Origin of the sequence: Klebsiella sp. K5-45, assembly GCF_030128605.1 — a bacterium.
Lineage (GTDB): Bacteria > Pseudomonadota > Gammaproteobacteria > Enterobacterales > Enterobacteriaceae > Klebsiella > Klebsiella quasipneumoniae.
This window is the reverse complement of record NZ_JAKUZW010000019.1, coordinates 1-50,453: the sequence shown is the minus strand read 5'-3', so window position 1 is coordinate 50,453 and position 50,453 is coordinate 1. Positions and strand designations below refer to the sequence as shown.

Below are 50,453 nucleotides of genomic sequence, written 5' to 3'. Positions count from 1 at the left end.
CCCGGAAGGGTTCGCCCACGGGTTTATGGCGCTGAGCGACACGGTGCAGTTTGTCTACAAGGCGACGAACTACTACGCGCCGCAGTCAGAACGGAGCATCATCTGGAACGATCCGGAGATAGGGATTAACTGGCCGGCGCTGAGCGACTGCGTGCTGTCGCTGTCGGAGAAAGACCTGCGGGCACATACTCTGGCCACTGCGGAAGTCTACGCTTAAGTATAAATATTCTTGTTCGATAATGGATATCACAAGTTACTATCAAAAATAATAATAAAAAATAATTTTTATCCTAAAGGTAATCGATTAATGAATTATAAAGCAATGAAGCCTAAAGTTATCGCTTCTATTGTATTATTTAATCATTCCTATGATGATATTAAAGATACGTTTCTCTCATTATGCCATGAAGAGAGCGTTGAAAAAATAATCTTCGTTGATAATGGTGGTTGTCAGTGGGCGGCATCATTGAATGAACCTAAGGTGAGCTATATCAAGTCTCCTTACAACTGTGGTTTTGGTGCTGGACATAATCTTGCAATAAAAGCAAGTGCAGACTTTGACGGTTATTTCTTGATATGTAATCCGGATATTAGCTTTGATAAGCAGTCACTTGATAAATTAGTTTCGTTTGCGTGGGAAAATGAGTATAGTTTTGTTTCCCCGCAAATAATATATAGAAATGGTGAGAGACAATATAGTTGCCGTCTACTACCTACTCCCGGTAATCTTTTTTTAAGACGTTTCTTTCCAGTTACTGCAATAAAGTATGATGTTAAATATGAACTGAAAGATGCAGCCTATGATGAGATATTTTCCCCACCAACGGTATCTGGCTGTTTCATGTTATTAAGTAATGTATTATTACAAAAACTTAACGGTTTTGATGAACGATACTTTATGTATCTGGAAGATGTAGATTTATGTCGCCGAGCATTACAGCTAACCAAAATATACTATTATCCTGGAACAACTATTGTCCATGCCTTTAATAAAGGTTCGTATAAAAGCAAATTATTACTTTGGTACCATATTCGCTCCGCAGTCTCCTATTTTAATAAATGGGGATGGTTTCTTGATCGTAAAAGACATGCGTATAATAAGCAAGCCATATATGAAATTCCCAAAAAAATAATTTAATATTATTTGCCATAAAATACGAGTTTAAAATGAAAAACCCTCATCAAAAACTTTCATCATCACCATTAGCAGTGGTGCGCAGTATTGCCACTCACTGGAGTATTATTCTGCAGATGGCTAAACGTGATGTTGTTGGAAGATATAAAGGTTCTGTGATGGGCCTGCTTTGGTCTTTTCTGAACCCTTTATTTATGTTAACAGTATATACTTTTGTCTTCTCCGTGGTATTCAAAGCCAGATGGTCAACTGGTGGGGACGAAAGTAGGACACAGTTTGCTATAATTTTATTTGTCGGAATGATAGTTCATGGTTTTTTAAGTGAAGTGGTAAATAAAGCACCGTTGATTATTTTGGGAAATACAAACTATGTGAAGAAAGTTATATTTCCATTGGAAACGCTGCCTGTTATCTCTTTATTTGCGGCATTATTTCATACTTGTATCAGCCTTTGTGTGTTACTGATGGCGTTTTTCATTTTTAATGGATATTTACATTGGACCATAGTATTTTTACCTGTGGTCTTTTTCCCTTTAATTATTTTTTGCCTTGGCATTTCGTGGATCTTAGCATCACTTGGCGTATTCCTAAGAGATGTAAGTCAAACTACGGTAATCATTACTACAGTATTAATGTTTTTATCACCGGTATTCTTCCCTATAAGCGCCTTGCCTGAAAAGTATCATATCTGGATCATGCTCAATCCATTAACCTTTATTATTGAACAAGCCCGAACGGTCCTTATTTGGGGTGGTATGCCTAATTTTATCGGTCTGTTTTTATATTCTTTGGGTGCCTTAGTCATAGCCTGGATGGGTTTTGCCTTCTTCCAGAAAACCAGGAAGGGATTTGCTGATGTCCTCTAATGAAATTGCCATTCAAGTTACAAACCTGAGTAAATGTTATCAGATATATGCGCGTCCAACTGATCGTCTAAAACAGTTTTTTGTGCCGAAACTTCAACAGGTGGTCCGCAGAGAGCGAAACTGCTATTTTCGTGAGTTTTGGGCCCTCGATGACGTTTCCTTCAGTATCAAAAAAGGGGAAACGGTAGGTATTATTGGACGAAATGGTGCCGGGAAGTCGACTTTGCTGCAGATTATCTGCGGCACACTAACCCCCTCCGCTGGAGATGTACGTGTTAATGGGCGTATTGCTGCATTACTTGAATTAGGTGCTGGGTTCAACCCGGAGTTTACCGGTCGTGAGAACGTTTATTTAAATGGTTCGGTATTAGGTTTAACCAAAGAGCAGATTGCGGCTAAGTTTGCTGAAATTGAAGAGTTTGCAGATATCGGCCAGTTCATTGATCAACCCGTAAAAACATACTCTAGCGGTATGTATGTCCGTTTAGCCTTTGCCGTTCAAGCATGTGTTGAACCGGAAATTTTGATTGTTGATGAAGCGTTAGCTGTTGGCGATATTGGCTTCCAGTATAAATGCTATAAACGGATGGAAGCATTACGTGCGAAAGGTGTAACCATCATTATGGTAACTCATTCAACAGGCAGCATCCTTGAGTATGCTGATCGCTGCCTGGTGATGGAACACGGAAAACTAATCGGTGATACCAATGATGTTCTCGCTGCAGTTCTGGCCTATGAGAAAGGGATGATCCTGGCCAACGATAAACCAGAGCCTACAAAACTTGCAGAGAACCGCTCTTCTGAAACTTGCAGTTTGGAAGACCTCAAAAGCATTCAGTTACATACTGCTAATGAAGAAATTGGGGAAAAACGTTTTGGTACTGCGCGTGCTATTATTAAAAACCTTACCATCTACAAATCAGATGGTACGACTTTGACAGAGAAACCACTCATCAAATCAGGTGAAGAAGTTACATTTGATTTCAACATATTAGCTACCGAAGAGATTAAGGATGTTGCTCTTGGCCTTTCCATATCCAAAGCTCAGGGAGGGGATATTTGGGGAGATAGTAATATTGGCGCAGGTTCGCCAATTACACTTCGTCCAGGTAGTCAGCGTATCGTTTATAAAGCAACGCTGCCTATAAATTCGGGCGATTACCTAATACACTGCGGCCTCGCTATGGTTGGCAACGGTGCTCGAGAGGAGCTTGATCAACGTCGCCCGATGATGAAAATAAAGTTTTGGTCGGCCAGAGAACTAGGCGGGGTCATTCATGCTCCGTTAAAAATCATTACAAATGGAGAGTAAAACATGTTTGCTGTTTTTCTTCCTCCTTATCCGTTCAGAGGGGTGAAGGCCCCTTATTTATGGCTTTTTTTAAAGTATTTGCATTGTTCTAACGAAAAGATACTTTTTATCACAAGTCCTGATTATGTTGAAGTAATAAACGATGAAACACAACATTCCCGTTGGGAGTTTGATGCTGCCTCGATGGCATCTTTAGGATATTCTATTCCTGATGAACAAAGCCTTGCCAGACATGAATATCTGTATCTTGATCATGCTTTGTATGAAACCATGTTGGCTCAACATCATCATGACCCCATAAAATCATTTACCACATTTTTAACCGAATCTATTTCCGAGCTTGAAAATGAGTTATTTTCTTTACTTACAAAGGAAATAATTCAACGTGTTGATGCTTTTGTCTCTATCTGCAACTGTCCATCGCTTGAAAAAGTCGCAAGAGCTTTAAATAAAGAGGTTATACACCTTGAGATCGGGCCATTGCGAGCACCGATGTATCGCAATACAGCATATCTGGATTTCACCGGCGTTAATGGTAATACCGAGGCTCGGGCACGCTATGAATCTTGCCAGACGGAAATTGATATTACGTGCTCAATGAATGATTTGCATCGTTATTTTCTTGAAGCAATCTCATTACCTTCGTCAAGTGAAAACCAAGTTGCTGGGATTGTGTTACAGGTAGAAGACGATTCCAATATCATTGCTTACAGCCATGATTTTACGAATATATCTCTAATTTCTTATGTTCGTCAACAGCATGCTCTCGAGAATATATTAGTTCGGGCGCATCCCGGGAGTTTGTTTCGTTTACGAGATGACATATTTAGCATTGATGCATCGGCAAACAGCCTCGAATTTATTCAAAAATGTCATTCTATTTATACTATTAACTCAAGCGTTGGCTTAGAGGCGCTTTTATGCGAGAAAAAGACTAATATTCTCGGTGATTGTTCCTATGCTTTTGTCGCTGAGGAGGCCTCAGGTCCCAACAGAGTAAATGCCATGGCATTTTATCTGTTTGCTTATCTGGTGCCCTTTGAACTTATATTTAATCTGAAATATTTGCGATTCAGGTTGGACCATCCAGCAGAACTGGATATCGTACGTAAACACCTGCAATTTTATTCTAAAATGCCGGATGAGCGTGAAGAAAACAGCCATACGCTGTCAACATTAATAAACGAAGCGATTTCCAAAGATATCACCATGAGAACCATTTTAGAAAACTCATTAGCCGAGAATAACAAACAACTTGAAGATTTGAAAACGCAGCTTGCTGCCGAGGTTACTGAGCGCGAAAAATTAGCTGCAGCGATTACCAAACTCCAGCAAACGGCAGACTTGGCAGCAAAAGACAGGGAGATATTAGTTTCCGCCCTGGCAGTCAAACAAGATGAAGTAGATCGTATGCGCAGAAGTCTGTCATGGAAGTTAACCATGCCAGTTCGTATGTCTGGTAGGATTTCCCGAGGTGAATTTAGCACTATAAAAGCAATGATGAAGGAATACACGACTTCCGGTAATAATGTTTTTTCTCGCTATATTTTATCGGGTGGACTTCTTTCAAAATCGAAATATAAAACGGCTATTCGTCTTCTATTGTCAGGAAACTGGTCAGGGATGGTTGATGGTTTTAAACGTGTTTTAAGCCGAGCTGCTATCGACTCTTCACCAGCTACGCCATTTGTCGATACTGGGACGGTAAGAATTCTTGCTACTCAGCATACCCTATTCGTTGCACATTTGATTGAAAAGAATCTGCTTGATTGCGGAATTAAGGGCCATGTCAGTACTGCTTATTCCGTTGAGCAGGATATGGGGCAGATGCACATTGTAGTTTGTCCGCAAATGTTCAAACAACTGCCCCGTAACTACATTGCTTTCCAGATGGAGCAGTCGGTCAACTCAAGATGGTTTACCGATGAGTATTTTTCTCGTCTCAATAATGCTGTTGCTATTTTTGATTATTCCTTGAAAAATATTGAATATTTACTGGATAAAGGCATTCCGTATCAGAAATTGTTTTATATGCCGATTTCCAGCTTTCCAGATTACCCAGCCCATTTAGCAGATAACGGTTATGTACTGGATGATCAGAAAGGTGATATACACGCAGATGTTCTATTCTATGGCGATCCAAACTGTGAGCGCCGCAAGGCCTATCTTCAGGAATTGAAGAAGCATTTTAATGTCACTGTCGCTTCGGAAGTTTTCGGTGATAAACTCACCAGAATGGTTAAGAATGCGAAAGTCGTCGTCAACATTCATTACTATGAAAATGCGTTGCTTGAAACCACACGTCTATATGAAACGATTTCGCTTGGGACGCCTGTAGTGAGTGAAAGCAGTTCAGATATTGTAGAGCATGAAGACCTACAGGATGTGATCGATTTTTGCCCCATCGGTGATATTCCGGCAATGGTCGAGAAAATTCAGAATTTGTTATCTGATAAAGAATATTACAACGAAAGAAAAGAAAAAATTAAGCACTTTACTAATGTAGATAATAAAAATAATTATTATCTGCGACGTTATCTGCTGTCGATTGATAAACTCAATTTTTCACAATACAAAAGTATTTTCTCATTTGAGCAATTTCAAACTGGAGATGTCCCACGCCTTTGTTTATCATTGTCTGAAACACCCGTCCGCCGGAAAGCTTTTTTCGCTAGTCCATCCCATGGATTCCAATTTTTCGAGGGGATCCGTTATCGCATTGGTTGGATTGGTTGTGGCATGAGCTATAAATATATGCTTTCAGGCATGCTGGCCAGTAAGGCGGAAATGGGGATTATCTGTGAAGATGATGTTATTTTCCCGGTTGATTATGATAATAAATTAAATAAAATTATTAACCATCTACAGAGTACTGAGGCTAAATGGCATATTTTTGCTGGCATAATTGCACATCTGCATGAGGACACGAAGGTACTGGATGTTAAGGTAATGGATGGTATTGAGTATATCTACATTGACAAAATGACTAGTATGGTTATGAATATTTATTCTCGCCGTGGTATGGATCTTATTAGCCAGTGGGATGAGAAAAATATTGATGCCGAAACCAATACTATTGACCGCTATGTTGAATCAGCTCAAGATCTGGTCGTCGTGACTACATTACCTTTCCTTGTAGGATACGCAGAAGAGCAACAGTCAACATTATGGGGCTTTGAGAACTCTCAATATACATCGTTAATAAAAGCCAGTGAAAAACTGTTAGCTGAAAAGGTTGCAGAATTTAAAAAGAATCGCTAAAAAATTCGACCTGAAAATATAAAGGCCGGTTGCTGAACTTTTCAGCTTCCAGCCTTTTTTCTTTCATCCTGCAGATTATTTATGCCGACTCTTAAGGTTGGCAATAATATCTTGTAATGAAAGCCCCTGGTCCTGCAGCAGCACCAGCAGGTGATACATCAGGTCCGACGCCTCATTCTTCAGCTCGAAGCGGTCGTTCACCGTGGCGGCCAGCGCGGTCTCTACGCCTTCTTCTCCCACTTTCTGCGCGATGCGCTTGGTGCCGCTGGCATACAGCTTCGCCGTGTAGGAGCTCTCCGGGTCGGCGTGCTTACGCTCGGCCAGCAGCTGCTCCAGCTGATAGAGGAACAGCCACTGGTGGCCGGCGTCGCCGAAGCAGCTGGTGGTGCCTTTGTGGCAGGTCGGCCCGATCGGGTTCACCAGCACCAGCAGCGTATCGTTGTCGCAGTCCGGTGTGATGCTCACCACGTTGAGGACATTGCCCGAGGTTTCACCCTTGGTCCACAGCCGTTGTTTGGTGCGTGAGTAAAAGGTGACCTTGCCGGTGGCTTCGGTTTTCTCCAGCGCGTCCTTGTTCATGTAGCCCAGCATCAGCACTTCGCCGGATACGGCGTGCTGCACGATGGCCGGCATCATGCCGTCCGTTTTTTCCCAGTCCAGCTGTTCAGTCAACATACCCTTATCTCCACGCCCTGTGCCGCCAGGTACGCTTTCAGTTCGCCAATATTAATAATCTGTTTGTGGAATACCGAGGCCGCCAGCGCGCCGTCAACGTCGGCGTCGCGGAAGGCTTCGAGGAAGTGTTCCATGGTGCCTGCGCCGCCGGAGGCGATCAGCGGCACATGGCACACCGCGCGGACCTTCGCCAGCTGCTGCAGGTCGTAGCCGTTGCGCACCCCGTCCTGGTTCATCATATTGAGGACGATCTCGCCCGCGCCGCGCTTCTGCACTTCCTCCACCCAGTCGAGGGTTTCCCACTGCGTCACCCGGGTGCGGCTCTCGTCGCCGGTGTACTGATTAACGTGATACTTGCCGGTCTGTGCATCAAACCAGGTATCGATCCCCACCACGATGCACTGCACGCCAAAGCGGTCTGCAAGGCGGGTGATCAGCGTCGGGTCGGCAAGAGCAGGGGAGTTAATCGAGATCTTATCGGCGCCGAAGGAGAGGATCTGCGCCGCGTCTTCCAGCGACTTGATCCCGCCCGCCACGCAGAAAGGAATATCAATCACTTCCGCCACCCGCGACACCCAGCTCTTGTCGACCACCCGGCCGTCGCTGGAGGCGGTGATATCATAGAACACCAGCTCGTCGGCGCCTTCGTCGGCATAGCGCTTAGCAAGCGGGACGATATCGCCGATGATCTCGTGATTACGGAACTGCACGCCTTTCACTACCTGGCCGTCGCGGACGTCGAGGCAGGGGATTATCCGTTTTGCCAGCATTGAATGGCCTCCGTTACGTTGAATTTGCCTTCCAGCAGCGCGCGACCGACAATCACGCCGCGCACCCCGGTGCCGCGCAGGGCGGCAATATCATTGAGATCGCCGATGCCGCCGGACGACTGAAACGCCACCTGCGGGTAGCGGGCGCAGACTTCCTCGTACAGCGAGACGTTGGAGCCCGCCAGCGTGCCGTCGCGGGAGATATCGGTGCACAGCACATGCTGCAGGCCGACCGGCAGATAGCTCTCCACCAGCTCCTCCAGGGTCACGCCGGAGTTTTCCTGCCAGCCGCTGACCGCCACCTGCTTATTGCCGCCGGCGTCGATACGCACGTCGAGGGCCAGCACCAGCCGCTCAGGGCCAAAGCGTTTAAACCAGCCTTTCACTTCCTCCGGGGATTTCACCGCGGTGGAGCCGACCACCACGCGGGCGACGCCGGCTTCAAGCAGGGCCGCGACATCCGCCTCGGTCCGCACGCCGCCGCCAACCTGCACCGGGACGTCAACGCCGGCGACCAGTGATTTCAGCAGCGGGATCTGGCGCTTCGCCGGATCCTTCGCCCCGGTCAGGTCGACCAGGTGCAGGACTTCCGCTCCCTGAGCGGCATAGGACTGCAGGCGCGGCAGCGGATCGCTGCCATAGTCGCGCTGCTGGCCATAATCGCCCTGGTGGAGACGAACGACGGTGCCGTCGATTAAATCTAAAGCAGGAATAATCATCACATCTCCAGGAAGTTTTTCAGCAGCTGCGCCCCGGCGCTCCCGGAGCGCTCCGGGTGGAACTGCACGCCAAAGAAGTTATCTTTCTGCACCGCGGCGGTGAACGCCTCGCCGTAATTGCACTGGGCGATGGTGTACGGGTTGACCGGCATGGCGTAGCTGTGCACGAAGTAGAAGTAAGCCCCTTCTTCGATGCCGCGGAACAGACGATCGCCTGCTTTGGCATACACCCGGTTCCAGCCCATGTGCGGCAGCGGCAGGCCGTAGTCGGTCATCTTCGGCACCTCTTCCTCGATAATGCCCAGCAGATCGACGCCGTTGTTCTCTTCACTGCGCTTGCCGAGCAGCTGCATGCCCAGGCAAATCCCCAGCACCGGCTGGGTACAGGCTTTGATCAGGTCGATCAGTTCGCGGTCGCGCAGCTGGTCCATCGCCGCCTGGGCGGTGCCGACGCCGGGAAGAAACAGTTTATCGGCACGCAATACCACCTCCGGGTCGCGGCTGACCACCGGCTCATAGCCGTGGCGGCCAATCGCCGATTTCACCGAATTGAGGTTGGCGCACCCGGTATCAAGGATCACCACATTCATTACAGCACCCCTTTGGAAGACGGCAGGGCATCGCCCTGGACGCGGATCGCCTGGCGCAGCGTACGGCCAAAGGCTTTGAACAGGCTCTCCACGCGGTGGTGATCGTTCTTGCCCTTGGTTTTCAGGTGCAGCGTCACCGCCATGGTGTAAGAGAGCGAGCGGAAGAAGTGTTCCACCATCTCGGTGCTCAGATCGCCGACGCGCTGATAGGTGAAGTCCGCCTTATACTCCAGGTGCGGACGGCCGGAGATATCCAGCGCGCAGCGGGCGAGACACTCGTCCATCGGCAGCACGAAGCCGAAACGGTTGATGCCGCGCTTGTCGCCAAGCGCCAGCTTCAGGGCTTCGCCGAGGGCCAGGCCGGTATCTTCCACCGTGTGGTGATCGTCGATATACAGATCGCCGCCGACGTTGACCTCCATGCGGAAGCCGCCATGGGTGGCGATTTGGTCGAGCATATGGTCAAAAAAGCCGACGCCGGTGTGGATCTTGCTGCCGCCTTCGCGGTCCAGCCACACTTTCACATCCACCTGGGTCTCTTTGGTGATGCGCTCGACGTGGGCATAGCGGTCGCGGCGGGTCAGTTGCTCGCAGATGGTCGGCCAGTTCAGCGTCTCGCGGTCATAGCGCAGACCGATAATCCCCATGTTATCCGCCAGCTCAAGGTCGGTGGCCCTGTCGCCAATCACATAGCTGTGGGCTTTATCCAGTACGCCCTCTTCCAGCCACGGCAGCACCAGCTGGGTTTTCGGCTTGCGGCAGGCGCAGTTGTCGCCCGGGAAGTGCGGACAAATCAGCACTTTTTCAAAGTTAACGCCCTGCGAGGCGAAGATCTGCATCATCAGGTTGTGCGGGCCATCAAACGCCTCCTGCGGCAGGCTGTCGGTGCCCAGACCATCCTGGTTGGTGATCATCACCAGCTTATAGCCTCCCTGCTGCAGCTTCAGCAGCGCCGGGATCACCTGCGGCTCAAACGCCAGCTTGTCGAAACGGTCCACCTGGAAATCCACCGGCGGTTCGGAAATCAGGGTGCCGTCACGGTCAATAAAGAGATACTTCTGGGTCATACATTCTCCGCAGTCAAGGCGTCAATCACGCGCTGGCTCTCGGCACGGGTACCGATAGTGATACGCAAACAGCCGCTCAATGAAGGTTGTTTATTCTGGTCACGTAAGATAATGCCCTGATCCCACAAAGATTTAAACACTGCGCTGGAGGCGGTTATCCGCGCCAGGACGTAGTTGGTTTCGGAATCGAAGACCTGCTCCACGCAGGCGATGCCGCGCAGCTGTTCCACCAGGTAGCGGCGCTCGTCGAGGATCTGCGCCACGCGCTGACGCATCGCGGCGATCCCCTCCGGGCTCAGGACTTGGGCGGCGATATCGGCCACCGGCGTGGAGAGCGGGTACGGGGCGATCACTTTCAGCAGCACGTTAATCACCTCGGCATTGGCGAGGGTGAAGCCGCAGCGAAGGCCGGCGAGGGCAAAGGCTTTGGACAGCGTGCGCAGCACCACCAGGTGCGGGTAGTCGCTGAGCCAGCCGGCGAGCGTCGCCTGCGGGCAGAATTCAATATAGGCTTCGTCGGCCACCACGATAGCTTTGCCGCGGGTCATCTCCAGCAGGTCGCGCATCGACTGCGGGTCGATAATTTGCCCGGTCGGGTTGTTCGGGCTGCAGACGAAGACCACCTTCACCCCGTCCAGCTGCGCCTCGATGCCCGGCAGGTCGAGCTGCCAGTCGGCCAGCGTTGGCACGGTGCGGCACTCGACGCCGATGGTCTCGGCGCTGACGCTGTACATGCCGTAGGTCGGCGGGCAGTAGAGCACGGCGTCTTCGCCCGGCTCGCAGAAGGCGCGGATCAGCAGCTCAATGCCTTCGTCGGCGCCGCGGCTGACCAGCACCTGCTCCGGTTTAACCTCGGCGTAGCGGGCGTAGCTCTCAATCACCGCCTTCGGCTGCGGCTCCGGATAGCGGTTCAGCGTCTGCTCGGTCAGCTGGAAGGCCACGGCGGTGGGGAATTCGTTAGCGTTCAGCCAGACGTCGCCTTTCCCGCCCAGGCGGCGAGCGGATTGATACGGGGTCAGCGCGCGAACGTTGGCGCGGGCTAAATCTTCAATGCTCATGCTTGCTCCTTCAGGGCGGCAACGCGCAGCGTTACGGCGTTTTTGTGGGCGTCAAGGCGCTCGGCGGCGGCCAGAATCTCAATCGTCGAGGCGAGGGCGGCAAAGCCGTCGCGCGACAGCTCCTGCACGGTCATCCGTTTCTGGAAGTCGGCCAGGCCGAGGCTCGAGCAGGTGGCGGTATAGCCATAGGTCGGCAGGACGTGGTTGGTGCCCGAGGCATAGTCGCCCGCGGATTCCGGCGACCAGTCGCCAAGGAAAACCGAGCCGGCGCTGGTGATGCTATCCACCAGCTCACGGGCCTGGCGGGTCTGAATGATCAGGTGCTCCGGGCCGTACTGGTTGGAGATGGCCACGCACTGCGCCAGGTCGCGGGCCACGATGATCCGGCTGGCGGAGAGCGCCACGCGGGCGGTTTCCGCGCGCGGCAGGGCGGCCAGCTGGCGCTCCACGGCCTCGGCGACGCGGTTGCCCATCCCGGCGTCGGGGGTCAGGAGGATCACCTGCGAGTCCGGGCCGTGTTCCGCCTGCGACAGCAGGTCGGAGGCGACAAAGTCCGGGTTGGCGCCGCTGTCGGCGATCACCAGCACTTCCGACGGGCCGGCCGGCATGTCGATGGCCGCGCCGTCCAGACGCTGGCTGACCTGGCGTTTGGCCTCCGTGACGTAAGCGTTACCCGGGCCAAAGATTTTATCCACCTTCGGCACCGACTCGGTACCGAGGGCGAGGGCGGCGATGGCCTGCGCGCCGCCGACGTTAAAGATGGTTTTCACGCCGCACAGCTGCGCGGCGTAGAGGATCTCATCGGCGATAGGCGGCGGCGAGCAGAGCACCACCTGCTGACAGCCGGCGATGCGCGCCGGCGTCGCCAGCATCAGCACCGTGGAGAACAGCGGCGCCGAGCCGCCCGGAATATACAGCCCGACGGAGGCGATAGGGCGGGTCACTTGCTGGCAGCGCACCCCCGGCAGCGTTTCGACATCCACCGCCTGCAGCTTTTGCGCGTTGTGGAAGGTCTCGATGTTTTGCACCGCCACCGCCATCGCCTGCTTCAGCTCGTCGCTGAGGCGCTCGCCGGCGGCGGCGATCTCCGCCTCGCTCACCTGCAGCGCGGCGACGGTGGTTTTATCAAACTTCGCGCTGTATTCGCGCAGCGCCGCATCGCCGTTGGCTTTGACGTTATCGAGGATCTCCGCCACCGTTTTACTGATGCTGTCGGAGGCGGAAATCGCCGGGCGCGTTAAGAGTTGTCGCTGTTGGTCAGCGCTACAGCCGTTCCAGTCGATGATTGTGTTGAAGCTCATGATTGTTTTCCCCTGTGTGTCCCGTGACCGGCTGGCCGATTACTCCATCATCTTCTCAATCGGCAGCACCAGAATGGAGCTGGCGCCCAGCGCCTTCAGTTTTTCCATGGTCTCCCAGAACAGGGTTTCGCTGCTGACCATGTGCATCGCCACGCGCTGCTTGTCGCCTGCCAGCGGCAGAATGGTCGGACGCTCGGCGCCCGGCAGCAGGGCAACCACTTCCTCAAGGCGTTCGGTCGGGGCGTGCATCATGATGTATTTCGACTCGCGGGCCTGGATCACCCCCTGAATACGGGTCAGCAGGCGGTCAATCAGCTGCTGTTTGGCGTCGGCCATTTCGCCGTCGCGCTGGATCAGGCAGGCTTTGGAGCGGTAGATCACTTCCACTTCGCGCAGGCCGTTGGCTTCCAGGGTGGCGCCGGTGGAGACGAGGTCGCAAATGGCGTCGGCGAGGCCGGCGCGCGGCGCCACTTCCACGGAGCCGTTCAGCAGACAGGATTTAAAGGAGATACCTTTTTGATCGAGGTAGCGCTTCAGCAGGTGCGGGTAAGAGGTGGCGATACGTTTGCCGTCCAGCGCCGCCGGGCCGTTCCAGGCTTCATCCACCGGGGTCGCCAGCGACAGGCGGCAGCCGCCGAAGTCCAGACGACGCAGGGTGAAGTAGCGCGGGTCTTCGCCCTGGGCGCGGCGGCTGAGCAGCTCTTCTTCCAGCACGTTTTCGCCGATAATCCCGAGGTCAACAACACCGTCCATCACCAGGCCCGGGATATCGTCATCACGCACGCGCAGAATGTCGATTGGCATATTTTCCGCCAGCGCAATCAGACGCTGGGTGTGCAAATTGACTTTAATGCCGCAGCGGCTGAGTAATTCGCGTGAATCTTCGCTTAAACGGCCTGATTTCTGAATAGCTATGCGTAAACGGGTGTTGTCTAACATTGTTCTTTTCCTCTGAATACCTGTCTGAATCTGTCCGAATTTGGTCCAAAAAAAAGCCCCCGGAAGTGAATCTTCCGGGGGCTCTCTGCGCGTTCATGCACCACTGGAAGATCCAAATGTCTTCCAGCACACATCGCCTGAAAGACTAGTCAGGATGATGGTGATGATGGTGGTGTTTAAATTGAACGCGGTTCATAAAATTCTCTGTGAATGACTATGCATTTGATGTCCTTTAACCTAAACCACTTCCGCCGCAGAAAGCAAGGGCTTTTTTCTATCATTAATTCATTTCACATTGAGCGAAGAAATTGTCAGTTGCCGCTGGCTGGCGTAGCCTGTAATCAGCACAGCGAAAGAGTCAGGAGCCTGGGATGAAAAAGGTCGCGATAGTCGGTTTGGGATGGCTGGGGATGCCGCTGGCGCTGTCGTTGACGGCGCGAGGCTGGCAGGTCACCGGCAGTAAAACCACGCAGGATGGCGTGGAGGCGGCGCGGATGTGCGGGATCGACAGCTATCCGCTGCGCCTGGAGCCGCAGCTGGTCTGTGATACCGAGGACCTCGACGCGCTGATGAACGTCGATGCGCTGGTGATCACGCTGCCGGCCCGGCGGACCGGCGCGGGGGAAGGGTTTTATCTGCAGGCGGTGCAGGAGATCGTCGATACCGCGCTGGCGTACCATATTCCGCGGATCGTCTTCACCAGCTCCACCTCGGTGTATGGCAACGTCAACGGCACGGTGAAAGAGAACTCCCCGCGACTGCCGGAGACCGCCAGCGGGCAGGTGCTCAAGGAGCTGGAAGACTGGCTGCACAACCTGCCGGGGACGTCGGTGGATATTCTGCGCCTGGCCGGGCTGGTGGGGCCGTCCCGTCATCCGGGACGTTTTTTCGCCGGCAAGTCGGCGCCGGATGGCCAGCATGTGGTCAATCTGGTGCATTTGCAGGATGTGGTGGCCGCCATCGAACTGCTGCTGCAGGCTCCGAAGGGCGGGCACATCTATAATCTATGTGCGCCCCGCCATCCGGCGCGCGGCCTCTTTTATCCGCAGATGGCCCGCGAGCTGGGGCTGCCGCCGCCGGTGTTCAGTGACAGCCCGGACGGCGGCCAGGGCAAGATTGTGGATGGCAATCGAATCTGCAATGAGCTGGGATTTGAGTACCAGTACCCCGATCCGCTGGTGATGCCGATGGAGTGATGCGCCAGCGGTGATTCGCATACCGTAAGGGGGTAGCGATGAAACCACTGCTGGATGTCCTCGTGATCCTCGACGCACTGGAAAAAGAGGGGAGCTTTGCCGCGGCGTCGGCAAGGCTCTTTAAAACGCCCTCGGCGCTGAGCTACACCATTCACCGGCTGGAAAGCGATCTCAATATTCAGCTGCTCGACCGCAGCGGTCACCGCGCGCGCTTTACCCCCACCGGACAGATGCTGCTGGAGAAAGGACGGGAAGTGCTGCATATCGCCCGCGAACTGGAGATCCGGGCGGTTAAGCTGCAGCAGGGGTGGGAGCATACCCTCCGCCTGGCGGTGGACAGCACCTTTCCCGTGGCGCAACTCTCGCCGCTGATCGCCGCATTTTATCAACAGCAGCCGCTGACCCGGCTGCACTTCACGCTGAACCCCTCGCTGCTGGACTGGCGGCCGCTGACTGAAGGGCAGGCCGATCTCCTGCTGGGGGCGCTCGGCGAGCCGCCGCCGCTGAGCGGCTATGATTATCTTCCCCTTGGCGAGCTGGATCTGGAGCTGGTGGTCTCCCCGCAGCATCCTCTGGCGGAGCGTCGCGCCCCGTTGAGCTGGCGAACTCTGCGCCGTTACCGCGCGGTCGCCACCGGCGAGGGCGGGGCGCTGCTCGGCGATCAGGAGACCCTGACGGTATGTGACGTTACGGCGCAGCTGGCGCTGCTGCGCATGGGACTGGGGTGGGGCTGCCTGCCGCGTTACCAGGTGCAGGGGCTGCTGGAGAGCGGCGAACTGGTCAGCTTGACCGTGCGCGGGCAGTCGCCTCGTCAGCACGCGTGGATCGCCTGGAATGACGCTACCTGCGGTTTGGCTGGCAAATGGTGGCGGGAAACGCTATTAGCAAATAGTGCTATTTTTACAATTTATCATATGGAAACCGTATAGATATTAGCACGTTAAAAAATATGCTTACGCAATGAACTTCATAACATCTTGTCAACGCCGTTGAATTTGTTGCAAAATATGCGGCCTGAAAACCAGAGACTAGCCGACGCTTTTTTTAAAGTGTCGGTTATTTTTTTGGTCGAAAGACACATCATTCAATACCAAGAGGCCGGGCTTCGTACCGGATAGATATTTACTAAAAACCGACAGTCGTTGTCGCTGAGGAATAGAAAGAAATGGGGCAATTTTTTGCTTACGCGCTGGCGTTCACCGTAAAAGGGGATAACTATGTCGCATAACGCTACTCCAAATACCTCTCGCGTGGAATTACGTAAAACACTTACGCTAGTTCCGGTTGTAATGATGGGCCTGGCCTATATGCAGCCGATGACGCTGTTCGATACGTTTGGTATCGTCTCTGGTATGACCGACGGTCACGTGCCGACGGCCTACGCCTTTGCGTTAATCGCTATCCTGTTTACTGCGCTGAGCTATGGCAAGCTGGTACGTCGTTACCCGTCCGCCGGCTCGGCGTATACCTATGCGCAGAAATCCATCAGCCCGACCGTTGGCTTTATGGTGGGTTGGTCCTCGCTGCTCGACTACCTGTTCGCGCCGATGATCAACATTCTGCTGGCGAAAATCTATTTTGAAGCGCTGGTGCCTTCGATTCCGTCGTGGGTGTTTGTTATCGCGCTGGTCGCCTTTATGACCGCCTTTAACCTGCGCAGCATTAAATCCGTGGCCAACTTCAACACCGTGATCGTGGTGCTGCAGGTGGTGCTGATTGCCGTGATCCTCGGCATGGTGATTTATGGCGTGTTTGAAGGCGAAGGCGCCGGTACGCTGGCCAGCAGCCGTCCGTTCTGGTCCGGTGACGCGCACGTGATCCCGATGATTACCGGGGCGACGATCCTGTGCTTCTCGTTTACCGGCTTCGACGGCATCAGCAACCTGTCTGAAGAGACCAAAGATGCAGAGCGCGTCATTCCGCGCGCGATCTTCCTGACCGCGCTGATCGGCGGCCTGATCTTCATCTTTGCCACCTACTTCCTGCAGCTGTACTTCCCGGATATCTCGCGCTTTAAAGATCCGGATGCGTCACAGCCGGAAATTATGCTCTACGTGGCAGGTAAAGCCTTCCAGGTTGGCGCGCTGATCTTCTCCACCATCACCGTACTGGCTTCCGGTATGGCGGCGCACGCTGGCGTGGCGCGTCTGATGTACGTGATGGGGCGTGACGGCGTGTTCCCGAAAAGCTTCTTCGGCTACGTCCACCCGACCTGGCGCACTCCGGCGATGAACATCATCCTGGTCGGTGCTATTGCCCTGTTGGCGATTAACTTTGACCTGGTGATGGCGACGGCGCTGATTAACTTTGGTGCGCTGGTGGCGTTTACCTTCGTTAACCTGTCGGTGATTTCGCAGTTCTGGATCCGTGAGAAACGTAACAAGACGCTGAAAGACCACTTCCAGTATCTGTTCCTGCCGATGTGCGGCGCCCTGACCGTCGGCGCGCTGTGGGTCAACCTGGAAGAGAGCTCGATGATTCTGGGCCTGATCTGGGCCGGTATCGGTCTGGTCTATCTGGCCTGCGTGACCAAAAGCTTCCGCAACCCGGTGCCGCAGTACGAAGACGTGGCGTAAGGCGTAGCGTGATGTGAATGAGAAAAGCCGGAGGGAAACCTCCGGCTTTTTTTTCGTCTGCGCTTGTTCGATACCGGGACCTGTTTTTTGCCCGGCGGCGCAGCGCTTGCCGGGTCTGGGGAATATAAGCTGACGGCAGGTCTTTGCAGGACGGGTCAGGCGCAGTGGCTACCCGGCGTAAATACTTATCCCTCCCGCACCATCACGTTAAGCAGCGTATCCAGCAGGCCGGGAAAACGGGCGTCCAGATCTTCCCGGCGCAGCGAAATCATATTCTCCCGTCCCTGAGGCCGCTGCCAGATCACACCGCTGTCGCGCAGGACGCGCCAGTGGTGGGTCATGGTGGACTTGGCCACCTCTTCCTGACGCAGCGCATTACAGCTCTGCTCGCTGCCGTCCGCCAGCGTGCGGATGATCTCCAGTCGCAGCGGGTTGCCGAGCGCGGAAAGGACATTTTCCAGGCGAATTTGTTCTCGTTCGGGGTGATTGGCGATCATAATAATCCTGTGTCGGCGGTGGCGCGGCGCATGGCGGCCGCAGCTCGTATCGGCGGCTGGCGGCTACTATACCCAAACTCCAGGTCTGATGCCACGCGCGCCGCCGCAACCTGACCAATCATAATAATAGTTAAAATAGTTCGAGTATACTCGTACAATTGTACTATCATAGGCGGCAGTTAAATGAACTGCGGATCATTCCGACCGCAGACTGACAGTCAAAACGACTAAGGACGCATCATGCCCCGACCCATCCCCCTCGAACGTTATCGCAACATCGGTATCTCCGCGCATATCGATGCCGGTAAAACCACCACCACCGAGCGCATCCTGTTTTACACCGGGATGAGCCATAAGCTGGGTGAAGTACACGATGGCGCGGCAACCACCGACTGGATGGCCCAGGAGCAGGAGCGCGGGATCACCATTACCTCGGCGGCGGTGAGCTGCTTCTGGCCGGGTATGGACCGCAGCTTCGAGCCGCACCGGATCAATATCATCGACACCCCGGGGCACGTGGACTTCACCATTGAGGTGGAACGTTCCATGCGCGTGCTCGACGGCGCGGTGATGGTGTATGACTCCGTCGGCGGGGTGCAGCCCCAGTCGGAGACCGTCTGGCGCCAGGCGAATAAATACCATGTCCCGCGGCTGGCCTTCGTCAACAAGATGGATCGCCCCGGGGCGGATTTCTTCCGCGTGGTGCAGATGATGATCGACCGCCTGAAGGCCAACCCGGTGCCGATTGTCATCCCCATTGGCGCCGAAGAGCATTTCACCGGCGTCGTCGACCTGGTGAAAATGCGCGCCATCCTGTGGGATGACGCCACTCAGGGCATGACCTTCAGCTACGGACCGGTCCCTGACGATCTGCTGGCGACTGCCCGCGAGTGGCGGGAGAAAATGGTCTCGGCGGCGGCGGAGGCCAGCGACGCGCTGATGGATAAATACCTCGAAACCGGCGAGCTGGACGAGGCGGAGATCGTCGCCGGTCTGCGCCAGCGCACGGTGAAGGGCGAAATCCAGGCGGTGCTCTGCGGGAGCGCCTTTAAAAACAAAGGCGTGCAGCGCATGCTCGACGCGGTGGTGGAGCTGATGCCGTCGCCGTTGGATATTCCGGCGATACAGGGCGTGGATGAGAAAGGCCAGCCGGCGGAACGCCACCCGAGCGACGATGAGCCGCTGTCGGCGCTGGCGTTCAAACTGATGACCGACCCCTACGTCGGCCAGCTAACCTTTATCCGCGTCTACTCCGGGACGCTGAAGAAAGGCGATGCGGTGTGGAACCCGGTGAAGGGCAAGAAAGAGCGCATCGGGCGTATCGTGCTGATGCAGGCCAACGATCGCCATGAAGTTGACGAACTGCACGCCGGGGATATCGCGGCCTGCGTTGGGCTGAAGGATGTGACCACCGGCGATACGCTGTGCGATCCGGATGCGATCATTACCCTCGAACGGATGGAGTTTCCGGAGCCGGTGATTTCGCTGGCGATTGAGCCGAAGACCAAAGCGGACCAGGAGAAAATGGGCATCGCGCTGCAGCGGCTGGCGGCGGAAGATCCGTCGTTCCGTCTGCATACCGATGAAGAGTCCGGCCAGACGATTATCTCCGGCATGGGCGAGCTGCATCTGGAGATCATTGTCGACCGGATGAAGCGCGAGTTTGGCGTTGAGGCCAACATTGGTCGTCCGCAGGTCACCTACCGCGAAACCCTGCGCAAGAAAGTGACGGACGTGGAAGGCAAATTTGTGCGCCAGTCCGGCGGTAAAGGACAGTACGGGCACGTCGTGCTGACCCTGGAGCCGCTGGAGCCGGGCAGCGGTTTCGTCTTCGAGGACGCCACCAAAGGCGGGGTAGTGCCGCGCGAGTACATCCCTTCCGTGGAGAAAGGGCTGCGCGAAGCGATGGGCACCGGCGTGCTGGCGGGCTATCCGGTGGTTGACGTGAAAGCGACCCTGACCTTCGGGTCGTACCACGACGTGGACTCCTCGGAAATGGCGTTCCGCATGGCGGCGATCTTCGGCTTCCGGGAAGGGGCGCGCAAAGCGGACCCGGTGATCCTTGAGCCGGTGATGCACGTGGAGGTGGAGACGCCGGAAGAGTACGCCGGGAATATCATGGGCGATCTCTCTTCCCGTCGCGGGATGGTGCAGGGGATGGAAGAGCGCTTCGGCAGCCAGATCATCCGCGCCGATGTGCCGCTGGCGGAGATGTTTGGTTATTCCACCACGCTGCGCTCGATGTCTCAGGGACGAGCAACCTACAGCATGGAGTTCCACCACTACGCGGAAGCGCCGCGCAACGTAGCGGATGAAATCATCGCCAGCCGCGCGAAAAGTTAAGCCAGTCATCCCGGGTAGCGGCTAGCGCCTTACCCGGGCTACTCTGGTACCAGCGTCCAGGCCCGGTAAGGCGAAGCCGCCACCGGGCAAAAAGGTAAGCACGAACTGGGGAGGCAATGCCCGGCGGCGCTGCGCTTGCGCGGGCCTACGGTCAGGCGTCCTCCCCGGTCATCGTTTGTAGCCCGGGCATGTCCGCCAATCAGACAATATCCTGCGCGTACTGCCACAGCGCCTTCAGCTGCGCCAGCTTCTCTTTATCATCCGCATACTGCTGATACAGCATCTGCAGCTCATCGGCATAGGCCTGCAAAAACTCAGGCGTAAATACCTGACGACGGTGCTCTAACCAGCGCTGCTGCTCATGTTCATCGAGCGTGCCGGGGAAGTTGCGCGCCCGGTAGTTAAACAGCAGGCGTTCGATGCGCTTGTCGGCGAAGGTGATATCCAGCGCCGGCAGATTGCGCGGTTCGGTTTCCAGCACGATTTTCATCGCCGCGCGGTCGGCATCGCTAAAGAACCCATTGTAAAGCTGGGCGTCGACGTTTTCGGACGGCACGAACGGCTCGGCTTCGGCATAGACCGCCACCACTTTCTCCCGCACCTGCGGATTCGCCCGCAGCAGCTGGGCATTCTCCAGACAGCGTTGAATGGAGATCCCCAGCCGGTCGGCATCCTGCGGGCGCAGGGTATTGGCCTGGGCCAGCACCGGACATTTGTTCAAATGCACCAGCTTAATCGGCGCCGCCGGCAGATCGCCAAGCTCGGCGCGCGGGGTGTAAAGCCGCTCGCGCAGGGCGTCGGCATCCAGTTCCAGCAGCGGCGCCATATCCCCCGCCAGATCGACCATGATCACCGCATTGCGGTTTTCCGGATGCCAGGCCAGGGGCGCCACCAGGCTGGTGTTGCCGCGCGCGGCGCCGAACATGCCGGAGACATGCACCAGCGGCTTCATTTGCGGCACGTCGATGAGCGTCGCTAGCTTGCGCTTATTGCGGTGGCTGTAGAGATAGTCAAACAGCCGCGGCTGCCGGGTTTTCACCAGCTTCGCCATGGCGATAGTGGCGTAAACGTCGGCCATCGCGTCATGGGCGTTCTGGTGTTCAATACCGTTGGCGACGGTCAGATGTTCAAGCCGGAAGCTCGGCAGACCCTCGTCATTCTCCGGCCAGACGATCCCTTCCGGACGCAGGGCATAGCAGGCGCGCATCACGTCGAGCAGATCCCAGCGCGAGTTATCGTGCTGCCAGCTCCAGGCATAAGGGTCATAGAAGTTGCGATAGAAGATATTCCGCGTCACTTCGTCGTCAAAGCGCACGTTGTTATAGCCGACGATGCAGGTCTGCGGCACCGTGAACAGATCGTGGATGCGGCGGGCAAACGCGGCCTCGTTATCCCCTTTGGCCAGCGCTTCCTGCGGGGTGATCCCGGTGATCATCACCGCCTGCGGCTGCGGCAGATAATCGTCAGCGGGCTTGCAGTAAAACACCTCGGGCTCGCCGAGCACGTTTAACTCCGCGTCGGTGCGGATGGCGGCGAACTGCGCCGGCCGGTCAAGGGAAGGGCTGGTGCCGAAGGTTTCATAATCGTGGAATAAAAATCCGGGCTGGTTGACGCTATCTTGCATAGTCTGTTCATTATCCGTGGTGGCGTGCGACCGGTATGGTAAACGATTTGCCCGGTCATCAGAAGGGTAACGGCAAGCAACTTCCTCTGCTGTGTCATATTTTCTTGCAATTAAACCCTGATATGAAACGCGAAGTTCCGTAAAAAGGACGGCGGATCTGTAAATCTAGAGGATATGCCGTTGAAAGGCCGTTTGTTTATTGCTGTATCTTTGCTCGCTTCGAGCGTTTCCTGCGCATTTGCCGTCGACTTACCTGCTACGGTCGCGCCGCCTTCCATTCAGGCTGGCTCCTGGGTGCTGATGGATTACACCACCGGTCAGATGCTGACCGCGGGTAACGAACATCAGCAGCGTAATCCTGCCAGCCTGACCAAACTGATGACCGGCTACGTGGTCGATCGCGCCATCGACAGCCATCGTATCACCTTTGACGATATCGTCACCGTGGGTAAAGACGCCTGGGCGAAGGGCAACCCGGTGTTCGACGGGTCATCCCTGATGTTTTTAAAGCCAGGGGACCGCGTCAGCGTCCGCGACCTCAGCCGTGGGCTGATTGTCGACTCCGGCAACGACGCCTGCGTCGCGCTGGCCGACTATGTCGCCGGCGGTCAGCCGCAGTTTGTCGCCCTGATGAATCAGTATGTCGAAAAACTGCATCTGCAGGACACCCATTTCGAAACCGTCCACGGCCTCGATGCCCCGGGCCAGCACAGTTCGGCCTATGACCTGGCGGTGCTGTCGCGGGCGATTATCCATGGCGAGCCTGACGTGTACCACATGTACAGCCAGAAAAGCCTGACGTGGAACGGCATTACCCAGCAAAACCGTAACGGTCTGCTGTGGGATAAAACCATGAACGTCGATGGCCTGAAAACCGGCCACACATCGGGCGCCGGGTTCAACCTGATCGCCTCGGCGGTGGATGGCCAGCGCCGGCTGATCGCCGTGGTGATGGGGGCCGACAGCCCGAAAGGCCGCGAGCAGCAGGCCGCTAAACTGTTACACTGGGGGCAGCAGAACTTCGACACCGTGCAGGTGCTGCAGAAGGGGCAGAAGGTCGGCACCGAGCGCATCTGGTACGGCGATAAAGAGCAGATTAAGCTCGGCACCGATCAAGATTTCTGGTTAGCGCTGCCGAAGGCGGAAGTATCGCGGATTAAGGCGAAATACGTGCTGGATAAAAAGGATCTGGAGGCGCCGATCGCCGCCAACCAGCGGGTCGGCGAGATTTCGCTGTATGACGGCGACAAGGTCGTGGGCCACTATCCGCTGGTCACCCTCGAAAGCATTAATAAAGGCGGGGTATTCTCGCGAATGAGCGATTACCTGCACCACGAGCTGTAACCATGATAACCGCCTCTTTGCAGGCGGTTTTTTTTCGCCTGCCGCCCGGCAGACGCGGCGACAAAATCGCCGTTTTTTTCATCAGCCGCAATGGCGACTCTGTGAATTCGCGCACATACTGAGGGGGGATCTCCTGCTAGATTAACTGTACATTTATACAGTAATATGTTCACGAAGGAGGCAAGATGAACTACAGCGTCACCACCCTCGGCAAGAAAACCATTGCCGGTTTCCATCTGGTCGGGCCCTGGGATCAAACCGTCAAGCAGGGGTTTGAGCAACTGATGATGTGGGTTGAGAACCATCAGGTGCCCGCCCGCGAGTGGCTTGCCGTCTACTACGATAACCCGGAGGACGTGCCAGCGGAAAAACTACGCTGCGCCACCGTGGTCGCCGTTGACGAGGATTACGTCATTCCCGCCAACAGCGAAGGGGTGATACTGGCGGCGATTGCCGGCGGGGATTACGCCTGCGCCCGCGCGCGAGTGGTGGATTACGATTTTGCTACCCCGTGGATGCAGTTTTTCGACAGTCTGCTGCAGAGCACAACGCATCGCGTGGCCCCCAGGCCCTGTTTTGAGATCTATCTCAACGATGGCAACCATGACGGCTACTGGGATATCGACATGTATGTCCCCGTTGAGCGCGTTGCGTCGTAGCGGTTTACCCCTGTTCCGGACAAGGATTTTTACATTCCCGGCATGCTCCGGGCGAAAAAGCAGTTACAATTGGCCTTTTCGTTTTGCCGGAGAGGGTTGTGCGCGCTGATAAATCACTCAAGCCATTTGAGATCCGCTTGTATCGCCATTATCGGGTGGTGCATGGTGTGCGGATTGCGCTGGCCTTTGTGCTCACCTTTTTGCTGGTGCGGCTGCTGAACGTGCCCGAGGGGACCTGGCCTCTTATTACCCTGGTGGTGGTGATGGGGCCGATCTCCTTCTGGGGCAACGTCGTGCCGCGGGCGTTTCAGCGCATCGGCGGCACGATCCTCGGCTCGGCGCTGGGGCTGGTGGCGCTGAAGCTTGAGCTTATCTCCCTGCCGCTGATGGTCCTCTGGTGCGCAGCGGCAATGTTCCTCTGCGGCTGGCTGGCGCTGGGCAAGAAACCCTATCAGGCGCTGCTGATCGGCATTACCCTGTCGGTGGTGGTCGGGGCGCCGCCCGGCGATATGCATACCGCGCTGTGGCGAAGCGGCGACGTGATCTTCGGCTCGCTGCTGGCAATGTTGTTTACCGGTATCTGGCCGCAGCGGGCGTTTATCCACTGGCGTATCCAGATGGCCAGCTACGTCACCAACTTCAACCGCCTCTACCAGGCCGGCTTCTCGCCAAATCTGGTGGATCGGCCGCGGCTGGAAAAACATCTTCAGCAGGCGCTCAACGACGTCGTCAAAATGCGCGGGCTGATCACTCCCGCCAGCAAAGAGACGCATATTCAGAAGGCGATCTTCGAGGCTATCCAGACCGTCAGCCGCAACCTCGTGTGCATGCTGGAGCTGCAGATCAACGCCTGGTGGGCAACCCGTCCGGGTCACTTCGTGATGCTCAATGCGCACACCCTACGCGAGACGCAGCAGATGACCCAGCAGACGTTGTTGGCCATCGCCCACGCGCTGTACGAAGGAAACCCTCAGCCTGTGCGCGCCAACAATGAAAAGCTGAATGAGATTGTCCTCGAACTGCGCCAGCTGATGAAAGAGCAGGGGGACGACAGCCTGGCGGAAACCCCGATCCATGGCTATGTTTGGCTCTCTATTGAACTGGCACGCCAGCTGGAGCTGCTGTCGCATCTGATCTGCCGCGCATTGCGCAAATAAGCACCAGATGCGCCGGGTAACTGCATGGGTTGTTTCGATTCAGCAGCGTTTAGGGTTATGATAAACGCAAAGGAAAAAACATTGTCATCAGCGACTGCTAGCAGTTATGTTAGCCCTATAACGCAGTCGCTTTACGAATCCGAATCTCAATTATTAGGGGTGTAAAAATGGAAACAACTAAGCCTTCTTTCCAGGACGTACTGGAGTTTGTTCGTCTGTACCGTCGTAAGAACAAACTGCAGCGTGAAATTCAGGACGTTGAGAAAAAGATCCGTGATAACCAGAAGCGCGTTCTGCTGCTGGACAATCTCAGCGACTACATCAAGCCGGGCATGAGCGTGGAAGCTATCCAGGGCATCATCGCCAGCATGAAGAGCGATTACGAAGACCGCGTTGATGACTACATCATCAAGAATGCCGAGCTGTCCAAAGAGCGTCGCGACATCTCCAAAAAACTGAAAGTGATGGGCGAAGCCAAAGTCGAAGGCTAATCCCTGCTGTCCGGCGGCGGTCAGCGTCGCCGGGCTGTTCTGCACTACCAGCTCCTCAACGCATATTTCTGCGAAAACTTTGTCCCGGCAACTGCCTCTCCTCGCCGACTCTTTGCTATACTGCCCCGCGAAAACGTATTGATATCGGAAAGGTTTCTCTCATCCTGGCCGGGCATCTGACGCAGCGGCGTCAGGGCGATATCTCAACACCTCTCACCTCTCCGACGATCGATTCGCCAGAAGACAAACTCAGGTGCTGACCGGGCGCGACAGAACTCTTCCGCTGCTTTCGCCGACAGGAGTCAACCCCACGTGATTAAGTCATTCTTTGCTGCACTCTCGTTTATCAGCCGTCTGCCGGTCCCGGCGCGGTTATCCCAGGGCCTGGAGATCGAACAGTACCAGCGCAGTATCGTCACCTTCCCGCTGGTCGGTTTACTGCTCGGCGCTATCGCCGGCGCGGTGGTGTACCTCCTGCAGCCATGGTGCGGCGTCCCGCTGGCGGCGCTGTTCGGCGCGCTGGCGCTGGCGCTGCTCACCGGCGGATTTCACCTTGACGGGCTGGCCGATACCTGCGACGGCATCTTCTCCGCCCGCACTCGCGATCGGATGCTGGAGATCATGCGCGACAGCCGGCTGGGGACCCACGGCGGTCTGGCGCTGATTTTTGTGCTGGTGGCCAAGATGCTGGTGGTCGGCGAACTGCTGCTACGCGATGTCAACCCCATCGCGGCGCTGGCGGCGGCCTGCGCCGTCGGTCGCGGGATGGCGGTACTGCTGATGTATCGCCATCGCTATGCGCGGGAAAAAGGGTTGGGCAATCTGTTTATTGGCAAGATTAGCCTGCAGCAGACGCTAACGACGTTGGCGATAGCGATCGCGCTGGCCACCGCCCTGCTGGGGCTGCAGGGGCTGCGCGCCGCGCTGATCGCCCTGGTGCTGATCGGGGGCCTGGGGTGGGCGCTGAAGCGCACCCTCGGCGGGCAGACCGGGGATACCCTCGGAGCGGCGATCGAGCTGGGCGAAGTATTCTTTTTACTGGCGCTACTGTAAGGCCTGGCATCCACGGTGAGGAACAGAATGGAAACACTTTCGGCGTTACTGGCTGCCATTCCGCAGCCCGATGTGGCGGGCATGGCGCGCGCGCAGCAGCATATTGATGGCCTGTTAAAGCCGCCCGGCAGCCTTGGCCGTCTGGAGAGCCTGGCGGTGCAGCTGGCCGGTCTGCCGGGGCTGCAGGGGCAGCTGGCGCTGAGCGATAAAGCCATCGTGGTCATGTGCGCCGACCACGGCGTCTGGCATGAAGGCGTGACCCCTTCGCCGCAGGCGGTGACGGCCATTCATGCCGGCAATATGGTACGGGGCAACACCGGCGTCTGCGTGCTGGCGGCGCAGGCCGGGGTGAGAGTGGAGGTGGCGGATGTCGGCATCGACGCCGAGCCGCTGCCGGGCCTGATCAACCTCAAGGTGGCCCGCGGTAGCGGGAATATCGCCCGGACGGCGGCGATGAGCCGTCAGAAGGCGGAGACGGTGCTGCTGGCCAGCATACGTTTCACCCGCCAGCTCGCCGCCGACGGAGTGAAAGTCTTTGGCGTGGGAGAGCTGGGGATGGCCAATACCACCCCGGCGGCAGCGACGATCAGCGTCCTGACCGGCAGCGACCCCGACGCGGTGGTGGGCTGCGGGGCTAATCTGCCGTTGGCGCAGCGGGGCCATAAGGTGGCGGTGGTGCGCCAGGCGATCGCTTATAACCAGCCGAACCCGGCGGACGGGCTGGACGTGCTGGCGAAGGTGGGCGGTTTTGATCTGGTGGGCATGACCGGGGTGATCCTCGGGGCGGCTTCCAGCGGCTTACCGGTGGTGCTGGATGGCTTCCTCTCCTACGCTTCGGCTCTGGCGGCCTGCCGCATGGCCCCGGCGGCGCACCCGTATCTTATCCCTTCGCACCTGTCGGCGGAGAAAGGGGCGCGGATCGCCCTCGACGCGCTGGGTCTGCGCCCGTATCTCGATATGGACATGCGCCTGGGTGAGGGCAGCGGCGCCGCGCTGGCCATGCACTTGCTGGATGCCGCCAGCGCGATGTACCACCAGATGGGGACCCTGGCGCAGAGCAACATTGTGCTGCCCGATAGCGCGCCAATGTCCTGATGATAAAGCGCATCGCTTCGACGATGCGCCGGGTTTACAGCGCCTGCTGCCAGACCGCCTGCGGTAGCAGGTAAACCTGCGCCGGGGCGCGCATACCGTCGCTGACAATATGGCCGATACCGCTGGCCATCACCGCCAGGGTGACGTCAAAGGCGTTCAGGCTGTCGCCGAAGCCGGCGGTCAGGTTGAGCATCGAGCCATTGGCCATCAGGTAGACGGTTTTGTCAGCCATGCGGTAGGCGTTGATATACGGCATCACCTCTTCCTGAGGATACTGGCGCAGGTATTCGCCATCGATCTCTTCCGCCACGTGGCCGACGTTAAGGATAAACACTCCCGCTTTCGCCCGGTCCAGCGCCTGGCGATTAACCACGTTTTTACCGCCTGTCGCCGTGGCGACCACGTCCGCCGAGGCGATAGCCTCCTGGAGATCGACCACGTGCCAGCCGTCATAGGCCGCCTGCAGTCGACGGGCAGGATCGATCTCCGCCACCATCACCTGGCCGCCAAAAGCTTTTGCCGCCGCCGCGACGCCCTGGCCAACCAGGCCGTAGCCGATGACCAGCACTTTTTTCTCATGCAGGGTGAGATGAGTGGTCTGGAAGAAGGTATGCCAGGCGGTGAGTCCGACCATATGGCGGTTATGCAGCCCCTCTTTGACCGGCAGATCGTCCCAGTTAAAGATCGGATAGCCGGGCTGAATATCCCCCAGCCGATTGACGCCGGAGCCGGTGGCTTCCAGACCAGCCACGATGTTGCCGAACTCGCCGCGCTGGTGGAGGAGGGTGGTGATATCGGCTCCCATTTCGCACAGGTGAGTCGGCTGCCAGGCGATCGCTTTTTCCCATGACTGTTGCCAGTCGGCATCGCTCATATTGCGCCAGGCGCAGGCCTCGGCGCCACGCTCCACCAGCCAGGCCACCACGTCGTCCTGCACGGTGGTGGGGTTACAGGTAGTTAAAAAGACCTGAGCGCCCTTGTCGAGGATCCCCTGCACCAGCGGGATCATTTTCATGTCGAGGTGCATACAGCAGGCCAGGCGGACGCCGCTGAGGTCGGGCAGGGCGGCGACCTGGCGCAGGGTACGCGGCATATTCTGGCTGGCCCATGCCACTTCTTTCGCTAAAGAGATTTTATTATTCACTGGGTTATGACCTTCAGTTCGCAAAGGGGTATCCCCCTGACAGAAAAGGGATTCTATCAGTCCGGGCGAGAATTCACAGCCCTGTGCCGCCTGGAAATCGACGCCCGCGCGATCCCCTGTGAAATACAGGGTTGTTAATGTAAGGTTAAAAAAAGAAAATAAAATATAAGTTATTCCTATGATCTGAGCGATAAAGCGATGTTGAGTGTCATTCCCGCGGGCCTGTTTTCACGGCTGCGGATTTTCCTTGGGCGGTTGAAGCCGCATGCGCTGCCGGTGGCTCGACGGCATATTGTGCTGGGATCCATCGGCGCCGGCACCGGCCTGGCGGTGACCAGCATGTTCAGCCACTGGCTGCTGGGCGAAGTTAACCTGTGGTTTATTGCCCCCATGGGCGCCTCGGCAGTACTCCTGTTTGGCGTGCCGAGCAGTCCGCTGGCGCAGCCGTGGTCGATTGTCGGCGGCAATGTGCTGTCGGCGCTGATCGGCGTCACGGTGGGTATGCTGGTGCCCGACCCGGCGCTGGCCTGCGGGCTGGCGGCGGCGCTGGCCATCGCCGGAATGTATTTTCTGCGCTGCCTGCATCCTCCCGGCGGCGCGGTGGCCCTGACGGCGATCCTCGGCGGCGCCGGGGTGCACAGCGAAGGCTATCACTTTGTGCTGACGCCGGTGCTGCTCAACTCCCTGATGCTGGCGCTGCTGGCCATCGTGTTTAACAATCTGGTTGGCCGCCGCTACCCCCATCCGCTGGCGGCAGAGGAGGTCAAATCCCGGACGGTGCCGCTGGGCATTTCGGTTACCCGGGAAGATATTCACGCCGCGCTGCTGGAAGGACAGTTCCTGGACATTGACGAAGACGATGTCCAGGAACTGCTGGAAAATATCGAACAGCAGGCGCGCCAGCGCATCGCGGCGGCTGGCCGCCGCTGACAGCGCTCTCCCGGCCGCGGGTTAGAGATCGCCGGTAAGATACTGGGCGACCCCGCGGCCAAAGCTCCAGTCGCCTTTCTGGTTGCTGATAATCGACACCATCAGATCATCGCCGCTCAGGCCGCAGTGCTCCGCCAGCTCCTCCTGCAATATGGCGAAGAAGCGCTGCTTCTGCGCGTCGCTGCGCGGGCTGGTATAGACCCGCACCACCACCAGATCCCGCGTGCGGGTCAGTCCGAGGCCGGTATCTTCAATCACCATATGGTGGACTTTGTTTTCGTGAACAATCTGGTAGCGGTCGCGTTCCGGTACCTCGAAGGCGCGCAGCACGGCGCGATGAGCGGCATCCAGCAGGGTTCTGATCTCCTGTTCCGTACGGCCTTCTATCAGGTCAAATGTCAGTAATGGCATGCAGGTGTTCCTTATCGTTAGGCAATAATCGCGGTCTGATAAAGATGCTAGCCGATGCCGTCGCGGGCAAAAACCGCTATAGTTGAATACATTGTTTTTACTGGTGAACAATCAACATGAGCGAGAGTCGTCCGGAGAGTTACTGGGCCCATCTCTACTGGCTAACGGTGCTGGAAGAGCAGAAAAGCTATACCCGGGCCGCGGAAAAGCTGGGGATCAGCAAGTCGGCCATCAGCCAGAAAATCAGCGAGCTGGAGCGGGTGACCGGTAAAACACTGGTCCATCGCACCACCCGCAGCGTCAGCCTCAGCGACGACGGGCTGCGGCTGGTGGCGGAGCTCAATGAGCCGTTTGGCCAGCTGCGGGATATTTTCACCGGCGCTTGCGATGAGGGCGGGCCGCTGCGGGGGACGCTGCGCCTGACCGCGCCGGTGGCTTTTTCCCGTCAACAGCTGGTGCCGGCGATCGCGCCCTTTTTGCATCAGCATCCCCAGCTGCATCTGCAGCTGGAGGTGACCGACCGGCTGGTCTCTCTCGGCAGCGAAGGGTTCGACCTCGCCATCCGCCACTGTCGGCGCGAGGCGCTCCCGGACACCCACGTCGCCTGGCCGCTGTGCCACACCGCGACGCTGATCGTCGCGTCCGCCGACTATATCCGCCGCCATGGCCGCCCCGAGACGCCTGACGATCTGCGTCATCACCAGTGCCTGACCTACCCCCGTGGGCCCCAGCGCCCGCAGTGGACGTTTGCCTCCCGCCAGACGCCCGATGAACGGGTGACCATCAACGTGCAGGGGCCGTTCGCCACCAACAACAGCGAGTCGCTGCGCGATGCGGTGCTGGCGGGGTTGGGGGTGGCGCTGCTGCCGGATTTTAGCGCCCGGGAGGCCATCGGCCGCGGGCAGGTGCAGGAGCTGCTGCCGGCGTGGCAGCCGGTGGAAGTGTTCGCCGATCGGCTGTACGTCATCCGGCCCTATACTCCGCGGGTGTCGCGCGCGGTGGAGACATTCAGCCGCTACCTGAAAGCAACCTTCAGCGAGCCGCGTCCAGCTCCCGCGCCAGCGCTTCGCTGAATCGGGGGAGCAGATGGCGCTCGCCGGGAAGCAACTGCGCCAGGGTGACGGTTTTGTCGGCGCGGTAGACCCGCCCGCTGCCGAGCTGCGCTTCGAAGGCGTTCGCCGCCTGATGCGCCGCGCTCAGGTCGGCGTCAATAAGGATCACCGCATGGGCCAGCACCACATGGCCGCCGCTCGCCGTCAGCGGCCGCCAGTACTGGGCGGTACCGACAATCTTACGCGCCGCCTCTCCCTCCCCGCAGGCGAGGTTATACCGGCCATCGCAAAAGGAACCGCTCACCGCCCGGGGGTGGCTGGCAACGCCGAAGCGCGCGAGGGTGCGCTGAAGCACAGCGCACAGCGAGTGATAGATGGGTTCGGCGGCTTCGCCGAGCGGCTGCTGCACCGGCCAGGCGAGGCTGAGGTTGATAATCCCCGGCCCCTGGGGCACCAGACCGCCCCCAGAGCGGCGGAGCCATACCGGCCAGCCCCGCGCGGCAAAATGCGCGCTGACCGCCGGCAGGTCCGCAAACTGACGATAGCTCCCCGGCACCACGAATCCCTGCGGCGCCTGCCAGAGCTGGGCGACGGCCTCGCCGGCGCAGGCTTTGGCAAACAGCGGCAGTTCTGCCAGGGTGGGGTCCTCGCAAAACTGCAGCGCCAGCGAGGCGGGGGTAAAGCGGCGTGGCCAGCAGTCGGCCAGAGGCAATAAAGACATGCATTTTCCTTACCGGAGGGCGCGGGTCGCGCCCTCCGAAGGCTGGTCAGTCGACGGTATGTTTTTTCATCAGCAGCGCGGTGAGTGCTGACAGCAGGCATCCTGCGGTCAGATAGAGGGCCACGCTGTGCCAGGCTCCCCCGGAGAAGGTGACCAGCGCCGCGGCGATAAACGGCGTAAAGCCGCCGCCGACTACGCTCGCTACCTGGTAGCCGACGCCGGCGCCGCTATAGCGATAGCTGGCGCCGAACAGCTCGGTAAACATCGGCTGCTGGACGCAGACCACCATATCATGAGCGATATTGGCCAGCATCAGGGCGAAGAACAGGATCCAGAAAACGGACTGACTCTCCAGCGCCATAAAGAACGGGAAACCGCTCAGCGTGCCGATTAGCGCCCCGGTAATGTAGATCCGCCGACGGCCAAAGCGGTCTGCCAGCCAGGCGAAGCAGGGGATAGTCAGACAGCTGAGGCCGCCCACCAGCAGGCCGATGTTGAGAAACAGCTCACGCGGCAGGCCGAGGTTTTGCGTTGAGTAATTGAGGGCGAAGGCGGTAACGATATACATGGTCAGCAGTTCGCACAACCGCAGGGCAATAATCAGTAAAAACGCCCCGGGATGGCGAAGCAGGGCTTCCACCACCGGCAGCCGCTTTTTCACCTGCGGCGCGTTGGTCTGGCGCTGTTGGGCCTCAAACTCCTGCGATTCGGCCATACCGTTACGGATCCACAGCGCAATCAGGACCAGCGCCACGCTGAACAGGAAGGGTAAGCGCCAGCCCCAGCTGAGAAACTGCTCGTCGGTGGTCAGGCTGCTGATCAGCGATACCAGCCCGGTGGAGAGCAGCAGGCCGACGCCGTAGCCCACCTGCACGCCACTGCTGTAAAAGGCTTTTTTTCCCTTCGGAGCGTTCTCCACCGAGAGCAGCGCCGCGCCGCCCCATTCGCCGCCGACGGCAAAGCCCTGAACCGCCCGCAGGAATACCAGCAGCACCGGCGCCCACCAGCCGATCTGGCTGAACGACGGGAGCAGGCCGATGCAGGCGGTGGCGATACCCATCATCCAGACGGTCATCATCAGCATCCGCTTGCGCCCGAGACGGTCGCCGAAGTGGCCAAAGATAATCCCGCCCAGCGGGCGAAAAAGAAACCCGACGCCGAAGGTGGCAAATGCGGCAAGGGTGCCCATCGCCGGGCTGATTTGCGGGAAAAATTCGCGGTTGAACACCAGCGCGGCGGTAATGCCATAGAGAAGAAAATCGTACCAGTCGACCACGGCGCCGGCAAAGCTGCCCCATGCCGCCCGCCGGGCCCGATGCAGCGAATCCGGCGCCTCGTCGGGCTGCACGCTTATTGTTGAATCCATACCCTGTCCTGTCAGTCACATATTCGTTGTTATTGGAATGAGACGCTTTTAGCATTGCGTCTGCTCTGAGACTACCGCGCGGCGGCCGTGGAGGAAAGTAGTTTGCCTGCTAAGCGGAGAACTGGTGCAAAAATAAGCGGCCGGAAAGGCGGGCGAAATCACACCCTTTACTAAACATTCTGGCAATTTGCCAGCCAGCTTATACTTTTAATTAAATCAACGGATAACAAAGAGGAGCACCTTTTAAGAATTGACGTAAATGGTTTACACTTAACATGTCTCCTTCTCTGGAATGGTGAGTTAAATGCGTCTACTTCTTGCAGTTTTATTTTGTTCTGTCATTGCCTTCTGCTTATGCTGAAAAACTGCCTGCGCCGACAGGAAAACCTGTACTGACCATTTCCGGGAAAATCGGAAATACGAACGTCGGTGACAAGGCGGTTTTTGATCTCGCGATGCTGGAAAAACTGGGCATGAAGACGGTGGAAACCACCACCCCCTGGTACACCGGGAAGGTCCGTTTTGATGGCATTCCCCTTAATAAACTCATGGATTTAGTCGGCGCTAAAGGCCAATCCGTCCGCGTGCTGGCGCTCAACGACTACACCACCCTTATCCCGATGGACGATTTTTATAAATTCCCGGTCATTATGGCGTTAAAAATGAACGGCGAATATATGCGCGTTCGGGATAAAGGCCCGTTATTTATCGTCTACCCTTACGACAGCAGTGCTGAATTACAGAACCAGATCTATTATTCCCGATCGGCCTGGCAAGTTTCTAAGATTATTATAGAGTAAGGGTTGGATCTTGAATCGAATACTCACGGCTATTATTTTGTCGTTGTTTATTGTTACTGGATATATTACTTATCTGGTGCATGAGCGACAAAGTGAGTTGCAAAAATTTACCCGCTATACGGACTCGTGGTCAATGTCGCAGATGGTATCGGAATATATGCGACTGGAGTCTCGTCTGGCGGGCATGGCGATTGGGGCCGAAGGGGCGGACCACGATGAGGTGCGCCTGCGCCTCGAGATCATGATGAGCCAGATCGAACTTCTGCAGCAGGGCGATCTGGGTCGCTTTATTAATAAAAGCGAACAGCGGAAGGCGGTGGTCGCCACGCTGATCCGCAATCTTCATTTGCTTGATAAACAAGTTGACACCATGACGCCGGCACAGGTTAAAGCGATCCTGCCGGTGTTAAGCGAGCTGGATGGTCCCCTGACCTCAATGGCGGCCGCCACGCTGACGCAAGATATTAATATCGTTAATATCACCCATGATAAAATTCAGCATCTCTATTATATCTACTCGGTGATCTCCATTTTGCTGATCGCCATGTGTATTACCCTCGGGCTGCTGATGCTGCGGCAGAATAATAACCTGCGGCGCGCCCACGTTCGTATGAAAACCCTGGCCAACGATCTGCAGGTCTCGAAAGAGAAGCTGCAGGTGCAGAACCGTCGTCTTCAGTACGACGCCTACCATGATTCGCTGACCGGTATGCCAAACCGTCTCTCTTTCTGGCAGCGTCTGCAGGAGATCGTCAATCAGGTGCGTCCCTATAACGGATGCGCCGTGGTGATGCTTTTTGACCTCGACAGCTTTAAGGATGTAAACGATACCCTCGGCCATGACGCCGGCGATAAGCTGCTGCAGGATCTGGCCAGCCGCCTCTCTTTTTTCCGTAAAACCTCTGAGACGCTGTATCGCCTCGGCGGCGATGAGTTCGCGATGCTCTCTTACGATCTCACCGAAGAGATGGCCCTCGAGCGGGCCAATGTTATCCGGGAGAAGATCAGCCAGCCCTATCAGATCTACGATGCGCAGATTAATATCGACGCCTGCATCGGGATCGTGATCTCTGATGGCGAAAGCCGGACCGATTATCTGTACAAGTGCGCCGACCTCGCGCTGTATGAGGCGAAAAAAGAGGGCAGCGGCCATGTACAAATCTTCCGGCCGGGGATGCTGCAGCGTCTGCAGGAGAATAAATCGTTTGAAGACGATCTGCTGCAGGCCCTGTCCCATGACGAATTCAAAGTCTACTACCAGCCGATCGCCGATACCGTCACGCGCGAAATCTACGGCTACGAAGCGCTGGTTCGCTGGTTCCATCCGGTGCGCGGCGCCGTGCCGCCGACGGTGTTTATCCCGGTGGCAGAGAAAATCGGCCTTATCAATGCCCTCGGCGAGTGGGTGCTGAAAACCGCCTGTGCCGAAGCGGCCAGCTGGGCGACGCCGCTCAAGGTCTCGGTCAACGTTTCGCCGATTCAGCTGATGAACACCTCGCTGACCGACACCATTATCAGCGTATTGCAGCAGACTGGCCTCGACCCGCGACGGTTGGATCTGGAGATCACCGAGTCGGACGTGTTCAATGAGAACACCCGTTCGCTGGAAATTCTCAGCCAGCTGCGCGAGCAGGGCATTCAAATCTCCATCGATGACTTCGGTACCGGCTATTCTTCGTTGTCACGTTTAAGCTACTTCCCGTTCGACAAAATCAAAATCGACCGCTCGTTTGTTATTAATATTCCGGAGCAAAAAGACGATCTGGATATCGTGCGCCTGATTATCAGCATGGGAAAGAGCCTGCATATGCGTATTGTGGCTGAAGGCGTGGAGACCGAAGAGCAGTTGGCCTCGCTACAGGCGCTGGGCTGCGACCTGGTGCAGGGCTATTTAATCGGCAAACCGAGTCCGCTGCGCTAATTTAAATGTAAACGGCTTAACATAATTATTGCGGGGCGATTTCAGGACACTGTAATCGCCTTTTTTATTTTATCAAAGCGTTAATCCCTGAGGGGTATAAAAAGGAGTAGAGGTAAAATTCACCAGCAAAATAATATCCTTCCCCTTTGAAAGAGGTATATGATATGCATCATATCGATTATTTCTGACCGTATCCTGTGCGACGGTAAAGTGAGGCGCAATCATGCAGCGAATTATTATTCCCACCCATTACGTTCATACCCGCAGCACGCCGCTGTGGACAAAGGAGACCGCGCCGGCCTCTATCTGGCGCCGCCATCTGGACGCTGGCACCCGCCAGGGGGTCTATCCCCGGCTGTCGGTGATGCAGGGGGCGATCCGCTATCTCGGCTATGCCGATGAGAGCAGCCCCGAGCCGGTTGAAACCCTGACCATTGAAGCCGGCCAGTTTGGCGTTTTTCCGCCGGAAAAATGGCACTGCATTGAGGCCCTGTCGGAGGACACGGTATTTAATGTCGACTTCTATGTTGATCCGAATATTCTCATCGAGGGCTAAAAGCATGAACAGTGAAAATAAAGGTTATACCTTAGCGGTAGAGAATGGCCGCCTTCAGCGGAAACAAGAAAAAATATTCCTCAAACCGATGGTATTGTATATTCCGCAGCAGGCGGTGGAGGCCGTTAATGGGCTGCTGAGCGATCTGCCGGACGACAATTTAGAGGGGGAGTTTGTGCTGACGGTCACCAATAACAATAACGGCGTCTCGGTCGATAAAAGCTTTTCCTCGCTGGCGGCGCTGCGCGACCCGCTCACCGCGGCCGATGCGGTGAAGGAGCTGATCAATATCGTCCGCGGCTATGAGTCCGACGAAGAGACCAACGTTTGCGGCTGGTAAGGCCGCTATCCCGCTGCCGGCTGGCCGCTGTCGCCCGAGGCCATCTGCCCCACCAGCCACTCCCGCAGCGCGATAATATCCCCCCGCTGCGCTGCCGCCTCGGTGGTGACCAGGTAGTAGCTGGCGCCCGGTAACGCGCTGCTGAATGGCGCGGATAACACTCCGCGCTGCAGCAGATCCCGCGCCAGCAGTTCGCTGGCGATCACCGCCCCCTGGCCAGCCACCGCCGCCTGCAGGGCATGGGTTTCATCGCTAAATGTTAACCCCGCGTCAATATTCAGCGTCGGCGGTCCATAGCGGCGACGCCAGTTCTCCCAGCTCGGCGAATCCGCCGGTACGTGCCGGTTGGCGACGTGAAACAGTGTTACTTCCGCCAGATCGTCAGGCCGACTGAGGGCCAGCGTCGGGCTGGCGACCACGATAAAGCGATCCTCATGCAGCAGCGTACAGCACAGATCCGGCTCGGGCGTTTCGCGATAGCGAATCGCGGCGTCCACCGTGCCCAGATGCAGATCCACCCGTTCGACGCTGGTGTGCAGACGCAGGTCGATAGCAGGAAAGCGGGCGGTGAAGTCCGCCAGCCGTGGCACCAGCCAGTGGGTGAGAAAATTGGAGGTGGTGGTGACGGTTAAGGATGGCGGCTGGCGGGCCTGGGCAATCTGCACAACGGCCTGCTCCAGGGCGCTGAAGGCGCGCTGGGTGGCGGCGTAGAGGATCTCGCCGTCGGCGGTCAGGCTGACGCCCTGCGCGCTGCGCTCGCAGACCCGGCACTCCAGGACTGATTCCAGCAGTTTAATCTGATGGCTGACCGCCGTCGCGCTGACGCCGAGCGCCCCGGCGGCCAGTTTAAAACTACGCTGGCGGGCGACGGCGTGGAAGGCGCGCAGGGCGCCCAGCGGCGGCAGGCGGGGTGTTCTCATGGCTGAGTTTTTCTCATCTATGGCTGAAAACTATGCGTTTGTGTGTCCCTGTATAGTGGCGATAGGCTACGGGCATGTAAAGACGATGGCATGAGTTATTTTCATGTCGTTTACAGTGTCAGGAGCTGAATATGCACGTTTTACACCACCATGCCGCCGCGGACGCGGCGGGAACCATCGACCCGCGCGGCCGCGCCATCGCTCTCAGCGTGCTCTTCGCCGCCGGGGCCTTGCTGTTAATCATGGCTCCCGTTATCGGGGCGAGCGGCACGCTGGGTCTGCTGGCGCTCCTGATCGCGGCCTTCGGCGCCGGATGGGGATTCGCGCGCGCGCAGCCCAGGCTCTATCGGGCGCCCCTGGCGGCAACGCGCTGGGCTTTCCTGCTGTCGGCGGCCGGCTGGCTGCTGGCGCTGGTGGCGTGGTATGGCGGCCAGGCCTGGCCGGCGCTGCTCCCCGGCGTGACGTTCGGCAGCGCGGGGGCGGCTGTCGCCTGGCGCGTTGCCGCGGGACGGGCGGCACTGTCGGGTAGCCGCATCAGCGGCGCCACGGCGCTGAGCGTGGCTGTCGCCATCGCGGCGACGCTGCTGACCTGGCACACCGCCGGGGCAGGACGCGGCGGTGTGTGCTTTGCCTTCGCCGTGCTGCTGGACTGGGCGCTGCTCGGCGCGCTGATTGTGCGGATCCGCCAGCAGGAGAGTGCGGCGTAGCCGCTGGCGCTTGCTGGGCTTGAGCGAGCCGATCAAGCGAGACGGGATAAGTCGTCCGGCGGGGTGATAAATTTCTTCTACACTGTTACTGGCATCACATTCCTGCGCGGCTGGCATCTCAGCCGGCCGCCGTCGGCATTCAGCCCAGGCACGGGCCTGCAGGCTGGTTATCCTGAGAGAGGAGTCTGTAACATGGCATTTGTCACCACCCAAGACGGCGTCAATATTTACTTCAAAGACTGGGGTCCAAAGGAAGCTCAGCCGATTGTTTTCCATCACGGCTGGCCGTTAAGCGCCGACGACTGGGATAACCAGATGTTGTTTTTCCTTGCCGAAGGTTTTCGGGTCATCGCTATCGACCGCCGGGGCCATGGCCGCTCCGATCAGGTCAGCGAGGGGCATGATATGGACCATTATGCGGCAGACGTCTCGGCGGTAGTGGAGCATCTGGATCTGCACAATGCGGTCCATGTTGGACACTCTACCGGCGGTGGCCAGGTCGCCCGCTACGTGGCCCGCTACGGTCAGCCGCAGGGGCGGGTGGCGAAGGCGGTGCTCATCAGCGCCGTCCCGCCCCTGATGGTTAAGACCGAACAGAATCCTGGCGGCACGCCGATCGAGGTGTTTGACGGTTTCCGCAAAGCGCTGGCGGCTAACCGCGCCCAGTTCTATCTCGACGTCGCCTCTGGCCCGTTCTATGGCTTCAATCGTGACGGGGCGGAGGTGTCGCAGGGGACGATCCAGAACTGGTGGCGACAGGGGATGATCGGTAGCGCCAAAGCCCATTATGAAGGCATCAAGGCGTTTTCAGAAACCGACCAGACCGAAGATCTTAAGTCGATTACGCTGCCGGTGCTGGTTATGCAGGGGGATGACGATCAGGTCGTTCCCTATAAAAATGCCGCTATCCTGCAGGACCAGCTGCTGCCCAACAGCCAGCTGATCATTTATCCTGGCTTCCCGCACGGGATGCACACTTCTCACGCCGATACCATCAACGCCGACCTGCTGGCGTTTATCCGCGCCTGATCTTCCCTTTCGCCGGGCGGAAAGCCGTCAATGGCCTTCCGCCAGCGCCCTGGCCGCCAGTCGCCGGGGCGCGCCGGTTGACGAGCAGGGGAAATCTGCTTAACTCATGGGATACCTGACGACTATTTTTCCCCTGGCAGGATAAAACACCGGGTTTCCAGCGGGAATCCCGGTGGAATTCTGCGCAAGAGACAAGAGAGAGACAATGAAATTAGCCGGACTTCATCCCGACGAGCAGCGTCGCCTGCAATCGCTTCGCTCTTCCGGGCTGTTGAATAGCGGAAAAGAAGAACGCTTTGATCGCCTGACCAGGCTTGCCCGTTCGCTGTATAACCTGCCGGTGGCCTCCATCAGCCTGGTAGGGGAAGATCTGCTGCACATCAAATCCTGTGCCGGTCTGGATGTGGACACGGTGCCGAGAGATATTTCATTTTGCGCCCATACCATTTTGCAAACCGACCCGCTTATCGTTAACGACATGCAGCAGGACGAGCGTTTTCACGACAATCCGCTGGTGATTCAGGCGCCGTTTATCCGCTTTTACGCCGGGTACCCGGTTCAGCTGCCGGATGGCGCGACGGTGGGGTCTTTTTGTCTGATGGACCATCAGCCGCGTTCGTTCTCCGCGCATGAAATACAGATCTTAAGCGATCTGGCGGCGATCGTGGAGGATGAGTTCAAGGTGTTGGATGCGGCAACCTCCGATGAGCTGACGGGACTGTTTAACCGCCGGGGATTCCTCACCCTCGCCGAGTATGCCCTGCTGACGGCCCAGCGCCGCCATGAGCCGGTGAGCCTGGCGTTTGTCGACCTCGATCGCTTTAAGCACATCAACGATACCTGGGGGCATGAAGAGGGCGATCGCGCGCTGATCGCCATCGCCGATTTGATGAAAACCGCCTTCCGTGAATCCGATATCCTCGCCAGGCAGGGAGGCGATGAGTTTATTATTCTGTTCGCTAATACCAGCCGCCACGATGCCGCGACGGCAATGGAGACGCTCAGCCACAACGTAGCGCGTTTCAATCAACAGGCGGCTCACCCCTGGCAGCTGGCGTTCTCCTGGGGCTGCGTCGAGTACGATCCCGCCAGCCATCCCAGTCTCAACGCGCTGGTGGCCACCGCCGACCGCCTGATGTATCAGGCGAAGCAGAAACAGGGGCGCGAGCGCCGTTAATCCTTTACCGCGGCGGCATTGAGCAGGTACTGCTGCGCCTGCTGCCGCTTTTGTGCATAGTCACCGAGCAGCGCCTGCTGCGATTTCCCAGCGTTGTCGTAAAACAGGCCGCCTTCGTCGGCGATAAAGCGATAATGCTGTTCCAGCTGGCCTATCACCCAGTCGATACGTTGCAGGGTGAGCAAGGTGCAGGACTGGCCATGCAGGTCGTCTTCAATATCCAGCACATGGGAGCGGAAGGCTTCCAGGGCAAACAAGCGGCGCAGTGCGGAAGGGTCAGCCAGCGCCGTCTCCCAGCGCGTCGTTATCTGCTGAAAATGAGCCTGTACCTGCGGGGCTGCCCGCCGGGCGCGAAGCCATACCAGCTTGCGCCGGTAGCTTTCGACGGCCAGCCGCTTCATCTCGCGATACTGCGCCAGCTGCTGTTCGGCATCGGGCACCCGTGTCATCAGCCAGCTAAAAAAGAAACGGGTCTCAAAGCGCTCGACAAAGTGAAACAGCGGGTCGGCCAGACCATTGCTGTTGAATTCTCTCAGCGGGTCGAAGGGATACATATAGCCAAAATCGAACAGCCACAGCTGCTCCTCCCGGTCCACCAACAGGTTCCCGCTACAGAGATCCCACTCCATCAGTCCCTGCTCCTCGCAGGCTTCCAGCGTGGTGAACAGCTGGGCGATCAGCGGCGGGGTCAACTGGTGAATCGGCTCGCCATCGATCCAGGGGGAGAGCAGGATGCCGAGGCGATAATCGGCATACAGCGTTGGGACGATGTGGGTGAAGCGCGGTGCGGTATTCGGGTTATCCTTCAGCCGTTGCAACGCCTGTCGGCGCTGTACCTCATTCAAAAACGACAGCTGGCCGTTAAGATTGGCAACGCCGGCGACGGCGCGTCGTTTCTTTAAATTATACTCCTTGCCGGCGATGCGCAGCCGGTAAACCTCGCCGGTCAGACCCGAACCGTATACCTGCGCCACATAGGGGGAATCCGGACCCAGCGCGGCGAGGGTCTCCGGCGGCAGTGGACAGTGGATGACGTCGCCGACGATAAGCGGCTGACCGCTGCGGTCAAACGCCTGCTGCTGCTGTTGTCTGAGGTTCATGGCGCCTCCTTATAAGACATGGGACAGAGTGATTCATTCACGCTATCTCACCCGCAAGCGTCAGCAAAATCATCCTACCGCCGGGCGCTTTTTCAGGCTGAGCGGCGGCGTGTTCATGGAGGATACCTGGGGCGTAGGGTGGCGGTAGCGAAAGGCAAGCGTCTGAAACGCATACCTGTCGCCGTTGTCAATGAGGTGCTTGCCGGGCTGGATGCGATTCTGCGTTAAGGCCAGAGACGCAGAAAAGCAAAAAGCCTGCTCGAAAGCAGGCTTCTTAAATGTGGCTCCTCTGACTGGACTCGAACCAGTGACATACGGATTAACAGTCCGCCGTTCTACCGACTGAACTACAGAGGAATCGTGTGGAGTCGTATCTTAGCGGCGAAAAATCTTTTGTCAAACATCAATTCGCCCGTTCAGGTGCAACTGCCGCTTCCATCAACAATTTGTTGTCATTTCCGACAATTATTACGGAAAAATACTTTGCAGGATATCCATTTCTCGATCATCATTTGAAATGTTGTTTCAACATCTCTCACTAAGGTCTCTCTTGAACGTCACCTCCGCCGTACGCCAGGCAGTCGAACGGACATCCTGGTTTAAAAAACGTCAGCGTTATCGTGTGCTGTACTGGCGCGAAATCAGCCCCCTCGCTGTGCCCATTCTGCTGGAAAATGCCTGCGTATTGTTGATGGGGGTGTTGAGCACCTTCCTTGTCAGCTGGCTGGGAAAAGAGGCCATGGCCGGGGTGGGTCTGGCCGATAGCTTTAACATGGTGATCATGTCGTTCTTTGCCGCCATCGATCTGGGTACCACGGTGGTGGTGGCCTTTAGCCTCGGCAAGCGAGATCGGCGGCGAGCGAGAGCGGCCGCGCGCCAGTCGCTGGCCATTATGACCCTGTTTTCCATTGTGCTGGCGGGGGTGATCCACGCCTTTGGTCAGGAAATTATTAATTTTGTCGCCGGCGATGCCACCCTGCAGGTCAAGGACCTGGCGCTGACCTATCTCGAGCTGACGGTGCTGAGCTATCCGGCGGCGGCGATTGCGCTGATCGGCAGCGGGGCGCTGCGCGGGGCCGGTACCACTAAAATCCCGCTGTTGATCAACGGCGGGATGAACATCCTCAATATCCTAATCAGCAGCGTGCTCATCTATGGCCTCTTCTCCTGGCCGGGGCTGGGCTTTGTCGGCGCCGGTCTCGGGCTGACCATTGCCCGCTATATTGGCGCCATCGCCACTATCTGGGTGCTGATGGTGGGCCTCAATCCCGCGCTTCGGCTGTCGCTGAAAGGCTACTTCAAACCCTTTAACTTCGCCATTATCTGGGAAGTGATGGGGATCGGCATCCCGGCCAGTATCGAATCGGTTCTGTTCAATGGCGGTAAGCTGCTGACCCAGATGTTCGTCGCCGGGATGGGCACCAACGTTATCGCCGGCAACTTCATTGCTTTTTCGGTGGCGTCGCTGATTAACCTGCCGGGCAACGCCCTCGGCTCCGCCTCGACGATCATCACCGGCAAGCGGCTGGGGAAAGGGCAGATTGGTCAGGCGGAATTCCAGGCCTGGCATGTGTTCTGGCTGTCGACCATTATTCTGACGCTGATTGCCTGGGGCAGTGCCCCGTTCGCGGGCTTTATCGCCTCGTTCTATACCCATGAAGAAGACGTAAAAGAGGTAGTGAAGCAGCTGCTGTGGCTCAACGCCCTGTTTATGCCGATCTGGTCGCTGTCGTGGACTTTACCCTGCGCCTTCAAAGGCGCCCGTGACGTACGCTATACCATGTGGGTGTCGATGCTCGGTATGTGGGGCTGTCGGGTGGTGGCGGGCTATACGCTGGGCATCGTGCTGGGGATGGGGGTGATCGGCGTCTGGTTAGGGATGGTGCTCGACTGGGCCGTGCGCGGCGCGCTGTTTTACTTCCGCATGGTGAGCGGCCGCTGGCTGTGGAAGTACCCGCGGGTGAAGGCCTCAACGCCGGAAACCTGATCCGTTTGCCGGATAAACGCCATTTTTTGCGCAAAGTGAGGAATAATTCGGCAAACGATTCATTTTATTAAAAACAGGCTTTACAGCGTCCGGCGTCATCGTTAATATTCGCCCCGTTCACACGATTCCTCTGTAGTTCAGTCGGTAGAACGGCGGACTGTTAATCCGTATGTCACTGGTTCGAGTCCAGTCAGAGGAGCCAAATTCTTATTTTTATGCGTCTCAGCGAGTCTCTATACGTTTTTGATTCAATGAGTTAGCGTAAAAATTCTTCCCAGTGCATATCTGTTTATCTCTCCGCATCTGGGAAAATTGGTGGTCTGATTTGGGGTCATTTCAGTTCGATAATGGAGTGACCACCATATGTCCCTGTCCGACGCGAAAATCCGCAGTATCAAGCCTTCTGATAAACCCTTTAAACTGACCGATTCTCAGGGTCTGTATCTGCTTGTCAATCCGGGCGGTTCACGCCTCTGGTATCTCAAATATCGCTTCAACCGAAAAGAATCCCGCATCGCATTAGGCTCATACCCGCAGGTCTCGCTTTCCGACGCCCGCCAACAGCGCGACGGTATCCGTAGGCTACTGGCGCAGAATATCAATCCCGCGCAACAGCGCATGACTGAAAAAGCTGCCGCGTCACCGGAAAAATGCTTTGAGGCCGTTGCGGTGGCATGGCACAAAACCAACAAAAAGTGGTCGGCTGACTATGCAGAGCGCATCCTTGCCAGCATGAAAATCATATCTTTCCGGCGATTGGTCATCTGCCCGTCACGTTGTTAAAAACACAGCATTTCACGGCGTTGCTGAAAGTTATCGAGGACAAAGGCTTTCTTGAAGTCGCGTCCCGAACCCGGCAGCTACTCTGCAACATCATGCGTTACGCCGTTCAGCAGGGGCTGACTGAAAACAATCCGGCGCTGCATCTGGAAGGCGTCACCGCGCCGCCGGTTAAAAATCACTATCCCGCCCTGCCGCTGGAGCGGTTACCTGAATTGTTTGAGCGCATTGGTGATTATCAGCAGGGGCGACAGCTTACAAGGCTGGCGGTGGTGCTGACCCTGCATCTGTTTATCCGTTCCAGTGAGCTGCGCTTCGCCCGCTGGAGCGAGATTGATTTCAGACACAAAATCTGGACCATTCCCGCCACACGGGAAACGATTGAGAAAGTTCGTTTCTCTGGCCGTGGCGCAAAAATGCGTACTCCGCACATTGTGCCGCTTTCCCGACAGGCAATTGCTATTCTGAAGCAGATACAAGAGATTTCCGGCCATCTGGAACTGGTGTTCCCCGGCGCACAGGCCAATAGCCCTTGTTTTTTGTTGGGGCTGCGAACGATACCCGAGCGCTGGGGCGGCAGCCGTTGAGGTGTGGTGGGGCTTCGGTTGTGCTCTCTGAGCAACCGCCCGCTTGCGCGGGTTATCCCCCGGATCGTCCAGATCCTCCTCGGTATCGGTTCATGTTCTCCTTATGGGTTAAATGGCCTGAAAAGGCAGTGTCAGAATCCAGCCATGAGCTGGCGCAGTTGAGTTATCTGGTGCAAGTCGAAAGGACTGCGTGCGTCACTTTCTCGCGACTTTGCGGTTAAAGTGACTCACTGGTACTGATGCAGCATCTGAAAATTTTTCGTCTGGTGCAGTTTTACGGTCACGCGGCAGCAAAGCCTTCGGCAATGCAGACCACTGCCCGTCATGAAGGAATTGACGCTCCGGTTCAGGGAGCGCCAGTGTTTACAGTACAAATCCGTAGTGAGAACCATCCGGCAGTTCAACATCAAGACGTAGCTTGCCGCCAGTCGCTTCAACGTAGCGTTTGAGAGTGGAAAGCTTCAGATCGCGCCCTGGTTTTTCCATTCCTGCAACGGTAGGTTGCCTGATGCCCAGCGCCTGTGCCATCTCCACCTGCGTTTTCTGTACTTTCTCACGCAGTTCGGCAAGGTGAATGTTGAGCAGTATGTCCGTTGCCATCGCCTGAGCTTTGGCCACGACTTCAGGTTTTTCATCCGCAATAAGCTGTTCCAGCGTTCTGCCCATCGCGTTACTCCTTCTCTTTTAATGTGTTCAGCCAGTTTGTGAATTCCCTGTCAGCAACAGGGAGCATCTCATCGTAAAAACGTTTTTCATTGCCGACCTTATTTCCGGCACAAAGCACAATGCCGGTACGGGTCGGGTCAAAAGCGAAAAACGCCCGTATCGGAGCGCCCCGACTCTGAATACGTAGCTCTTTCATGTTGCTGTAGCGGGAACCTCTGACCGTATCGGCATAAGGTCTGGACAAACCTGGTCCCTTTTCCCGCAGGACCAGCAGTGCTGCAAGCATGCTGACCCTGTCGGTATCGCTGAGCGAGGCAAACCAGCGATCAAACGTATCCGTTGTTTTAATTGTCCACATGGGACCCCCTAATAAATATAGGTTAAATGCTATATAGATGTAAAGCTATAAAGCGGATTATGAAGTGATGGGATGAGGGATTCATGCGTCATTACTTCAAAGATGAAGACGCATTCGGGTATTTCAGTGAATAACATGCAAGACATTCACCGTTTTACGACCTGTACCGAAAAACCAGTTCAGGTATTAACGCAGTGTGAAGAGTGACCTTAACTGCAACGCAGTCCGACATTTACAAAGGTATTGTCGGTAACGGGACGACCAGCCTGAAATCAGGCCGCTTCTTGCAGGTCGTGAAGCGTAAGGGCAGCCCGGATGGCCATTCATTGCATGGGGGAAATTATACGAATGTAACTGGCGCAGAAAGAGGAAACGGTTTTTGCCTGAAAAACATTTCCCGTTGATTTGATGCTGAGTTGCCGCGCGTCACTGGCGTTCCCTCGATCTCCCACCCGCAAGGGCAGGCAGAAGATCGGGAGGATCTGTTTACCTTATAGATACTCTGATTTACGGTAGCGCGATGGCCAGATGTCTTCAGGCGCAACATCTAACGCTTCAGCAATCAATCCGCGATTGGTTGGAGGCTGCAAGAGGGTTTGTGGAATACAGTGCGCAGATTGATATAAAAGGAAGAGATCTCCCACGATCAAGTCATAAATACAACACACCAACGAATCATTCACACATTAAATGCATCATAAGCGTTGTTTTGTAAAGAGAAATTAATATTAAACATTGAAATGATACCCGATCGGCGTAACATGAATTTGCTGAAATTTTACTCTTCGATAACCCGACATGGATGAGGTGAAATGTGAGTGCCCCTATATTACGTTCCTACAATGCCGTTATTGAATACACCCTTTCTCGGGCAAAAAAATCCAAAACCTCCCGTCGTATCGCAGGATTTTGCCAGCTTCAGGGGCCAACAGGTAGCGGGAAGACGAGCTCGCTTTATCGTCCTGGTCATGAAGACAACGCACTTCCGGCACTGGAATCCATTAAAAAGGCAGGCTTTCAGGCCATTCTGGTTACCCACCGCTGGAACATATTGCACGATATTTATGAGAAAACAGCGGAGCATAAAGACAGTAACGGAGAACCATTCAGGGTCAGTGTGCTTTATGCACAAGAGGACCAGATTGTTTCTGCCGTAGAAGCGACACCGTTACCTCATGAGAAAAATCTCTCTCCAGCTTCGCTACCCAATCCTTTTACGTCTATCGATGAGCTGCATGCCACTAATCTGTTTGCCTGTAAGGATACGGCTGAAAAATTACGCAAAAGTTGCAACAATATACTCCGTATCAACAGAACGCTAAAAAATTATCACCCACAATTTCGGGCTGCCATCGCCAGTGAGAAAGAAGCGTTAATCAATTCGTGTACAGCGATAGAAATAACGCTGATTCAGAACATTAAGTCTCTGGAAAAAGAGGTTAAAAAGCAAAAAGAAAAATACGGCGAAATGAATGAACTTACTCAGGCAGCGAAGCAGCGGCTTGATGATTTCCGTCGTCATGCCTGGGTTCGACGCATTCTTCCCGCCATTGCCTGGCGCGACGAAAAGCAACATCTGCTGATCATGACAACCCAAAAGCTGGTTTCATCATTTTTCGATGGGCGGCGCAAAGTACGTATGTCCAGTAAAGAGTTGCGTAATCACATCATTTTTATTGACGAGTTTGATTATCAGGCCGAGGTATTGCAGGAGTATCTGGCTCAGGCCCAGTGGGTTCAGGAGCCGCCAGAATGTCTGGGCCAGTTGCTGGATGGGGGGCGCAGGTTGTTGCAACGTATGCAGCATGTTGCAACGGAGCCAGCTCCGATGATCCGTGTACGCCTAGCTGAGTTTCTTGAAAATCTGGACAATACATTAGTTGACAAAGATATCGATTTAACACACGCCAGATCATTGGTTATGCCACTACAACAATATCTGACAGGTGAGTCATTCGGTGAGCATTACTTATTTCGCTCTGATCATTTAGTCACCAGCGAGCGGCTCATTATGCGAAAAGCGGAGCATGGATATGAAATTATAAAACCCAACGCTTTACCTCAGGACAATGAGTCAATAATTGATATCAGCGATTTTTTACGTCTGATAGAAAAATTTATTCGGCAGTTTAACCTGATGCTAACAGATCTGACAGCCAGTGAAGACGAAGCGCATGAATACATAAAAAAGTTAACCCGACTTCTGTTTGACCCGGTTAATGACTACAGACCGTCATATTATGGCTCAACCCTGCCAAATATGTCCCGGTTTTTGTTACCACGTACCGATCTGCCTGAACTGCGGGAACTAAGAAAAAGTAATATTTTGCCCAATACACATGCCAGTATTTTTGGGTTAACTAACTGGTTGCTGAAACAAAATATTGCGGATATCGATATCGATCCATTACGAATACAGATCAAGCGTGCGTTCTTGCCCACAACAGCAGAAGGATTACTACTGTCACTAGCCAGCCGTAATCTCGTTTTTGCACTGTCGGCCACATCATATATTGAAAGGGCCTGCAACCACTTTGATGTCCGGTGGATAAACTCAGCCTTACGCTATATTGCAGAAGCACGTAACCCTACAGTTACGGAAAGCTTCCTCGGAACTACTTTTGAAAACCGACCTGATTCCTGGTTTAAAGAACCGATACCCTATGTTCAGACCGATGGTGACATTCAGTTACAGAATACCGCGATTGAAAAGATCAATAACAGCAAGGAAAGCATCAGAAAGACACAACTGAATACTGAAATCCATGATTTTAATAAAATAAAGAACAGCCCGCATTCAGCGGATCTGCTTGCCTCTCTGCCCCCCGATTTTTTCCAGAATGATGATGAACCCTTAACAGATTTCGAATCAGAATATCGCCAGAATATTCTACTTAAACTGCTTGATGTGCTGGATCTTGCGGGAAAAAGACCTCAACACCGAGGGCATCTGGCTTTTGTTAATTCCATATCTTATTTAAGAAAATGGCTGACTACTGCAATAGCGGCACAAAGCAGGGATTGCCTCACATGGTTAAAACTGGATCCACCTTTATCCGACAATCTTCTGCTAAAGAATTTTACTGATGTGTTTATCCCGGTGACCATACATAACGAGCCTGCGTTGATTTGTCTGTTAACCGCCGAATGTCAGAAGAAAGAGGGGTTCAGTGATGCCTATCAGGCCGCATTCGATTCCCGACGTACTGTTATTGTACTGACACAAACTGCCTCTGCCACCAACGGTGTGAATCTGGATTTCAGCCTGCCTGAATCCGGCAAAAATATGGATTTGACCTGTTTATATTTACTGGAATCACGACATTATTACTTTTCCGCTTTTCAGGCCAGTGCGAATAGTAATGATGATATGGCACATGCAGGCTTCCAATTGCGCAATCTGGAAAAATTGCTCCGTGCAGGAGAAATTTCACGTAAACAGCATCAGCGCTTCGTCCTCCCACTGATGCTGAACCGGAAGAACGAAATTTCCCGATTAAACGGGGAGTATAAGAGAACCAGCGATTATATAAAAAATACGGCAGCCAATGTTCAACAGCAGGTTGGTCGTATTGAGAGAGCCTGGTGTGAAGTACCCAACGCTGAAATTCATCTTGATTCTGAACTGGCAAAACATCTGTCCCGCTTTGCTTCACTGCCTATTTATACATCAAATCGTCGACAGCTTTCGGCACTCAATCGTCAATTACTGGATACACTTCGGGAGCGTGATGAACTGACACAGAACAATTTCTTCAGCCAGCTCATGACGCCGACACAACCTGGGAAACTAGCATTGGATTATATCGATCAGCGGCTGGTTCCTGCTATTCGGTTATTACGAGAACAGTCAACACCAAGAGATGACATCCCATTACTCTGGCGACAACTCGGTAAAGCAGTACTTCAACATGATTTAGCCTGGGAACCAGGAAAAAACGCTTTCGACATTGATCTTGAATTATATAAATGGGCTTGCTTTGAAAAACCGAAATTAGCTAATACTGACGGCAAAATCTGGTACTCCCCACAGACATGGCAGTTTTGGCTTTGTTGAATAAATCGAACTTTTGCTGAGTTGAAGGATCAGATCACGCATCTTCCCGACAACGCAGACCGTTCCGTGGCAAAGCAAAAGTTCAAAATCTCCAACTGGCCCACCTACAATAAAGC

47 protein-coding genes, 2 tRNA genes, 4 pseudogenes and 1 other annotated feature are annotated in these 50,453 nt (G+C 55.8%); of the genes and pseudogenes, 31 read left to right on the top strand and 22 right to left on the bottom strand.

Annotated elements, in window-relative coordinates:
• From MKS11_RS25535 to MKS11_RS25515, 5 genes are all read left to right on the top strand, one after another.
• Positions 1-217, top strand: a 217-nt coding sequence (locus MKS11_RS25535) for a dTDP-4-dehydrorhamnose 3,5-epimerase family protein (RefSeq protein ID WP_284109761.1), incomplete at its 5' end; no start/stop codon positions are given.
• A 90-nt stretch (positions 218-307) separates the two neighbouring features.
• Entirely contained in the window at positions 308-1,138 is an 831-nt protein-coding gene (locus tag MKS11_RS25530; RefSeq protein ID WP_023318681.1) for a glycosyltransferase, read from the top strand.
• 29 nt (positions 1,139-1,167) lie between these two features.
• On the top strand, positions 1,168-2,001 hold the full coding sequence (locus tag MKS11_RS25525; RefSeq protein ID WP_023318680.1) for an ABC transporter permease: 834 nt from the start codon (positions 1,168-1,170) through the stop codon (positions 1,999-2,001).
• Positions 1,991-3,313 carry an ABC transporter ATP-binding protein gene (locus MKS11_RS25520; protein WP_048295136.1) on the top strand — a complete coding sequence of 441 codons (1,323 nt, stop codon included), beginning with the start codon at positions 1,991-1,993 and terminating at the stop codon, positions 3,311-3,313. Before MKS11_RS25525 ends, MKS11_RS25520 begins: the two co-directional genes overlap by 11 nt.
• Positions 3,314-3,316: 3 nt before the next feature.
• Positions 3,317-6,574, top strand: coding sequence for a GT99 family glycosyltransferase N-terminal domain-containing protein (locus MKS11_RS25515; protein ID WP_284109760.1), 3,258 nt, complete (start codon positions 3,317-3,319; stop codon positions 6,572-6,574).
• Between the two features lie 75 nt (positions 6,575-6,649).
• Here MKS11_RS25515 and hisIE read toward each other — a convergent pair whose 3' ends face one another.
• The 9 genes from hisIE to hisL all read right to left on the bottom strand — a co-directional run bounded on the left by hisIE (position 6,650) and on the right by hisL (position 13,889).
• Entirely contained in the window at positions 6,650-7,249 is a 600-nt protein-coding gene (hisIE, locus tag MKS11_RS25510) for a bifunctional phosphoribosyl-AMP cyclohydrolase/phosphoribosyl-ATP diphosphatase HisIE (protein WP_023318677.1), read from the bottom strand.
• The gene (hisF, locus tag MKS11_RS25505; RefSeq protein ID WP_017899707.1) at positions 7,243-8,019 is read right to left on the bottom strand and encodes an imidazole glycerol phosphate synthase subunit HisF; all 777 of its coding nucleotides are present in this window, start codon (positions 8,017-8,019) and stop codon (positions 7,243-7,245) included. Before hisF ends, hisIE begins: the two co-directional genes overlap by 7 nt.
• Positions 8,001-8,738: a 1-(5-phosphoribosyl)-5-[(5-phosphoribosylamino)methylideneamino]imidazole-4-carboxamide isomerase gene (hisA, locus tag MKS11_RS25500; RefSeq protein ID WP_259596673.1), complete on the bottom strand. Its 738-nt coding sequence runs from the start codon at positions 8,736-8,738 to the stop codon at positions 8,001-8,003. Before hisA ends, hisF begins: the two co-directional genes overlap by 19 nt.
• On the bottom strand, positions 8,738-9,328 hold the full coding sequence (gene hisH, locus MKS11_RS25495; RefSeq protein WP_032456356.1) for an imidazole glycerol phosphate synthase subunit HisH: 591 nt from the start codon (positions 9,326-9,328) through the stop codon (positions 8,738-8,740). The genes hisA and hisH overlap by 1 nt, the downstream gene beginning before the upstream one ends.
• Positions 9,328-10,395: a bifunctional histidinol-phosphatase/imidazoleglycerol-phosphate dehydratase HisB gene (gene hisB / locus MKS11_RS25490; protein WP_284109759.1), complete on the bottom strand. Its 1,068-nt coding sequence runs from the start codon at positions 10,393-10,395 to the stop codon at positions 9,328-9,330. The genes hisH and hisB overlap by 1 nt, the downstream gene beginning before the upstream one ends.
• The gene (hisC, locus tag MKS11_RS25485) at positions 10,392-11,453 is read right to left on the bottom strand and encodes a histidinol-phosphate transaminase (protein WP_259596672.1); all 1,062 of its coding nucleotides are present in this window, start codon (positions 11,451-11,453) and stop codon (positions 10,392-10,394) included. The genes hisB and hisC overlap by 4 nt, the downstream gene beginning before the upstream one ends.
• A complete protein-coding gene (hisD, locus tag MKS11_RS25480; protein WP_004203587.1) occupies positions 11,450-12,754 on the bottom strand; it encodes a histidinol dehydrogenase in 1,305 nt (434 codons plus the stop codon). Before hisD ends, hisC begins: the two co-directional genes overlap by 4 nt.
• A 39-nt stretch (positions 12,755-12,793) precedes the next feature.
• Positions 12,794-13,693, bottom strand: coding sequence for an ATP phosphoribosyltransferase (gene hisG, locus MKS11_RS25475; RefSeq protein ID WP_002912152.1), 900 nt, complete (start codon positions 13,691-13,693; stop codon positions 12,794-12,796).
• 47 nt (positions 13,694-13,740) lie between these two features.
• Positions 13,741-13,863 (bottom strand) — a sequence feature (His leader region).
• A complete protein-coding gene (hisL, locus tag MKS11_RS25470) occupies positions 13,839-13,889 on the bottom strand; it encodes a his operon leader peptide (RefSeq protein WP_004899375.1) in 51 nt (16 codons plus the stop codon). It overlaps the preceding feature by 25 nt.
• Positions 13,890-14,064: 175 nt before the next feature.
• On the opposite strand from hisL, the gene MKS11_RS25465 reads away from it, so the two are divergent.
• The 4 genes from MKS11_RS25465 to plaP all read left to right on the top strand — a co-directional run bounded on the left by MKS11_RS25465 (position 14,065) and on the right by plaP (position 17,465).
• Positions 14,065-14,889: an SDR family oxidoreductase gene (locus MKS11_RS25465; protein ID WP_004203585.1), complete on the top strand. Its 825-nt coding sequence runs from the start codon at positions 14,065-14,067 to the stop codon at positions 14,887-14,889.
• Between the two features lie 38 nt (positions 14,890-14,927).
• A complete protein-coding gene (locus MKS11_RS25460; protein WP_064157346.1) occupies positions 14,928-15,818 on the top strand; it encodes a LysR family transcriptional regulator in 891 nt (296 codons plus the stop codon).
• A 236-nt stretch (positions 15,819-16,054) separates the two neighbouring features.
• A complete protein-coding gene (yoeI, locus tag MKS11_RS27750) occupies positions 16,055-16,117 on the top strand; it encodes a membrane protein YoeI (RefSeq protein ID WP_096335043.1) in 63 nt (20 codons plus the stop codon).
• Positions 16,107-17,465 carry a putrescine/proton symporter PlaP gene (gene plaP, locus MKS11_RS25455; protein ID WP_004148994.1) on the top strand — a complete coding sequence of 453 codons (1,359 nt, stop codon included), beginning with the start codon at positions 16,107-16,109 and terminating at the stop codon, positions 17,463-17,465. The genes yoeI and plaP overlap by 11 nt, the downstream gene beginning before the upstream one ends.
• Positions 17,466-17,650: 185 nt before the next feature.
• Here the strand turns inward: plaP and MKS11_RS25450 are convergent, their stop codons facing one another.
• Complete coding sequence (locus MKS11_RS25450; RefSeq protein ID WP_017899702.1) at positions 17,651-17,962, bottom strand: helix-turn-helix transcriptional regulator; 312 nt, start codon at positions 17,960-17,962, stop codon at positions 17,651-17,653.
• Between the two features lie 240 nt (positions 17,963-18,202).
• On the opposite strand from MKS11_RS25450, the gene fusA reads away from it, so the two are divergent.
• Entirely contained in the window at positions 18,203-20,305 is a 2,103-nt protein-coding gene (gene fusA, locus MKS11_RS25445) for an elongation factor G (protein ID WP_004203548.1), read from the top strand.
• A 199-nt stretch (positions 20,306-20,504) separates the two neighbouring features.
• Here fusA and sbcB read toward each other — a convergent pair whose 3' ends face one another.
• A complete protein-coding gene (gene sbcB, locus MKS11_RS25440) occupies positions 20,505-21,929 on the bottom strand; it encodes an exodeoxyribonuclease I (RefSeq protein ID WP_004203547.1) in 1,425 nt (474 codons plus the stop codon).
• Between the two features lie 180 nt (positions 21,930-22,109).
• On the opposite strand from sbcB, the gene dacD reads away from it, so the two are divergent.
• The 6 genes from dacD (at position 22,110) to cobT (ending at position 27,728) form a co-directional block, all read left to right on the top strand.
• On the top strand, positions 22,110-23,273 hold the full coding sequence (gene dacD / locus MKS11_RS25435) for a serine-type D-Ala-D-Ala carboxypeptidase DacD (RefSeq protein WP_284109758.1): 1,164 nt from the start codon (positions 22,110-22,112) through the stop codon (positions 23,271-23,273).
• Between the two features lie 185 nt (positions 23,274-23,458).
• Positions 23,459-23,932: a DNA gyrase inhibitor SbmC gene (sbmC, locus tag MKS11_RS25430; RefSeq protein WP_017899697.1), complete on the top strand. Its 474-nt coding sequence runs from the start codon at positions 23,459-23,461 to the stop codon at positions 23,930-23,932.
• A 98-nt stretch (positions 23,933-24,030) separates the two neighbouring features.
• Positions 24,031-25,089 carry an FUSC family protein gene (locus MKS11_RS25425; protein ID WP_004203544.1) on the top strand — a complete coding sequence of 353 codons (1,059 nt, stop codon included), beginning with the start codon at positions 24,031-24,033 and terminating at the stop codon, positions 25,087-25,089.
• A 167-nt stretch (positions 25,090-25,256) separates the two neighbouring features.
• On the top strand, positions 25,257-25,580 hold the full coding sequence (locus MKS11_RS25420) for a DUF496 family protein (protein WP_002911883.1): 324 nt from the start codon (positions 25,257-25,259) through the stop codon (positions 25,578-25,580).
• 312 nt (positions 25,581-25,892) lie between these two features.
• Positions 25,893-26,633 (top strand): adenosylcobinamide-GDP ribazoletransferase, encoded by a 741-nt coding sequence (cobS, locus tag MKS11_RS25415; RefSeq protein ID WP_211773141.1) that lies wholly within the window; start codon positions 25,893-25,895, stop codon positions 26,631-26,633.
• 27 nt (positions 26,634-26,660) lie between these two features.
• On the top strand, positions 26,661-27,728 hold the full coding sequence (cobT, locus tag MKS11_RS25410) for a nicotinate-nucleotide--dimethylbenzimidazole phosphoribosyltransferase (protein WP_284109757.1): 1,068 nt from the start codon (positions 26,661-26,663) through the stop codon (positions 27,726-27,728).
• 34 nt (positions 27,729-27,762) lie between these two features.
• Here cobT and MKS11_RS25405 read toward each other — a convergent pair whose 3' ends face one another.
• Positions 27,763-28,872: an adenosylhomocysteinase gene (locus MKS11_RS25405; RefSeq protein WP_004203536.1), complete on the bottom strand. Its 1,110-nt coding sequence runs from the start codon at positions 28,870-28,872 to the stop codon at positions 27,763-27,765.
• Between the two features lie 198 nt (positions 28,873-29,070).
• On the opposite strand from MKS11_RS25405, the gene MKS11_RS25400 reads away from it, so the two are divergent.
• Positions 29,071-29,802, top strand: coding sequence for an HPP family protein (locus tag MKS11_RS25400; protein ID WP_017899693.1), 732 nt, complete (start codon positions 29,071-29,073; stop codon positions 29,800-29,802).
• Between the two features lie 21 nt (positions 29,803-29,823).
• On the opposite strand, the gene MKS11_RS25395 is transcribed toward MKS11_RS25400, so the two are convergent.
• Positions 29,824-30,213 (bottom strand): tautomerase family protein, encoded by a 390-nt coding sequence (locus MKS11_RS25395; protein ID WP_023318664.1) that lies wholly within the window; start codon positions 30,211-30,213, stop codon positions 29,824-29,826.
• 116 nt (positions 30,214-30,329) lie between these two features.
• On the opposite strand from MKS11_RS25395, the gene MKS11_RS25390 reads away from it, so the two are divergent.
• On the top strand, positions 30,330-31,286 hold the full coding sequence (locus tag MKS11_RS25390; protein ID WP_032456350.1) for a LysR family transcriptional regulator: 957 nt from the start codon (positions 30,330-30,332) through the stop codon (positions 31,284-31,286).
• Here the strand turns inward: MKS11_RS25390 and MKS11_RS25385 are convergent.
• On the bottom strand, positions 31,246-31,986 hold the full coding sequence (locus MKS11_RS25385) for a lipoyl protein ligase domain-containing protein (RefSeq protein ID WP_043520616.1): 741 nt from the start codon (positions 31,984-31,986) through the stop codon (positions 31,246-31,248). The genes MKS11_RS25390 and MKS11_RS25385 overlap by 41 nt on opposite strands.
• A gap of 46 nt (positions 31,987-32,032) precedes the next feature.
• The gene (gene shiA / locus MKS11_RS25380) at positions 32,033-33,352 is read right to left on the bottom strand and encodes a shikimate transporter (RefSeq protein WP_048325038.1); all 1,320 of its coding nucleotides are present in this window, start codon (positions 33,350-33,352) and stop codon (positions 32,033-32,035) included.
• A 304-nt stretch (positions 33,353-33,656) separates the two neighbouring features.
• Here shiA and MKS11_RS25375 point away from each other — a divergent pair.
• Together MKS11_RS25375 and MKS11_RS25370 are read left to right on the top strand one after the other, a co-directional pair.
• Positions 33,657-34,152: pseudogene (locus tag MKS11_RS25375) on the top strand (molybdopterin-dependent oxidoreductase).
• Positions 34,153-34,162: 10 nt separating this feature from the next.
• Positions 34,163-36,073: a bifunctional diguanylate cyclase/phosphodiesterase gene (locus MKS11_RS25370; protein WP_017899687.1), complete on the top strand. Its 1,911-nt coding sequence runs from the start codon at positions 34,163-34,165 to the stop codon at positions 36,071-36,073.
• On the opposite strand, the pseudogene MKS11_RS27745 reads toward MKS11_RS25370, so the two are convergent.
• Positions 36,044-36,298, bottom strand: a pseudogene (locus tag MKS11_RS27745) (hypothetical protein). The gene MKS11_RS25370 and the pseudogene MKS11_RS27745 sit on opposite strands and share 30 nt — an antisense overlap.
• Here MKS11_RS27745 and MKS11_RS25365 point away from each other — a divergent pair.
• A complete protein-coding gene (locus tag MKS11_RS25365) occupies positions 36,297-36,629 on the top strand; it encodes a DUF1971 domain-containing protein (protein ID WP_004203524.1) in 333 nt (110 codons plus the stop codon). The pseudogene MKS11_RS27745 and the gene MKS11_RS25365 sit on opposite strands and share 2 nt — an antisense overlap.
• Before the next feature lie 4 nt (positions 36,630-36,633).
• The gene (locus tag MKS11_RS25360) at positions 36,634-36,969 is read left to right on the top strand and encodes a DUF1869 domain-containing protein (RefSeq protein ID WP_043520610.1); all 336 of its coding nucleotides are present in this window, start codon (positions 36,634-36,636) and stop codon (positions 36,967-36,969) included.
• 5 nt (positions 36,970-36,974) lie between these two features.
• On the opposite strand, the gene MKS11_RS25355 is transcribed toward MKS11_RS25360, so the two are convergent.
• The gene (locus tag MKS11_RS25355) at positions 36,975-37,889 is read right to left on the bottom strand and encodes a LysR substrate-binding domain-containing protein (protein ID WP_004203519.1); all 915 of its coding nucleotides are present in this window, start codon (positions 37,887-37,889) and stop codon (positions 36,975-36,977) included.
• A 131-nt stretch (positions 37,890-38,020) separates the two neighbouring features.
• Here MKS11_RS25355 and MKS11_RS25350 point away from each other — a divergent pair, with 131 nt between their 5' ends.
• From MKS11_RS25350 to MKS11_RS25340, 3 genes are all read left to right on the top strand, one after another.
• Positions 38,021-38,596, top strand: a complete 576-nt coding sequence (locus tag MKS11_RS25350; RefSeq protein WP_064183792.1) for a hypothetical protein — start codon at positions 38,021-38,023, stop codon at positions 38,594-38,596.
• Positions 38,597-38,788: 192 nt separating this feature from the next.
• Entirely contained in the window at positions 38,789-39,625 is an 837-nt protein-coding gene (locus tag MKS11_RS25345) for an alpha/beta fold hydrolase (protein ID WP_004203515.1), read from the top strand.
• Between the two features lie 205 nt (positions 39,626-39,830).
• Entirely contained in the window at positions 39,831-40,802 is a 972-nt protein-coding gene (locus MKS11_RS25340) for a sensor domain-containing diguanylate cyclase (RefSeq protein ID WP_049093797.1), read from the top strand.
• Here the strand turns inward: MKS11_RS25340 and MKS11_RS25335 are convergent.
• On the bottom strand, positions 40,799-41,902 hold the full coding sequence (locus MKS11_RS25335) for an AarF/UbiB family protein (protein WP_211773143.1): 1,104 nt from the start codon (positions 41,900-41,902) through the stop codon (positions 40,799-40,801). The genes MKS11_RS25340 and MKS11_RS25335 overlap by 4 nt on opposite strands.
• Positions 41,903-42,183: 281 nt before the next feature.
• Positions 42,184-42,259, bottom strand: a tRNA-Asn gene (locus MKS11_RS25330).
• Between the two features lie 5 nt (positions 42,260-42,264).
• Here MKS11_RS25330 and MKS11_RS27740 point away from each other — a divergent pair.
• From MKS11_RS27740 to MKS11_RS25315, 4 genes and pseudogenes are all read left to right on the top strand, one after another.
• Positions 42,265-42,444, top strand: coding sequence for a DUF5951 family protein (locus tag MKS11_RS27740; RefSeq protein WP_219619312.1), 180 nt, complete (start codon positions 42,265-42,267; stop codon positions 42,442-42,444).
• Between the two features lie 8 nt (positions 42,445-42,452).
• A complete protein-coding gene (locus tag MKS11_RS25325) occupies positions 42,453-43,889 on the top strand; it encodes an EmmdR/YeeO family multidrug/toxin efflux MATE transporter (protein WP_211773144.1) in 1,437 nt (478 codons plus the stop codon).
• 126 nt (positions 43,890-44,015) lie between these two features.
• Positions 44,016-44,091, top strand: a tRNA-Asn gene (locus MKS11_RS25320).
• Positions 44,092-44,252: 161 nt separating this feature from the next.
• Positions 44,253-45,184: pseudogene (locus tag MKS11_RS25315) on the top strand (tyrosine-type recombinase/integrase); the annotation flags it as partial.
• A 435-nt stretch (positions 45,185-45,619) separates the two neighbouring features.
• Here MKS11_RS25315 and MKS11_RS25310 read toward each other — a convergent pair.
• The 3 genes and pseudogenes from MKS11_RS25310 to MKS11_RS27735 form a co-directional block, all read right to left on the bottom strand.
• Positions 45,620-45,922 (bottom strand): helix-turn-helix domain-containing protein, encoded by a 303-nt coding sequence (locus MKS11_RS25310; RefSeq protein ID WP_049092200.1) that lies wholly within the window; start codon positions 45,920-45,922, stop codon positions 45,620-45,622.
• Positions 45,923-45,926: 4 nt separating this feature from the next.
• Complete coding sequence (locus MKS11_RS25305; protein WP_049092199.1) at positions 45,927-46,280, bottom strand: type II toxin-antitoxin system RelE/ParE family toxin; 354 nt, start codon at positions 46,278-46,280, stop codon at positions 45,927-45,929.
• A 491-nt stretch (positions 46,281-46,771) separates the two neighbouring features.
• Positions 46,772-46,861: pseudogene (locus MKS11_RS27735) on the bottom strand (helix-turn-helix domain-containing protein); the annotation flags it as partial.
• Between the two features lie 233 nt (positions 46,862-47,094).
• Between MKS11_RS27735 and MKS11_RS25295 the strand changes: the two are divergent.
• Together MKS11_RS25295 and MKS11_RS25290 are read left to right on the top strand one after the other, a co-directional pair.
• The gene (locus MKS11_RS25295) at positions 47,095-50,337 is read left to right on the top strand and encodes a hypothetical protein (protein ID WP_284109756.1); all 3,243 of its coding nucleotides are present in this window, start codon (positions 47,095-47,097) and stop codon (positions 50,335-50,337) included.
• 21 nt (positions 50,338-50,358) lie between these two features.
• Positions 50,359-50,453 (top strand): hypothetical protein (locus MKS11_RS25290; RefSeq protein ID WP_225368923.1); only part of this gene is annotated, 95 nt, incomplete at its 3' end.

What these genes read in the sequence shown, in the direction of transcription:
- MKS11_RS25360 (WP_043520610.1), top strand. Translation starts at nt 36,634, where the DNA reads ATGAACAGTGAAAATAAAGGTTATACCTTAGCGGTAGAGAATGGCCGC.
- MKS11_RS25355 (WP_004203519.1), bottom strand. Translation starts at nt 37,889, where the DNA reads ATGAGAACACCCCGCCTGCCGCCGCTGGGCGCCCTGCGCGCCTTCCAC.
- MKS11_RS25530 (WP_023318681.1), top strand. Translation starts at nt 308, where the DNA reads ATGAATTATAAAGCAATGAAGCCTAAAGTTATCGCTTCTATTGTATTA.
- MKS11_RS25385 (WP_043520616.1), bottom strand. Translation starts at nt 31,986, where the DNA reads ATGTCTTTATTGCCTCTGGCCGACTGCTGGCCACGCCGCTTTACCCCC.
- MKS11_RS25395 (WP_023318664.1), bottom strand. Translation starts at nt 30,213, where the DNA reads ATGCCATTACTGACATTTGACCTGATAGAAGGCCGTACGGAACAGGAG.
- MKS11_RS25525 (WP_023318680.1), top strand. Translation starts at nt 1,168, where the DNA reads ATGAAAAACCCTCATCAAAAACTTTCATCATCACCATTAGCAGTGGTG.
- MKS11_RS25515 (WP_284109760.1), top strand. Translation starts at nt 3,317, where the DNA reads ATGTTTGCTGTTTTTCTTCCTCCTTATCCGTTCAGAGGGGTGAAGGCC.
- MKS11_RS25390 (WP_032456350.1), top strand. Translation starts at nt 30,330, where the DNA reads ATGAGCGAGAGTCGTCCGGAGAGTTACTGGGCCCATCTCTACTGGCTA.
- MKS11_RS25365 (WP_004203524.1), top strand. Translation starts at nt 36,297, where the DNA reads ATGCAGCGAATTATTATTCCCACCCATTACGTTCATACCCGCAGCACG.
- MKS11_RS25310 (WP_049092200.1), bottom strand. Translation starts at nt 45,922, where the DNA reads ATGGGCAGAACGCTGGAACAGCTTATTGCGGATGAAAAACCTGAAGTC.
- MKS11_RS25305 (WP_049092199.1), bottom strand. Translation starts at nt 46,280, where the DNA reads ATGTGGACAATTAAAACAACGGATACGTTTGATCGCTGGTTTGCCTCG.
- hisD (WP_004203587.1), bottom strand. Translation starts at nt 12,754, where the DNA reads ATGAGCTTCAACACAATCATCGACTGGAACGGCTGTAGCGCTGACCAA.
- MKS11_RS25520 (WP_048295136.1), top strand. Translation starts at nt 1,991, where the DNA reads ATGTCCTCTAATGAAATTGCCATTCAAGTTACAAACCTGAGTAAATGT.
- MKS11_RS25400 (WP_017899693.1), top strand. Translation starts at nt 29,071, where the DNA reads ATGTTGAGTGTCATTCCCGCGGGCCTGTTTTCACGGCTGCGGATTTTC.
- shiA (WP_048325038.1), bottom strand. Translation starts at nt 33,352, where the DNA reads ATGGATTCAACAATAAGCGTGCAGCCCGACGAGGCGCCGGATTCGCTG.
- hisG (WP_002912152.1), bottom strand. Translation starts at nt 13,693, where the DNA reads ATGTTAGACAACACCCGTTTACGCATAGCTATTCAGAAATCAGGCCGT.
- MKS11_RS25345 (WP_004203515.1), top strand. Translation starts at nt 38,789, where the DNA reads ATGGCATTTGTCACCACCCAAGACGGCGTCAATATTTACTTCAAAGAC.
- sbcB (WP_004203547.1), bottom strand. Translation starts at nt 21,929, where the DNA reads ATGCAAGATAGCGTCAACCAGCCCGGATTTTTATTCCACGATTATGAA.
- sbmC (WP_017899697.1), top strand. Translation starts at nt 23,459, where the DNA reads ATGAACTACAGCGTCACCACCCTCGGCAAGAAAACCATTGCCGGTTTC.
- MKS11_RS25350 (WP_064183792.1), top strand. Translation starts at nt 38,021, where the DNA reads ATGCACGTTTTACACCACCATGCCGCCGCGGACGCGGCGGGAACCATC.
- plaP (WP_004148994.1), top strand. Translation starts at nt 16,107, where the DNA reads ATGTCGCATAACGCTACTCCAAATACCTCTCGCGTGGAATTACGTAAA.
- fusA (WP_004203548.1), top strand. Translation starts at nt 18,203, where the DNA reads ATGCCCCGACCCATCCCCCTCGAACGTTATCGCAACATCGGTATCTCC.
- hisC (WP_259596672.1), bottom strand. Translation starts at nt 11,453, where the DNA reads ATGAGCATTGAAGATTTAGCCCGCGCCAACGTTCGCGCGCTGACCCCG.
- MKS11_RS25420 (WP_002911883.1), top strand. Translation starts at nt 25,257, where the DNA reads ATGGAAACAACTAAGCCTTCTTTCCAGGACGTACTGGAGTTTGTTCGT.
- hisH (WP_032456356.1), bottom strand. Translation starts at nt 9,328, where the DNA reads ATGAATGTGGTGATCCTTGATACCGGGTGCGCCAACCTCAATTCGGTG.
- MKS11_RS25450 (WP_017899702.1), bottom strand. Translation starts at nt 17,962, where the DNA reads ATGATCGCCAATCACCCCGAACGAGAACAAATTCGCCTGGAAAATGTC.
- hisF (WP_017899707.1), bottom strand. Translation starts at nt 8,019, where the DNA reads ATGCTGGCAAAACGGATAATCCCCTGCCTCGACGTCCGCGACGGCCAG.
- MKS11_RS25465 (WP_004203585.1), top strand. Translation starts at nt 14,065, where the DNA reads ATGAAAAAGGTCGCGATAGTCGGTTTGGGATGGCTGGGGATGCCGCTG.
- hisA (WP_259596673.1), bottom strand. Translation starts at nt 8,738, where the DNA reads ATGATTATTCCTGCTTTAGATTTAATCGACGGCACCGTCGTTCGTCTC.
- cobT (WP_284109757.1), top strand. Translation starts at nt 26,661, where the DNA reads ATGGAAACACTTTCGGCGTTACTGGCTGCCATTCCGCAGCCCGATGTG.
- MKS11_RS25460 (WP_064157346.1), top strand. Translation starts at nt 14,928, where the DNA reads ATGAAACCACTGCTGGATGTCCTCGTGATCCTCGACGCACTGGAAAAA.
- MKS11_RS25340 (WP_049093797.1), top strand. Translation starts at nt 39,831, where the DNA reads ATGAAATTAGCCGGACTTCATCCCGACGAGCAGCGTCGCCTGCAATCG.
- MKS11_RS25335 (WP_211773143.1), bottom strand. Translation starts at nt 41,902, where the DNA reads ATGAACCTCAGACAACAGCAGCAGCAGGCGTTTGACCGCAGCGGTCAG.
- hisIE (WP_023318677.1), bottom strand. Translation starts at nt 7,249, where the DNA reads ATGTTGACTGAACAGCTGGACTGGGAAAAAACGGACGGCATGATGCCG.
- hisB (WP_284109759.1), bottom strand. Translation starts at nt 10,395, where the DNA reads ATGACCCAGAAGTATCTCTTTATTGACCGTGACGGCACCCTGATTTCC.